Origin of the sequence: Ancylobacter amanitiformis (assembly GCF_030814815.1) — a bacterium.
Classification (GTDB): domain Bacteria; phylum Pseudomonadota; class Alphaproteobacteria; order Rhizobiales; family Xanthobacteraceae; genus Ancylobacter; species Ancylobacter amanitiformis.
This window is the reverse complement of sequence record NZ_JAUSVR010000007.1, coordinates 171,508-228,728: the sequence shown is the minus strand read 5'-3', so window position 1 is coordinate 228,728 and position 57,221 is coordinate 171,508. Positions and strand designations below refer to the sequence as shown.

General features: G+C 66.6%; 52 protein-coding genes (2 of these 52 only partly in view). 24 read left to right on the top strand and 28 right to left on the bottom strand.

What is annotated here, in order from left to right:
• The 15 genes from QOZ99_RS12955 to coxB all read right to left on the bottom strand — a co-directional run.
• Positions 1-25, bottom strand: the 5' portion of a protein-coding gene (locus tag QOZ99_RS12955; protein WP_306890394.1) for an ABC transporter permease. It extends 1,646 nt beyond the left edge of the window; 25 of the gene's 1,671 nt are visible here — the first part of the coding sequence; the start codon lies at positions 23-25; its stop codon lies beyond the left edge, outside the window.
• A gap of 219 nt (positions 26-244) precedes the next feature.
• Positions 245-1,270, bottom strand: coding sequence for a Fe(3+) ABC transporter substrate-binding protein (locus QOZ99_RS12950; protein ID WP_306890412.1), 1,026 nt, complete (start codon positions 1,268-1,270; stop codon positions 245-247).
• A 273-nt stretch (positions 1,271-1,543) separates the two neighbouring features.
• Positions 1,544-2,020, bottom strand: coding sequence for a bacterioferritin (gene bfr, locus QOZ99_RS12945; RefSeq protein WP_183187904.1), 477 nt, complete (start codon positions 2,018-2,020; stop codon positions 1,544-1,546).
• 150 nt (positions 2,021-2,170) lie between these two features.
• Entirely contained in the window at positions 2,171-2,464 is a 294-nt protein-coding gene (locus QOZ99_RS12940; RefSeq protein WP_306890392.1) for a (2Fe-2S)-binding protein, read from the bottom strand.
• A 166-nt stretch (positions 2,465-2,630) separates the two neighbouring features.
• The gene (locus QOZ99_RS12935; RefSeq protein WP_306890391.1) at positions 2,631-3,296 is read right to left on the bottom strand and encodes a GNAT family N-acetyltransferase; all 666 of its coding nucleotides are present in this window, start codon (positions 3,294-3,296) and stop codon (positions 2,631-2,633) included.
• A 77-nt stretch (positions 3,297-3,373) separates the two neighbouring features.
• On the bottom strand, positions 3,374-4,660 hold the full coding sequence (locus QOZ99_RS12930) for a M16 family metallopeptidase (RefSeq protein ID WP_306890390.1): 1,287 nt from the start codon (positions 4,658-4,660) through the stop codon (positions 3,374-3,376).
• A 13-nt stretch (positions 4,661-4,673) separates the two neighbouring features.
• A complete protein-coding gene (gene thrC, locus QOZ99_RS12925) occupies positions 4,674-6,083 on the bottom strand; it encodes a threonine synthase (protein ID WP_306890389.1) in 1,410 nt (469 codons plus the stop codon).
• 79 nt (positions 6,084-6,162) lie between these two features.
• On the bottom strand, positions 6,163-6,954 hold the full coding sequence (locus tag QOZ99_RS12920; RefSeq protein ID WP_306890388.1) for an SURF1 family protein: 792 nt from the start codon (positions 6,952-6,954) through the stop codon (positions 6,163-6,165).
• Positions 6,951-7,337, bottom strand: coding sequence for a DUF983 domain-containing protein (locus QOZ99_RS12915; protein WP_306890387.1), 387 nt, complete (start codon positions 7,335-7,337; stop codon positions 6,951-6,953). Before QOZ99_RS12915 ends, QOZ99_RS12920 begins: the two co-directional genes overlap by 4 nt.
• A gap of 151 nt (positions 7,338-7,488) precedes the next feature.
• Positions 7,489-8,337, bottom strand: a complete 849-nt coding sequence (locus QOZ99_RS12910; RefSeq protein ID WP_306890386.1) for a cytochrome c oxidase subunit 3 — start codon at positions 8,335-8,337, stop codon at positions 7,489-7,491.
• A gap of 109 nt (positions 8,338-8,446) precedes the next feature.
• On the bottom strand, positions 8,447-9,085 hold the full coding sequence (locus tag QOZ99_RS12905) for a cytochrome c oxidase assembly protein (protein WP_370876850.1): 639 nt from the start codon (positions 9,083-9,085) through the stop codon (positions 8,447-8,449).
• 13 nt (positions 9,086-9,098) lie between these two features.
• Positions 9,099-9,248, bottom strand: coding sequence for a cytochrome c oxidase system small membrane protein (locus QOZ99_RS22395; RefSeq protein ID WP_503128556.1), 150 nt, complete (start codon positions 9,246-9,248; stop codon positions 9,099-9,101).
• Between the two features lie 180 nt (positions 9,249-9,428).
• Positions 9,429-10,406, bottom strand: coding sequence for a heme o synthase (locus QOZ99_RS12895; RefSeq protein WP_306890385.1), 978 nt, complete (start codon positions 10,404-10,406; stop codon positions 9,429-9,431).
• 153 nt (positions 10,407-10,559) lie between these two features.
• The gene (gene ctaD / locus QOZ99_RS12890) at positions 10,560-12,152 is read right to left on the bottom strand and encodes a cytochrome c oxidase subunit I (RefSeq protein ID WP_306890384.1); all 1,593 of its coding nucleotides are present in this window, start codon (positions 12,150-12,152) and stop codon (positions 10,560-10,562) included.
• Between the two features lie 87 nt (positions 12,153-12,239).
• Complete coding sequence (gene coxB, locus QOZ99_RS12885) at positions 12,240-13,094, bottom strand: cytochrome c oxidase subunit II (RefSeq protein ID WP_306890408.1); 855 nt, start codon at positions 13,092-13,094, stop codon at positions 12,240-12,242.
• A gap of 429 nt (positions 13,095-13,523) precedes the next feature.
• Between coxB and QOZ99_RS12880 the strand changes: the two genes are divergently transcribed.
• On the top strand, positions 13,524-14,042 hold the full coding sequence (locus tag QOZ99_RS12880; protein WP_306890382.1) for an invasion associated locus B family protein: 519 nt from the start codon (positions 13,524-13,526) through the stop codon (positions 14,040-14,042).
• 10 nt (positions 14,043-14,052) lie between these two features.
• Complete coding sequence (locus QOZ99_RS12875; protein ID WP_306890381.1) at positions 14,053-14,697, top strand: HAD family hydrolase; 645 nt, start codon at positions 14,053-14,055, stop codon at positions 14,695-14,697.
• Positions 14,698-15,087: 390 nt separating this feature from the next.
• On the opposite strand, the gene QOZ99_RS12870 is transcribed toward QOZ99_RS12875, so the two are convergent.
• The 5 genes from QOZ99_RS12870 to QOZ99_RS12850 all read right to left on the bottom strand — a co-directional run bounded on the left by QOZ99_RS12870 (position 15,088) and on the right by QOZ99_RS12850 (position 18,425).
• Positions 15,088-15,264, bottom strand: a complete 177-nt coding sequence (locus QOZ99_RS12870) for a hypothetical protein (RefSeq protein WP_306890380.1) — start codon at positions 15,262-15,264, stop codon at positions 15,088-15,090.
• Between the two features lie 84 nt (positions 15,265-15,348).
• Positions 15,349-15,591 carry a BrnA antitoxin family protein gene (locus tag QOZ99_RS12865; RefSeq protein WP_306890407.1) on the bottom strand — a complete coding sequence of 81 codons (243 nt, stop codon included), beginning with the start codon at positions 15,589-15,591 and terminating at the stop codon, positions 15,349-15,351.
• Positions 15,592-15,735: 144 nt separating this feature from the next.
• Positions 15,736-17,394 (bottom strand): Na/Pi cotransporter family protein, encoded by a 1,659-nt coding sequence (locus QOZ99_RS12860; RefSeq protein ID WP_306890379.1) that lies wholly within the window; start codon positions 17,392-17,394, stop codon positions 15,736-15,738.
• A 90-nt stretch (positions 17,395-17,484) separates the two neighbouring features.
• Positions 17,485-18,090 (bottom strand): dimethylsulfonioproprionate lyase family protein, encoded by a 606-nt coding sequence (locus tag QOZ99_RS12855; protein WP_306890378.1) that lies wholly within the window; start codon positions 18,088-18,090, stop codon positions 17,485-17,487.
• A 41-nt stretch (positions 18,091-18,131) separates the two neighbouring features.
• Positions 18,132-18,425 (bottom strand): hypothetical protein, encoded by a 294-nt coding sequence (locus QOZ99_RS12850; protein ID WP_306890377.1) that lies wholly within the window; start codon positions 18,423-18,425, stop codon positions 18,132-18,134.
• Between the two features lie 201 nt (positions 18,426-18,626).
• Between QOZ99_RS12850 and mutM the strand changes: the two genes are divergently transcribed.
• From mutM to QOZ99_RS12790, 12 genes are all read left to right on the top strand, one after another.
• Complete coding sequence (gene mutM, locus QOZ99_RS12845; protein WP_306890376.1) at positions 18,627-19,538, top strand: bifunctional DNA-formamidopyrimidine glycosylase/DNA-(apurinic or apyrimidinic site) lyase; 912 nt, start codon at positions 18,627-18,629, stop codon at positions 19,536-19,538.
• A 15-nt stretch (positions 19,539-19,553) separates the two neighbouring features.
• Entirely contained in the window at positions 19,554-20,327 is a 774-nt protein-coding gene (locus QOZ99_RS12840; protein WP_306890375.1) for an enoyl-CoA hydratase, read from the top strand.
• Positions 20,328-20,505: 178 nt separating this feature from the next.
• Positions 20,506-20,772 carry a 30S ribosomal protein S20 gene (gene rpsT / locus QOZ99_RS12835; RefSeq protein ID WP_183187884.1) on the top strand — a complete coding sequence of 89 codons (267 nt, stop codon included), beginning with the start codon at positions 20,506-20,508 and terminating at the stop codon, positions 20,770-20,772.
• Positions 20,773-22,029: 1,257 nt separating this feature from the next.
• Positions 22,030-23,457 (top strand): chromosomal replication initiator protein DnaA, encoded by a 1,428-nt coding sequence (gene dnaA / locus QOZ99_RS12830; RefSeq protein WP_370876849.1) that lies wholly within the window; start codon positions 22,030-22,032, stop codon positions 23,455-23,457.
• Between the two features lie 366 nt (positions 23,458-23,823).
• On the top strand, positions 23,824-24,939 hold the full coding sequence (gene dnaN / locus QOZ99_RS12825; RefSeq protein ID WP_306890373.1) for a DNA polymerase III subunit beta: 1,116 nt from the start codon (positions 23,824-23,826) through the stop codon (positions 24,937-24,939).
• Positions 24,936-26,132, top strand: a complete 1,197-nt coding sequence (gene recF, locus QOZ99_RS12820) for a DNA replication/repair protein RecF (RefSeq protein WP_306890372.1) — start codon at positions 24,936-24,938, stop codon at positions 26,130-26,132. The genes dnaN and recF overlap by 4 nt, the downstream gene beginning before the upstream one ends.
• A 2-nt stretch (positions 26,133-26,134) precedes the next feature.
• Positions 26,135-26,539 carry a VOC family protein gene (locus QOZ99_RS12815; protein ID WP_306890371.1) on the top strand — a complete coding sequence of 135 codons (405 nt, stop codon included), beginning with the start codon at positions 26,135-26,137 and terminating at the stop codon, positions 26,537-26,539.
• A gap of 61 nt (positions 26,540-26,600) precedes the next feature.
• A complete protein-coding gene (locus QOZ99_RS12810) occupies positions 26,601-27,215 on the top strand; it encodes a LysE family translocator (RefSeq protein WP_306890370.1) in 615 nt (204 codons plus the stop codon).
• A 58-nt stretch (positions 27,216-27,273) separates the two neighbouring features.
• The gene (gene gyrB / locus QOZ99_RS12805; protein ID WP_306890369.1) at positions 27,274-29,712 is read left to right on the top strand and encodes a DNA topoisomerase (ATP-hydrolyzing) subunit B; all 2,439 of its coding nucleotides are present in this window, start codon (positions 27,274-27,276) and stop codon (positions 29,710-29,712) included.
• Positions 29,713-29,821: 109 nt separating this feature from the next.
• A complete protein-coding gene (locus QOZ99_RS12800; RefSeq protein ID WP_306890368.1) occupies positions 29,822-30,211 on the top strand; it encodes a DUF6152 family protein in 390 nt (129 codons plus the stop codon).
• Positions 30,212-30,220: 9 nt separating this feature from the next.
• A complete protein-coding gene (locus tag QOZ99_RS12795) occupies positions 30,221-30,703 on the top strand; it encodes a DUF6644 family protein (protein WP_306890367.1) in 483 nt (160 codons plus the stop codon).
• A 94-nt stretch (positions 30,704-30,797) separates the two neighbouring features.
• Complete coding sequence (locus tag QOZ99_RS12790) at positions 30,798-32,492, top strand: thiamine pyrophosphate-binding protein (protein ID WP_306890365.1); 1,695 nt, start codon at positions 30,798-30,800, stop codon at positions 32,490-32,492.
• Positions 32,493-32,827: 335 nt separating this feature from the next.
• On the opposite strand, the gene QOZ99_RS12785 is transcribed toward QOZ99_RS12790, so the two are convergent.
• From QOZ99_RS12785 to QOZ99_RS12775, 3 genes are all read right to left on the bottom strand, one after another.
• Positions 32,828-33,370 (bottom strand): hypothetical protein, encoded by a 543-nt coding sequence (locus QOZ99_RS12785; RefSeq protein ID WP_306890364.1) that lies wholly within the window; start codon positions 33,368-33,370, stop codon positions 32,828-32,830.
• 130 nt (positions 33,371-33,500) lie between these two features.
• Positions 33,501-35,159: a lysine--tRNA ligase gene (locus tag QOZ99_RS12780; protein ID WP_306890363.1), complete on the bottom strand. Its 1,659-nt coding sequence runs from the start codon at positions 35,157-35,159 to the stop codon at positions 33,501-33,503.
• Positions 35,160-35,248: 89 nt separating this feature from the next.
• Positions 35,249-36,085 carry a transporter substrate-binding domain-containing protein gene (locus QOZ99_RS12775; protein WP_370876848.1) on the bottom strand — a complete coding sequence of 279 codons (837 nt, stop codon included), beginning with the start codon at positions 36,083-36,085 and terminating at the stop codon, positions 35,249-35,251.
• 221 nt (positions 36,086-36,306) lie between these two features.
• Here QOZ99_RS12775 and QOZ99_RS12770 point away from each other — a divergent pair, with 221 nt between their 5' ends.
• The 8 genes from QOZ99_RS12770 to QOZ99_RS12735 all read left to right on the top strand — a co-directional run bounded on the left by QOZ99_RS12770 (position 36,307) and on the right by QOZ99_RS12735 (position 49,820).
• Entirely contained in the window at positions 36,307-37,761 is a 1,455-nt protein-coding gene (locus QOZ99_RS12770) for a glycosyltransferase (protein WP_306890361.1), read from the top strand.
• A 366-nt stretch (positions 37,762-38,127) separates the two neighbouring features.
• Positions 38,128-38,331 (top strand): hypothetical protein, encoded by a 204-nt coding sequence (locus tag QOZ99_RS12765; protein WP_306890360.1) that lies wholly within the window; start codon positions 38,128-38,130, stop codon positions 38,329-38,331.
• A gap of 682 nt (positions 38,332-39,013) precedes the next feature.
• Positions 39,014-41,521, top strand: a complete 2,508-nt coding sequence (locus QOZ99_RS12760; RefSeq protein WP_306890359.1) for a lysozyme family protein — start codon at positions 39,014-39,016, stop codon at positions 41,519-41,521.
• A 14-nt stretch (positions 41,522-41,535) separates the two neighbouring features.
• The gene (locus QOZ99_RS12755; protein ID WP_306890358.1) at positions 41,536-45,324 is read left to right on the top strand and encodes a hypothetical protein; all 3,789 of its coding nucleotides are present in this window, start codon (positions 41,536-41,538) and stop codon (positions 45,322-45,324) included.
• Between the two features lie 445 nt (positions 45,325-45,769).
• Entirely contained in the window at positions 45,770-46,204 is a 435-nt protein-coding gene (locus QOZ99_RS12750; protein WP_306890357.1) for a hypothetical protein, read from the top strand.
• Entirely contained in the window at positions 46,201-47,508 is a 1,308-nt protein-coding gene (locus QOZ99_RS12745) for a hypothetical protein (RefSeq protein WP_306890356.1), read from the top strand. Before QOZ99_RS12750 ends, QOZ99_RS12745 begins: the two co-directional genes overlap by 4 nt.
• A 36-nt stretch (positions 47,509-47,544) precedes the next feature.
• The gene (locus tag QOZ99_RS12740) at positions 47,545-48,177 is read left to right on the top strand and encodes an HNH endonuclease signature motif containing protein (protein ID WP_306890355.1); all 633 of its coding nucleotides are present in this window, start codon (positions 47,545-47,547) and stop codon (positions 48,175-48,177) included.
• A gap of 1,025 nt (positions 48,178-49,202) precedes the next feature.
• Positions 49,203-49,820 (top strand): recombinase family protein, encoded by a 618-nt coding sequence (locus QOZ99_RS12735; RefSeq protein ID WP_306890353.1) that lies wholly within the window; start codon positions 49,203-49,205, stop codon positions 49,818-49,820.
• Positions 49,821-50,358: 538 nt separating this feature from the next.
• Here QOZ99_RS12735 and QOZ99_RS12730 read toward each other — a convergent pair.
• Positions 50,359-52,095 (bottom strand): site-specific integrase, encoded by a 1,737-nt coding sequence (locus QOZ99_RS12730; RefSeq protein WP_306890352.1) that lies wholly within the window; start codon positions 52,093-52,095, stop codon positions 50,359-50,361.
• 121 nt (positions 52,096-52,216) lie between these two features.
• Here QOZ99_RS12730 and QOZ99_RS12725 point away from each other — a divergent pair, with 121 nt between their 5' ends.
• Complete coding sequence (locus tag QOZ99_RS12725) at positions 52,217-52,717, top strand: glycosyltransferase (RefSeq protein ID WP_306890351.1); 501 nt, start codon at positions 52,217-52,219, stop codon at positions 52,715-52,717.
• On the opposite strand, the gene QOZ99_RS12720 is transcribed toward QOZ99_RS12725, so the two are convergent.
• Positions 52,668-53,258 (bottom strand): SCO family protein, encoded by a 591-nt coding sequence (locus QOZ99_RS12720; protein WP_370876845.1) that lies wholly within the window; start codon positions 53,256-53,258, stop codon positions 52,668-52,670. The genes QOZ99_RS12725 and QOZ99_RS12720 overlap by 50 nt on opposite strands.
• A 39-nt stretch (positions 53,259-53,297) precedes the next feature.
• Positions 53,298-53,453, bottom strand: a complete 156-nt coding sequence (locus QOZ99_RS12715; protein WP_306890350.1) for a hypothetical protein — start codon at positions 53,451-53,453, stop codon at positions 53,298-53,300.
• A gap of 301 nt (positions 53,454-53,754) precedes the next feature.
• Here QOZ99_RS12715 and QOZ99_RS12710 point away from each other — a divergent pair, with 301 nt between their 5' ends.
• Positions 53,755-55,914: a putative bifunctional diguanylate cyclase/phosphodiesterase gene (locus QOZ99_RS12710; RefSeq protein ID WP_306890349.1), complete on the top strand. Its 2,160-nt coding sequence runs from the start codon at positions 53,755-53,757 to the stop codon at positions 55,912-55,914.
• Here QOZ99_RS12710 and QOZ99_RS12705 read toward each other — a convergent pair.
• Positions 55,908-56,843: a 2-hydroxyacid dehydrogenase gene (locus tag QOZ99_RS12705; protein WP_306890348.1), complete on the bottom strand. Its 936-nt coding sequence runs from the start codon at positions 56,841-56,843 to the stop codon at positions 55,908-55,910. The two genes, QOZ99_RS12710 and QOZ99_RS12705, sit on opposite strands and share 7 nt — an antisense overlap.
• A gap of 111 nt (positions 56,844-56,954) precedes the next feature.
• Positions 56,955-57,221, bottom strand: partial view of a LysR family transcriptional regulator gene (locus QOZ99_RS12700; RefSeq protein ID WP_306890347.1) — the 3' portion only. The gene runs 678 nt beyond the window's last position; only the last 267 of its 945 coding nucleotides appear in the window; its start codon lies off the right edge, out of view; it ends in the stop codon at positions 56,955-56,957.

The window sequence follows — 57,221 nt, the reverse complement described above, 5'->3', positions numbered from 1 at the left end:
TGGCCGTGGTTGTGGCCGTGCTCATGGTCGTGAAGCGCTCCGTTCGGCGCGAGGCCCGGCCTTCAACGCAAAACTCCCCCGAACGGCGGAAAGCCGCGCGGAGGAGCGCCCTGGAGCGTTTTTCGCGAGAGGTGATCGACGTTCGCGATGAGAAACGCTCCGGCTTGTTGAAACGAGAGCCCTTTCTGGTCGATCCGGTGAGTTCACCTGTTCGGAAAGGGCTTTCGCCGGGCAGGCGGGTGCATCAATCGTCGAAACCGACCTTGTCGACAAGGTTCGTCGCCGCCTTGCGGGCCTTGGCGATCGCCAGCAGGTCGATATTGTCGACCTTGAGCGGGCCGAAGGCGGCGATGATCGGGTCGGCCGGCACGCCGGGAACCACGGGATACTCGAAATTCGCCTTGGCGTAGAGTTCCTGCGCGTCATGCGAGACGAGGAATTCCAGCAGCTTCACGGCGTTGCCCTTGTTCGGCGAGGACTTCGCCACCGCAGCGCCGGAGATGTTCACACTGGTGCCGCCATTCTGGAAGGTCGGCAGGATGACGTTGATCGCCGCGCCCCACTTCTCCTGATCGGGGCCACCCTTGCCGGAGCGCATCAGGCCCACATAATAGGAGTTGGCGAGGCCGATATCGCAAAGCTCGCCGAGGATGTCGCGCGCCACTTCGCGGTCGCCGCCGGTGGCCTTGCGGGCGAGGTTGGCCTTCACGCCCTCAAGCCACTTCTGCGTGGCCTCTTCGCCGTGATGGACGATATAGGCGGCGATCAGCGCCGTATTGTAGGGGTGCTTGCCGGAGCGGATGCAGACTTCGCCCTTCCACTTGGGATCGGCAAAGTTCTCATAGGTGATGGCGTCGAGCTTGACGCGGTCCTTCGCGACATAGGCGACGCGCGCGCGCATCGAGAGCGAGAACCAGTTGCCGTCCGCGCCGCGCAGATTGGCGGGAATGGCCTTCTCCAGCACCTCGGACTTGACCGGCTGGGTCACGCCCTGGTCGACCAGATCGATGAGGTTGCCGATGTCGACGGTCATCAGCACGTCGGCGGGCGAGGCCGCGCCTTCCGCCTTCACGCGCTCGGCGAGGCCGTCCTTGACGAAGACGCTGTTGACCTTGATGCCGGTCTTCTCGGCGAAGGCGTCGAAGAGCGGCTTGGCGAGGGCAATCTCGCGCGTCGTGTAGACATTCACGACCTCTTCCGCCCGGGCCGCCAGCGGAGCGGCGACAACACTCGCCGCCAGAAGGCCGCCCAGAGCGGCGCGGCGCGACATCGAAACCCAGTGAACCACCGTCATGTCTTTTCCTCCCGTCAGGGAAGAAACGGTAGGCCCGCGCTTCCCATGCGATATCTGCGTGCCATCGCGGGTAACGTAGGGTCAGCCGGGGGTCAATGAAAAGAACTGTTATCTCAATACGTTAGAATTACTCAAATTCTGAATCGATCTAAACTGGACCCGTCATCGACCGGGCGCACCGGCACCGACGCATGAAAAAGGGCCGGTCCACGGACCGGCCCCTGTCGTTTATCTCGGCGACGCGCAGGCTCAGTCGAGATCGCCGATATGATGCTGGGCGTAGAGCTGCAGGCCGAGCTTGTCGATCAGATCGAGCTGGGTCTCGAGGAAGTCGATATGACCTTCCTCATCGGCCATCAACGCCTTGAACAGGTCGCGGCTGGGATAGTCCTGCACGCTCTCGCAATAGGTCGCGGCTTCCTGGTAAAGCGCGCGCGCCCCGACCTCGGCGGCGAGGTCGCATTCGATCACTTCCTTCACGTCCTGCCCGATTCGCAGCGGCTCGAGCACCTGCAGGTTCGGGAAGCCGTCGAGGAAGAGGATGCGGTCGATGAAACGGTCGGCGTGGTGCATCTCCTCGATGGATTCCGCGCGCCACTTCGCCGCCAGCTTCTTGTAGCCCCAGTTGTCCAGCATGCGGAAATGCAGCCAGTACTGGTTGATGGCGGTCAGTTCGGAACGAACGCCGCGGTTCAGATACTCGATGACCTTGGGATCACCCTTCATGGACGCATTCTCTCCGGACTTCGACAAATTCGACGACGCTCGATATTTTTAGAACAATTCCAATCAACACTCAAGGGCCTCCCGAGCCGCCATCCCGTTGAATGGCAGTCGGGCGGTTCGCCGCGAGGCACCGCGCTCACTCCGGAGTGCTCACTCCGCCGCGACGGGGAAGCTCTCGGTGTGCGTGTGATTGTGAGGGTGATTGTGCCGCTGGGAATGACCCTCGACCAGCGCATGGGCCGGGCATTCGCGCGCGCAGCCGCCGCAATTGGCGGCATTCACATCGTCGATCAGCTTACGGATGGTCCGCGCACAGCGGCCGCACTGGGCGCTGCAGCCGAGGCAGCGATAGACCTGCCCCGCCGTACGGGCAGGCGACTCCGCATCCGTCAGCGCGTCGCGAATCTGGCGGTCTGACAGCACATTGCAGGAACAGACGATCATGGCGACGCAGAACCGAAGTGACCAGCTACTTAGAATTATTCTAAATAACGCCTTTCACTTCGATTTTTCGCGCCAATTCACGCTGGCGTCAATCGGGAAAAACAAGCAGCGGTAATTCATGCGCGAAATCGCAGTCACAACGCCGCTATCTTTTAGTCGTTCCAGATTAGAGCTTGTCGCTCATCTCATCTGCACTTTGGAACGCCACCAAACTGAGAGGCTCATCGGCCATAGCCTCTCCTACCCGCGCGATCGGGTCGCCGGACAGCCGGGCGAACAGAAGGTGGTCCTGCCACAGGCCGTTAATGCATAGATATTCGCGCGCATAGCCCTCCCGGCGGAAGCCGGCGCTCATCAGCAGGCGGCGGGAAGGGATGTTGCCGGGCAGGCAGGCGGCCTCGATGCGACGCAGGCCCAGCGTCGTGTGGGCGAAAGGCAGCAGCGCGCGCACCGCCGCGCCCATGTGACCCTTGCCGGCATGGGGCGCGCCCATCCAGTAGCCGAGGCTGGCGGTCTGGGTGACGCCGCGCCGGACATTGGACAGCGTCAGCCCGCCGAGAAGGGCATGGTCGTCGCGGCGAAAGACCAGGAAGGGATAGGCGGCATCCTCGCGCACGTCGCGGATGTAGCGCCGTATGCGACGGCGGAAGGAGCCGCGCGAGAGGTCGTAATTCGGCCAGAGCGGCTCCCACGGCGTCAGGAAGGCGCGGCTCTGCTCACGCAGGGAGGACCAGGCGGCGAAGTCCGACATGTTCGGCATGCGCAGCACGACCGTCTCACCCTCGATGAGCGCCGGCGGCTCGGGCCAGGAAACCGTGCGAAACAGCGACATCGAGCGAGGCCGTGGAAGATGGGCCGTGAAGGGCATGCCCGGAATGATGGCCGGCCAGTACCGGCCATTCAAGAGAGTTAGGCGGCTTTCAGCCGTTCCGCAATGCGCGCCGCCGAGGCCAGCGGCTTGCCCGGCCCCAGCGCGGTGAACGTGGGCCGACCACGGGCCATCATGGCCCGCCCCGCGGCCCGCGCGCGCTCCAGCGTCACCGCCTCGACCTTGGCGACGATTTCCTCGAGCGGGATCGGCCGGCCGAAGGCCAGCATCTGCCGGGCCAGCTGGTCCGCCCGCGCGCCCGAGCTTTCCAGCGCGGCGAGCAGGCCGACCTTGGCCTGCGCCTTGGAACGGGCGAGTTCGGCCTCGGTCAGTCCCTCGACGGTAGCCTCGACCTGATCGATCACCACGTCGACGAGTTCGCCGACATCCCCGCCATCGGTACCGGCATAGATGCCGAACAGGCCGGTATCGGCATAGCCCCAGTGGAAGGAATACACGGCGTAGCAGAGCCCCCGCGCCTCCCGCACTTCCTGGAACAGGCGCGAGGACATGCCTCCGCCCAGGATGTTGGTGAAGACCTGCAGCGCATGGATCTCCGGGTCGCGGTAGGAGAGGCCTTCGAGGCCGATGAGCAGATGCGCCTGTTCGAGCTCGCGCCCGCCGCCGATCTCCACCCCGCCCTGATAGTGACCCGTTACCGGCACCGGCTTGTCCTCGGCCGTAAAGCCGCCCAGGCGCTTATGCGCCTCCGCGACCACGGCATCGTGGTCCACCGCGCCGGCGGCGGAAAGGATGAGCTTGGGCGCCCGGTAAGTGCGCGCGAGATAGGTCCGCAGCCGGCCCGCATCGAAGGAACGCACCGTCTCGGGCGTGCCGAGAATGGAGCGACCGATCGGCTGGCCGGGAAAGGCCCGCTCCTGGAACAGGTCGAATACCAGGTCATCCGGCGTGTCGAGCGCGGCGCCGATCTCCTGCACGATCACATTGTGCTCGCGCTCCAGTTCCTCGGGATCGAAGGCCGGTTCGGTGAGGATGTCGGACAGCACGTCGAGCGCCAGCGGCATGTCCTCGCCCAGCACGCGGGCATTGTAGCTCGTGTGCTCGACGCTGGTCGCCGCGTTGATGTCGCCGCCGACCGCCTCGATCTCCTCGGCGATGGCACGGGCGCTGCGCCGGCGCGTGCCCTTGAACGCCATGTGCTCCAGAAGGTGCGAAATGCCGTGCTCGTCGCCCTCCTCGTCGCGTGCGCCCACCCCGGCCCAGATGCCGAGCGAGGCGGTGGCGAGATGGGGCATCGCGTCGGTGATGACGGTGACGCCATTGTCGAGCGTGGTGATGCGGGCCGTTCCGACCTGTTCCGTGCTCATGCCTGTTCCATGCTCATGCCACCGGCTCCGCCGCGCGGGCGTGACGGGCGATATAGGCCTCGATCGCCGCGATGTCGTTGGGAAGGGTCGGCGTGCGTTCCGGCCGCTCCAGAAGGTCCGCCAGATGGGGCGGCAGCGCCGGACGCTCGCCACAGGCGCGCTCCACCGCATCCGGGAACTTCGCGGGATGGGCGGTGCCGAGCACCACCTGCGGCACATGGCGATCCTGCGCCAGGCGCTCGGCCACCGAGACCGCCACCGCCGTGTGCGGGTCAAGAAGGTATCCGGTCTCCCGGCGCACGCGGGCGATGGTATCGGCCGTTTGCGTCTCGTCGGTGCGGCCGGCGTCGAAATCGGCGCGGATCGCCTCCAGCGCGCTGTTCGGCGGGGAGAAGGCGCCGGACTGGTGGAGCGCCGCCATCAGGCCGCGCAGCGCGCCGGCGTCCCGCTCCAGCGCCTCGAACAGCAGGCGCTCGAAATTGGACGAGACCTGAATGTCCATCGAGGGCGAGGAGGACGGCACCACGCCCGTCGTCTCGTAGCGGCCGGTACCGAGCGTGCGGACCAGGATGTCGTTGACATTGGTCGCGATGGTGAGCCGCGAGATCGGCAGGCCCATGCGCTTGGCGACATAGCCGGCCAGCACGTCGCCGAAATTGCCGGTCGGCACCACGAAGGAGACCGGGCGGTGCGGCGCGCCCAGCGCCGTGCCGGCGACGAAATAATACACCACCTGGGCGACGATGCGCGCCCAGTTGATCGAGTTGACACCGGCAAGGTGCAGCCGGTCACGGAAGGCGAGGTTGTTGAACATCGCCTTCACATGCGCCTGGCAATCGTCGAACGTGCCCTCGATGGCGATGGCGTGGACATTGGCGTCCGGCACCGTGGTCATCTGCCGGCGCTGCACCTCGGACACCCGGCCCGCGGGATAGAGGATGAACACATCCGTACGGGCGCGGCCGCGAAACGCCTCGATGGCGGCACTGCCGGTGTCCCCGGAGGTGGCGCCGACAATCGTGGCTCGCGCGTCACGCTGGGTCAGCACATGGTCCATCATGCGCCCGAGCAACTGCATCGCCACGTCCTTGAAGGCGAGCGTCGGGCCGTGGAACAGTTCCAGCACGAAGCGGTTGGGGGCGATCTGCACCAGCGGCGTGGTCGCCGGATGGCGGAAGCTCGCATAGGCCTCCTCCAGCATCGGCGTCAGCACATCCGGCGTGAAGGCCGAATCGACGAAGGGCGCGATCACCTTCCCCGCCACCTCGGCATAGGGGCGGCCGGCGAGGCGCGCGACCTCCTGCGGCGTCAGCGAGGGGAACACATCCGGCACATAGAGGCCGCCGTCGCGGGCGAGGCCGGCGAGCAGGGCATCGGAGAAGGCGAGTACCGGCGCCTCGCCGCGGGTCGAGATATAGCGCACGCGCGCCTCCGCTCACTCATTCGGCGGCAAACTAGTGGGGCCGCCGATCATAGGCAAGCAACAGCTTGCGCGACGCCCCTCAACGCGCGCGCAGCCGTTGCCAGGCATAGGCGGCGAACATCGCCAGCAGCGTGGCGGCGAGCGCGTACCAGGTCAGCGCATATTCAAGGTGCCGGTTGGCAAAGCTGACGCGTGTCAGGCCGCCGACCGGCAGTCCGCCGGGATTGGGCGCGCCATCCGCGTCGATGAGGAAGGGCGCGGTGCGCAGAAGCCCCTTGGCGCTGGCAATGACCAGCGGATCACGCACGAACCAACGGTCCTTGGCCGGATCGTTATCCGGCCGGAACAAGCCGGATTCCTCCGGCAGGCGCAGCAGGCCCGTCACCGTGACGGGGCCGTTCACCTGCCCTTCCGGCCGGCTGGCGGGAAGCTGGCGGTCCAGCGGCACGAAGCCGCGATTGACCAGAATGGTCGAGCCGTCGAGCATCACCAGCGGCGTCACCACCCAGTAGCCGGGACCGCCGGTGCCGTCGGGCGCGGTGTCGATCAGCGCATAGACCTGCACTTCCAGATCATGGCGGAAGCGCCCTTGAGCGGTGACATGGCGATATTCGTCATCGCCAAAATTCACCTGCGGCCAGGCCGGCTCCTCGGGGGCGGGCTGGGCCGGCTCGTGGATGCGCGCGGCGACCTTGGCGACCAGATCCTCTTTCCAGCCCAGCCGCTCCAGCTGCCATGTGCCGAGCGCCACCAGCAGGGCGAACAGCACGAGGACGCACGCCCCCGCCGGCAGCAGCTTGAGCAGAGGGGATTTGCGCGGCCGGCCGGGGGCTTGCGTCGCCGGGGTGCGCGAGGAATGCCCGGGGGTCACATGCCACCCTTGTCGAGACGGCCCGACTCGGCCTTCCTCGCATATTGCAGGGCGATCATCGTCGCCTTGAGCGGCCGCAGCAGGCCCAGCGTCGCCAGCAGCACGAGCGGCGTCCACAGCACGGCATGCACCCAGAAGGGCGGCATCCAGGTGATTTCCACCCACAGGGCGAGGCCGACGACCAGGCTGCCGGCGAGCAGGATGATGAACACCACCGGGCCATCGCCCGAATCATCGAAGCTGTAATCCAGCCCGCAGGCCTCGCAGCGCGGCGCGACGGTGAGGAAGCCGGAGAACAGCTTGCCCCGCCCGCAGCGCGGGCACCGGCAGGTGAGGCCGGCCTGATAGGGCGAGACGCCGGTGTGGAAGGGTTCGAGATCCATGAGCGGCTTCTACTACCGTTGCGCGGCGCGCACTATCCCCGGGAGTACCGAGGCCCCGGGCCGGGGGCGCCCGGCGCGGCCAGCGAAAAGGCACGGCCAACGAAAAAGGGGCGGCCGACCCGCCGCCCCACGTTCCGCCTGTCCGTGACCGTCAGTGTGGCGCGCCGGCGCTTCCCCACACATAGATGAAGGTGAAGAGGAACAGCCACACGACATCGACGAAGTGCCAGTACCACGCTGCCGCCTCGAAGCCGAAATGATGGGTCGGCGTGAAGTGCCCGGCATAGAGACGGCCCAGGCAGACGGCGAGAAAGATGGTGCCGACGATGACGTGGAAGCCGTGGAAGCCGGTCGCCATGAAGAAGGTGGCGCCATAGATGTTGCCGGAGAAGGCGAATTCGGCGTGGCTGTACTCGAAGCCCTGCAGCAGCGAGAACACGAAGCCGAGCCCGACGGTGAGCCACAGGCCCCATTTGGCCGCCTGCCGGTCGCCATGCACCAGCGCGTGGTGCGCCCAGGTGAGCGTGGTGCCCGAGGTCAGCAGAATCAGCGTGTTGAGCAGCGGCAGGTGCCAGGGATTGAAGGTCTCGATCCCGGTCGGCGGCCAGTGCCCGCCGGTGAATTCGGCGCGGGTGAAGTTGATCGGCTCGCCCACGAACAGCGCCGCATCGAAGAACGCCCAGAACCACGCGACGAAGAACATCACCTCCGAGGCGATGAACAGGATCATGCCGTAGCGCAGATGCAGCTGCACAACCTTGGTGTGGGCGTGCTGGTGCTCCGCCTCGCGGATGATGTCCCGCCACCACACGGCCATGGTGTAGATCACGCCGAGGAAGCCGACGATCATCACCAGCGAGGTGAGCTGCCCGTGCATCCAGAAGACCGCGCCGACGGCCAGCACGAAGGCGAAGGCGGAGATGACGGCCGGCCACGGGCTGGGGTCGACCAGGTGATAGTCGTGCTGCTTGGCGTGGGCGTCAGCGTGGGCCTGGGCCATGGGTCGCGCTCTCCGTTCCGTCACGTTTTTCTAGCGTGCCAACGATGTGGCCGCAATGTGGCGTTCTGCCGTTCACAGGGGGCCCGCCAAAGCGCTGGCCTTGCTAAAACTAAAGCGGTGTCCTGCCCGCCTCCGCTCCGCCCGCCGGCTTGCCGGCCGCCACCGGGGTCGCCTTGGGGAAGAAGGTATAGGACAGGGTGATGGTCTTGAGGTGCGCCATCTCCGGATCCTCCGCCAGGGCGGGATCGACGAAGAAGACCACCGGCATATCCAGCGTCTCGCCCGGCTGCAGCGTCTGGTCGGTGAAACAGAAGCACTGCATTTTCGCGAAATAATAGCCCGACTGCGCCGGCGTCACATTATAGGTCGCCGCCGCGGTGGCCGGTTCGGCGCCGCGATTGCGGACCCGGTAATAGGCGATCTTGGTCTCGCCGATGCGCAGCTGCATGGAGCGCACTTCCGGCTCGAAGCTCCAGTTGAGGCCGGGCGCCACATTGGCGTCGAAACGGACCTCGATCACGCGCTCGAGCGCCCTTTCGGGGGCAGCCGTCGCCACCTTGGTGGCGCCGCCGAAGCCGGTGATCTGGCAGAACATCTGGTAGAGCGGCACCGCGGCGTAGGACGCGCCGGCCATCGCCGCCACGAAGACGACGCAGGCGATGAACACCGCATTTTGCCGCCAGCGCGGCACCGGCCGCATCGTGCGCCCGCCCGGGGCGGAGGCGGGAGAATTGGGGGGCGATTCCATCGTCATGGGCGCCTCACAACGGCCGGACCAGCACGGCGGGGCCGAGCTTCACGACGGTCACGACATAGAACAGAACACATAGCGCGGCGAGTACCAGCGCGATGGCGATGGAGCGCTGACGCTGGCGCCGCTGCTGTTCGCGCGTCAGCACCACCCCGTCGATCGCGCTACCCGAAACCTCGCGGCCAGTCGCCGAGCGGCCAGCAATCGTGCGGCCCGCCATCTTGCGACCCGCACCACCGGCCGCCGCGGCGCCCGCCGGGGTCGCTCCGCGCTCCGCCGGCCGGGTCTTGCTGCGGGGGCCATAGCCCTTGCTCTTACGCGCCATCACGATCACCGCTGCTCAAAGCCCGGACCCGAACGGCACCACCGCCTCGACGAGGAGGACGGCGAAGAGCAGGAACAGGTAGATAATGGAAAAGCCGAACAACTGCCGGGCAGCCTTCTCGGCGGGCGAACCCTCGCGCCGGCGATAGACCCGCGCCGCCAGCAGCAGCATGCCCGCGCCGGCGATGCCGGAGACGATGCCATAGCCGAGCCCCGCCATGCCGAGGAAGAAGGGCGACATGGCCAGCGGCACGAGAACCAGCGTGTACAGCAGGATCTGCCGCCGCGTCTCGGAAGGACCGGCGACCACGGGGAGCATGGGCACGCCCGCGCGCTCGTAGTCGCCCGACTTGTAAAGCGCCAGCGCCCAGAAATGCGGCGGGGTCCAGAAGAAGATGATGAGGAAGAGCAGCACGCTCTCCAGCCCGATGCCGCCGGACGCCGCGGCCCAGCCGACCATGGGCGGGAAGGCGCCGGCCGCACCGCCGATGACGATGTTCTGCGGCGTCCAGCGCTTCAGCCACATCGTATAGATGACGACGTAGAAGAAGATGGTGAAAGCCAGCAGCGCCGCCGACAATTCGTTGACCAGCAGGCCAAGCACCAGAACCGCGCCGATCGACAGCGTCATGCCGAAGGCCAGCGCCTCGCCCGGCGCGATGCGGCCCGCGGGGACCGGCCGGCGCCGCGTGCGGCTCATCACCGCGTCGATATCGGCATCCCACCACATGTTGAGCGCGCCGGAGGCGCCGGCGCCGATGGCGATGCACAGCAGGGCCGTGAAGGCGATGACCGGATGCACCGCGCCCGGCGCCCGCACGATGCCGACCAGCGCCGTGAAGATGACGAGCGACATTACCCGCGGCTTCAGCAGCGCGAGGTAGTCGGCCACCGAGCCGTGATGCAGCCCATCGACCGCCCGCGCCCCGTGGAGCGCCGCGTTGAGCGCTTCCTGGCGGGGCATGTCGTAATCGCGCGAGGCTAGGTCGGTCATTCACTCACTCCGGCGCCGTCCGGGGCGACGCTCCTGTTCGGCGGTCCGCCGGAAACATCGACGGAACCGTGCGGGGGCGGACGATCGCCCCGCAGCTTCAGGCACGCCCGGCGCGGCAGGAGCCGCGTCGGGAATTTCAGGCCAGGCGCCCGATCACTTGATCTTCGGCAGCACATCGAAATGGTGGAAGGGCGGCGGCGAAGACAGGGTCCATTCCAGCGTGGTCGCGCCCTCGCCCCAGGGATTGGCACCGGCCGGCACCTTGGCGGCGAACATGCGCCATATGCCGAACAGGAACACCAGCACGGCGAAGCCGGAAATGTAGGAGCCGATCGAGGAGATCAGGTTCCAGCCGGCGAACGCGTCGGGATAGTCCGCATAGCGGCGCGGCATGCCGGCGAGGCCGAGGAAGTGCTGCGGGAAGAACACCAGGTTCACGCCGACGAAGGTCAGCCAGAAGTGAATCTTGCCGATGGTCTCGGAGTACATGTAGCCGAACATTTTCGGCGCCCAGTAGTACCAGCCGGCGAAGATGGCGAACACGGCGCCGAGCGACAGCACGTAGTGGAAATGCGCCACCACGTAATAGGTATCGTGCAGCGAGCGGTCGACGCCGGCATTGGACAGCACCACGCCGGTGACACCGCCGACCGTGAACAGGAAGATGAAGCCGATCGACCACAGCATCGGCGTCCTGAACGAGATCGAGCCACCCCACATGGTCGCGATCCAGGAGAAGATCTTGATGCCCGTGGGAATGGCGATGATCATGGTCGCGGCGACGAAATAGGCCTGCGTCGAGGACGAGAGGCCGACCGTGTACATGTGGTGCGCCCACACCACGAAGCCGACCACGCCGATCGCCACCATCGCGTAGGCCATGCCGAGATAGCCGAAGATCGGCTTCTTCGAGAAGGTCGAGACGATGTGCGAGATGATGCCGAAGCCGGGCAGGATGAGGATGTACACTTCGGGATGACCGAAGAACCAGAACAGGTGCTGGAACAGGATCGGATCACCGCCGCCGGCCGGATCGAAGAAGGTGGTGCCGAAATTGCGGTCCGTCAGCAGCATGGTGATGGCGCCCGCCAGAACGGGGAGCGACAGCAGCAGCAGGAAGGCGGTGACCAGCTGGGACCAGGCGAAGAGCGGCATCTTGTGCAGCGTCATGCCCGGGGCACGCATGTTCAGGATCGTGGTGATCAGGTTGATCGCGCCCAGGATCGAGGAGGCGCCCGACAGGTGCAGCGCGAGGATCAGCAGGTCCATTGCCGGGCCGGGATGGCCGAGCTTGGAGGAGAGCGGGGGATAGATCGTCCAGCCGCCGCCAAAGCCGGTGGAGCCCGCGGCGCCCTCGACGAAAAGCGAGAGGATGGCGAGCGCGAAGGACGGCGGCAGCAGCCAGAAGGCGACATTGTTGATGCGCGGGAAGGCGGTGTCCGGCGCGCCGATCATCAGCGGCACGAAATAGTTGCCGTAGCCGCCGATCATCGCCGGCATGACCATGAAGAAGATCATGATCAGGCCGTGGCCGGTGGTGAAGACGTTGAAGGTCTGCGGATCCGAGAAGATCTGCATCCCCGGCTGCTGCAGCTCCATGCGGATGCCGATGGAGAGGATGCCGCCCACGATCCCCGCCACGATGGCGAAGATCAGGTACATCACGCCGATGTCCTTGTTGTTGGTCGAATAGACCCAGCGCTTCCAACCCGTCGGATCGCCCGTGTGCCCGGCTGCATATGCCATTGAACCGTCCCTCATTCACGCGCTGGCGTGTTTCGTCTCGTACGCGCTTGGTCTTGTATTTCTAAACCCGGGTATTGGCGGACGCGCTCAGGGCGCGGCCGCGATCACCTCGGCCGTCGGCTCGCCCTGGGCGACCCGCGTCGGCAGGTCGGCCGCGGCGAATTTCTGCTTGGCTTCCGAGACCCATGCGGCGAATTCGCTCTCGCTCACCACGCGGATGGAGATCGGCATGAAGGCATGGTCCTTGCCGCACAGTTCCGAGCACTGACCATAATATACGCCCTCCTTCGTCGCCTGGAACCAGCTCTCGTTGAGCCGGCCCGGCAGGGCGTCGATCTTCACGCCGAAGGACGGCAGGGCGAAGGAATGGATCACGTCGGCTGCCGTCACCTGGATGCGGACGATCTTGTTGACGGGGACCACCACCTCGTTGTCGACCGCGAGCAGGCGCGGCTGACCGGGCTTCAGATCCTCGGTCGCCACCATCAGGCTGTCGAAGCTGAACGGGCCATTGTCGGGATATTCGTAGGACCAGTACCACTGGTGCCCCGTGACCTTCACGGTGAGGTCGGCCTTGGGCAGGTCGAGTTCGAGGAACAGCAGCCGGAAGGAGGGAATGGCGATCGCCACGAGGATGAGCACCGGGACCACGGTCCAGGCCACCTCGATCAACGTGTTGTGGGTGGTGCGGGAAGGTACCGGATTGGCCTTCTCGTTGAACTTCAACGCCACGACGATCAGCAGAGCCAGCACCAGCAGCACCACGCCGATGATGATGACCAAGAGGAAATCATGGAACGAATGAATGCTCTCCATGACCGGCGAGGCCGCTCCCTGGAGATTGATCTGCCACGGCGACGGCTGGCCCGTCCCGGCCGCGGCGACACCGGCGCCCGCCATGGCCAATGCCAGGACACCGACGGCCCCGCCGACAATCCCCATGAAGAAGCCGGCGGCGTTACGCGCAGCGCTGCGGATCCACGACGTCATCGCGATCTTCACTCCCATCAACTCCCCAGACCTCCGGTTTCCGCGCCGCCAGGTGGCCCGGCCCAGCCGGGTCGCCCGACGCTGACTGGGCGCAGGGCCCCGCCCAGACGCCCGGCAGACCGGAAGCATTTGATCTTCATCAAACACAAAAAGGACACCTGAGCAACGCACCGAGGGGGTCCGGGTCCTGCGACATGACGTCGGGTGCCTGGAACCGTTCTACTTGCTCGGGAGCCCCCGCCCCATTCTTGACATCGGCCTCGGGCGTTGTACGCGGGACACCCTTTGTCCGCACACGAGCGCAGTGACGGCATGATTCGCCTTGTCCCGCAGCGGCGTTTCTTTAGAAGACTCCTCGTGCACATTATCTGGAGACAGCCCATGCGCGGCTTCGCGGCCCTCCGTTCGGCTTTTTTGGCAGCTTTCGCGGTTCTCGCGTTCACCGCGGCATCCGCGAACGGGGCGCAGGCCCAGGGCGTGGTCCGTTCGGTCCATGGCGAGTGGCAGGTCCGCTGTGACACGCCACCGGGCGCGCAATCCGAGCAGTGCGTTCTGCTGCAAAGCGTGCAGGCCGAGGACCGGCCCAATGTGGGGCTCACCGTCATCGTGCTGAAGACGGCCGACCAGCAGAGCCGCCTGCTGCGCGTGCTCGCCCCGCTCGGCGTGCTGCTGCCCTCGGGCCTCGGCCTGAAGATCGACAATGCCGATGTCGGCCGCGCCGGCTTCGTGCGCTGCGTGCCCAATGGCTGCGTCGCCGAGGTGGTGATGGACGACAAGCTGGTCAGCCAGCTGCGCAGCGGCCAGAGCGCCACCTTCATCGTGTTCCAGACACCCGAGGAAGGCATCGGCATTCCGCTCAGCCTCAAGGGATTCGGCGAAGGGTTCGACGCGCTGCCGTGAGGAGGTGCGCATGACCACACCGGACGAAGCCTCGCCCTCCCCCGGCCCGGACGTGCGTCTCGTCGTGTTCGACATGGACGACGTGCTGCTGCGCTATGATGTCGAGGCCCGCCGCGCGGCCATCGGCCGGCTCGCCGGGCTGCCGCATGACGAGATCGAGCGGCGCATCTGGACCAGCGGCATCGAGGATGCCTCCGATGCCGGGCGGCTTTCCGCCGATGGCTATCTCGACGCCGTCGCCGCCGCCCTCGGCGCGCCGTTCGGCCGCCGCGAATGGCATGACACCCGCCGGCTCGCCATGACGCTGGATCCGGCCGTGGTCGCCCTCGCCGCCCGGGTGGGCGCACGCGTGCCGATCGCGCTCCTGACCAATAACGGCTTCATCATGAAGGAGCACTTCGACGCGCTGGTGCCGGAGTTGCGCGCGCTGTTCGGCCCCTCCATGCATGTCGCCGCCGAATTCGACACCAAGAAGCCGGACCCGGCGATCTACCGGCGCCTCGCCGCCCTGCACGGCGTCGACCCGGCCGCGGCGGTGATGATCGACGACAAGGCGACAAACGTGGACGGCGCCCGCGCCGCCGGCCTGCGCGCCCACCACTTCACCCATGCCTCTCGGCTGGAAACCTTCCTCGGCGGGCTCGGTCTGCTCTAGGAAGCCGGCGCCCTGGGGCCGAGGGACAGGCCTGCCCGGCCGTCAGTCGCTCGGCCGGCTCGGCGGGGCGTCCATCCCCGGCCGGCCGCGCAGCCGCATGCGGATCGCCGCGCGCCGAAGCGAGAGGCGCCGCCCGGCAGCACGTGGATCATGTGCCCAGCCGCGACGGATCGCCGGCAGAAGCCCGGGGGCGCGGATCGGCGATGGCACGATGACAGGCGTCTTCCGCCCCCCGACGCCCGCTCGGCGGCAGGAGACTCGACGCCTCCGGAGCGGGATCCAGTCGCGCGATCACGCTGGACAAGGCTGCGCATCGGACGAGGCGGATGGGGGGGGCCCGCGGCGCGGGGGTGCCGGCCGCAGGAACGCAATGCCCGGCTCCCGCCGGCCTCAGTTCGCCTTCTCGTCCTCGATCATCGCCTCAAGGGCGCCGATCGTGACTTCCATGTCGGCGATCTTGCGCATCATGTTGTCCGAGGGAATCGTTCCGGCCTCGGCCGCGGCCTTGATGAGTTCGCGCTGCGCCGACAGCAGGCGGACGCGAAGGGACTGAAGCTTTTCATGCATGTTTCTGGAAACCGTGCTGCCTAGCGGAATACAAGGACCAACCGAGGGGGAACGACGTCCGGGCGGCGGGCAACGCGTCCGCCCTCACAACCCGGCAGCCTTGCGCAGTGCCGTGTTGATGCGCTCCTGCCAGCCGGCGCCATCCTGCTGGAAATGCTCCAGCACCTCGCGATCGAGGCGGATGGAGACGATTTCCTTCGCGCTCGGCAGCACGGGGGCCCTGACGACAGGGGCTTCCGCTGCCGGCTTCGTCGTGGCGCTCTTGAATGCGGCCTCGGCATTTTCGCGGGCTGAGCCGCCGAAGCGGCGGGTGGGCGGGGGGCTCATCATGCGGTCCCGAGGGTGAATGGATCGCGATCCTATACCGCGATTCTCCTGAAAGTGGCGAATCGACGCGACATGGCGCGATATTTCTCGCGGAAAGCCCTCGCCCCTGCCGTTTTGCAGTCTCCCTGCCGCGCGCCGCTCCACTCAGTCGCCCCGGGCGACGCGGCTGGCCAGCAATTCGCCGCTCCGCTGCAGAACGGGATAGGCGGCGGCGGAGACGAGATGGCTGTTGATCAGCTTCATGTCCCTGAGCAGATCGAGATAGAGGGCGCTGGCCTGCGCGGCGGCGAGCTGGCTGCCGCGCAGGCGCTCGAAATGCTGCAGCGTCGCGCGGGTCTCGGCCTCGCGGAAGGCCACCTTCTCGTCGGCCAGCAGCCGCGCCGCGCGCGGGTCCTCGGTCATGAAGAGAGACGCCGCCGTGCGCAGATTGCCGATCAGGCGATCCATCAGCGCCAGCAATTCCTGCCGCCGCTCATGGGGAAAGGCCAGGCCGCGCTTGAGGCCCTTGGAGGCGTGCGGCAGCAGATGACGGTCGACCACATCGCCCGCCTGTTCCAGATTCATGGTGAAGGTCAGCACCTGCTGCAGGCGCAGGTGATCGTGCGGGCCGAGTTCGTCGGGGTCGATCGAGGTGAGATAGGACTTGATGGCGATGTTCAGCCGGTCGATCACGTCGTCGCGGCGCCTTGTCTCCGCGATCAGCCGGCGGTCGCCGTTTCTGAGCGCTTCGCGCGCATCGCTCAGCACCGTCTCCAGCACATCGGCAATGCGCAGCGCCTCGCGCGCCGCCCCGCCCAGCGCGACGATCGGCATCTCCTTCGCCGCGGAATCGAGATAGAGCGGGCTGCCCGGGTCGGCGGCGGCGGCGCGGGCGGGCAGAAGGAAGGCCAGGAGCCGCCCCAGCGGGCCCAGCACCGGCAGGAAGGCAAGCGCCACGGCGAGGTTGAAGAAGGTGTGGAAGTCGGCGACCGCCCGTGCATTGTCGGGCTGGAACGTCACCATCAGCTGGCCGATGGGCTGCAGCGCGGCAAGCGCCACGGCAATGCCCGCCAGCCGCATCATGAGGTTGCCCAGCGGCACGCGCCTGGCCACCGGGTCGTCGCCGGCCGCCCCTTCGAGCAGCGGATTGATCGCAGTGCCCAGATTGGCACCAAGCACCAGCGCGAAGGCCGCATTGGGCGGCACGACGCCATTGGCCGCCAGCGACATGACCAGCAGCACCACCGCGACGCTGGAATGCGCCGCCCAGGTGATGCCGGCGGCCAGCAGCACGTCGAGCAGCGGCGCGGTCGAAATGGCCCCGAGCAGCAGCCGCAGGCTCGGGGCATCCTCATAGTCGCGCATGAGGTCGAGCAGATGGCCGAGCGCGAGCAGCATCAGCCCCAGGCCGATCAGCACACGGCCGAGATCATGGGTCTGCGAGGAGGAATCCCGGCGGAACATCAGCACCCCGACCAGGATGGCGAGGGGCGCGGCCATGGCGACGTCGAAGGACAGGACCTGCACGATCAGTGTCGTGCCGACATTGGCGCCCAGCATCACCGCCAGCGCGGGAACCAGCTCCACCAGCCCGCCGGCCGCGAAGCCCGTCACCATCAGGCCGGTGGCGGTGCTGCTCTGGAGCAGCGTGGTCACGCCCAGCCCCGCGGCAAAGGCCCGCAGCCGGCCATTCAGGGCGTGCCCCAGAATGGCCTTCAGGCGGGGGCCGAAGGCGCGCTGCACGCCGGTCTGCACCATATGGGTGCCCCACAGCAGCAACGCGATGAATCCCGCGAGGTCGATCAGTGTGGCCGGAAAGGACATGTCGTCACGCGAAGCCCGAGGTGGAGAATCGGACAAGCAATTATCGGTGCAGTTGGCGACGCCGCGCCGCCGCCCACCCGATTCCCCTCCTCAGGCCGCCGGCCGCTCCACCTTCAGCGCCCACAGGGCGAAGAGCGGAGCGTCGCCCGAGCGCATGGCATGGCGAATCGCCGGGACATTGTAGAAGGAGCCGCCGATGCCCGGTGCGAACCAGTCGCTCTCGCCGTGGCGGAACTCGCCCCCCGAGAGCACGAGATAGGTCTCTTCCGGCGCATGGTCGTGGTCGGGATAGCGCACATGGGGCGCGAGCAGCGAGACGCCGAGCCAGACATCCTCCCGCTCCTCCACGCCGCCGGGGCCGACAATCATCGCATTGGCATGGCCATCCGCGAAATTGGCGCTGGCCGTGCCGTCATGGGTGGGGCGCCGGCGCCAGGCCAGCATCGGCTCCAGCGCCCGGAAGGCGGCGATGAGCCCGGCGACGGACGGCGCCGCCTCCGCCGTGGCGAGCGCGGCGTCGAGGTGGTCGCAGGCCGGCAGGCGGCTGCCGGGCGTGCCGCGGGGGGCGGCCGGCGCCTTCAGCCGTGCCTTGATCGCGGCGAGCGAGCTTTTGGCCTCGGACGCCTGCACCGAGCGCTCATAGGCTGAAAACGAGGCGTCGAGAAAGATCTGGAGGGCCTCGGGCCGAACGGTCATGCATCGCTCTCCTGCGGCCGCATCGGCGTGCGCGACACGGCTCATCGACGGCCGGCCGAGCGGCGCGGCCGGCATATGCGCTCCATCGAACCATGTGCGGTGGAAGCCGCCAAGACCGGAGTGGCAGCTTCCCGGATTCCGGCCAGCCGAACCCTCAACGGGGCGATCGCGCCGGTATCGGTAAACACGTCGCGGGCGAGATAGCCGGCGGGCGCGCCGAACAGGTCGGCCCGCACATCGACGGTCGGCCGGAGGTCCCGGCCCTCCAGCAGCGCGGCCTCCGAGAGCCGGGCCCTGATCTCGACGCGTTCACGGTCTCCGTGGCACGCCGGCACGCGGCGCGAGGTCGCGACGTTGAGTGCCCCCTTTGGTCAGGCCGCGGAGGTTCTGCGGCCATTTGGCGACCATCGGGGCTCAAAGGGCCCCTGTGCCCTGACGGGCCGGTCCTTGCCCGGCAGCCTCGCGGCGGCGGGCGCTCTTCCTATATAGAGAAGCGGCGGCAAACCCCTCCGCGTCTCACCATCAGGACCCACCGCATGCCCGAACTTCCCGAGGTGGAGACCGTCCGGCGCGGCCTCGCGCCGGTCCTGGAAGGACGGCGCATCGCCTCGGCGCTCGCGCGCCGGCCGGATCTGCGCTGGCCGCTCCCCGAGCGCTTCGCCGAGCGCCTGGCCGGGCGCCGCATTGCCGGGCTTGGCCGGCGTGCCAAATATCTGCTGATCGATCTCGATGGTGAGGCCCCCGGGCCAGCGTCGGCGCCCGATGAGGTGCTGGTCGTGCATCTCGGCATGTCCGGTTCCTTCCGCATCGAGGCGGGACAGGGGCCGGCCGAGGCGCCGGGCGCCTTCCACATCCCCCGCTCGCGGGCGGCGGCGCATGACCATGTGGTGCTGCGGCTCGAGCACGGGGTGGACATCGTCTATAACGACCCCCGCCGCTTCGGCGCCATGCTGCTGGTGCCCCGCTCCGGGCTGGAGGCCCATCCGCTGTTCCGCGACATCGGCCCCGAGCCGCTCGGCAATGCCTTCGACGCGGCCGGCCTTGCCCACGCGCTGAAGGGGCGCCGCACGCCGATCAAGGCCGCGCTGCTCGACCAGAAGATCGTCGCCGGGCTCGGCAACATCTATGTGTGCGAGGCACTGCATCGGGCAGGCATCGCGCCCGAGCGGCTCGCCCTCACGCTGGCGAGCCCGACCGGCCGGGCGACGCGCGAGACGCGGCTTCTGGTCGAGACGATCCGCACCGTGCTGGAAGAGGCGATCGCCGCCGGCGGGTCCACCCTGCGTGACCATGCGCAGGTGGATGGCACGCTCGGCTATTTCCAGCATACTTTCCGCGCCTATGACCGCGAGGGCCAGCCCTGCCTCGCGCCGGGCTGCCACGGCAGCATCGCCCGGCTTGTGCAGGCCGGGCGCTCCACCTTTTATTGTGCATCCTGCCAGAGATAGGGAGGCGCCCGCAGCATGGCGTATGACAACATCCTCGTGGAAACCAACGGGCACGTGGGCGTGATCACGCTCCACCGGCCGAAGGCGCTCAACGCGCTGAACGGCGCGCTCATCGCCGAACTCGGTACGGCGCTGGACCGTTTCGAGGCCGATCCCCACATCGGCTGCCTCGTGCTGACCGGCTCGGAGCGGGCCTTCGCCGCCGGCGCCGACATAAGGGAGATGCAGCCGCTCACCTTCCCCGCCACCTATGCCGACGACTTCCTGTCGAGCTGGGACCGGCTCGCGCGCTGCCGCAAGCCGGTGGTGGCGGCGGTGGCGGGCTATGCGCTGGGCGGCGGCTGCGAACTGGCCATGATGTGCGACATCATCCTCGCCGCCGACAATGCCCGCTTCGGCCAGCCCGAGATCCAGCTCGGCATCCTGCCGGGCGCCGGCGGCTCGCAGCGCCTCACCCGCGCCATCGGCAAGGCCAAGGCGATGGAGATGTGCCTGACCGGGCGTACCCTCACCGCCGAGGAGGCGGACCGCTACGGCCTCGTCTCGCGCGTCGTGCCGCTCGGCGAACTTCGGGCCGAGGCGATGAAGGTCGCCGACACCATCGCCAACCTGTCCCTCCCCTCGGTGGTCATGACCAAGGAGAGCGTCAACCGGGCCTTCGAGACCACGCTGGCGGAGGGCATCCGATTCGAGCGGCGGCTGTTCCAGGCCCTGTTCGCCACTGCCGACCAGAAGGAAGGCATGGCCGCCTTCGTCGAAAAGCGCAGTGCTTCCTTTAACAATACGTAAACGCCGTCCGGGTGCCGTCGTCGTCGCATGGCTTGCATATTGACGCGGCAGCGCTCCGAGACTATAAGCCCGCCACTCGCGCGGGGTCCCGTTGGGTCGCCCTGCCTCATCATTTGCAACCGATATTTCGGGCAAGAAGCGGCCGGCGCCGCGCTTGCAGAGACGAAGAGGACGGCCGATGGCCAATACGCCCTCCGCCAAGAAGGCGGCTCGCAAGATCGAGCGCCGGACTGCGGTCAACAAGAATCGCCGCTCGCGTCTGCGCACCTTCGTGCGCAAGGTCGAGGACGCGCTCGCTTCCGGCGACGCTACAGCCGCTTCCGTCGCCTTCAAGGCGGCCGAGCCGGAGATCCAGCGCGCCGCCCAGAAGGGCGTGCTGCACAAGAACACCGCCTCCCGCAAGGTTTCGCGCCTGGCGCAGCGCGTCGCCAAACTGAGCGCCTGACGCCGGCCCGAGGCGACCAACCTGAAGTTGTGGCAAAGCCCGGCATCGCGCCGGGCTTTTTGTTTGTGCACGTTCCCTCCGAAGCCCCTCCGGAGCCCCCTGCCCTGCCCGCCGCGCTGCCGTGGCGTACGCATATTTACCGCGTTGCAAAACTGTCACGCCCGCGCGGGCGCGGCTCCCATGCCACCCCCCGCCACCACCGGCCGGCTTGACATGCCCAACCCCGCGGAGCAGGCGATCGCCCGGCCCGAACGGGGTGTTTCCGACCTCCGACCGCGCAGACTTTTCTCTTTATTCTCATAAAGTTACGCCTCATGCGCCGGCACCTCGACAGAATCACCGGGAAGGCACCCCTCCCACCCGTCCCGAGCGTAAAAATAGGCGAGGAAAGACCCGTCATGGAGCGACAGGGATTCTTGCAAAGGACTCAGAGATTTGCCGACTCATGGTTCTTTTTTGAGCGGCTGATTCGTCCATTTCGCAGGCGCCCCCATCGCCCACCGCATGGCGATGGCGTTGCGCCTGAGCCCCCCCCTGTGTATGTTGTGTTCATCCGGTTCCGCCGGACCATCTCAGCGAAAAGTTGAGTTCACGTACTGCTCATTCTGACATGAGGAGGAGGTAGTCATGCGTTGTTTCTGCTACCCATCCTCTCCGCCAGAGCGTCCCTTCAGGGAATTACACGGCAACGCGATCCAATAGGATGCGATTGTCGGAGTGAGCAGCGAACGCGTTCATTTGTATTCGTTTTAGAACAATCAAACCTGTTACAGGACGGCAAGGTTCTTGCCGCGAAGGGGTACCTATGACGACGCGCATGGACAGAAGAAGGGTGGCCTGTCAGGGGTCTGACCGTGCCGAGGCCGAGGCCGGCTCCTTCTTCGCGGTTGACGATCGAGTTCTCGCGATCGAGTCCTGCGCCTGTCCCGTGGCGGCCGGCAGTTCCCCGCCCCGCTGAGACGATACCGCCGACAATCCAAGAGTACCGCCAAGAGTACCGGAGTTTCGGAACGGACCCGCAAGGGCCGCCGACGACGTTTCATCGACATCGACATGCGTGTCCGCTCGCCCATACCGCCCTTCCCGGCGGTGCTTCGGGTGAGGCGGGTGGCCGTCCTTGTCTTCCAACAACCGCAAAAAACCAGCGGAGCTACCATGTTCAAAGCCAGCAGCATCGAGTCTTCAGACGGTGTGGCGTATCCCGGCCGCGTATCCGGTGCCGGTTCACGAGTCGGTTTGGACAGTACCCCGCGTGAGTTGGACGAGGCCCCGCATCAGGCGTGGGATCGTGTGCGCCGCCGCCTGCGGGCGGAGATCGGCGAGGAAGTCTATTCGAGCTGGTTTCCCCGTCTGGAACTCGACGGCCTCGCGCGCGGCACCGTGCGGCTGTCCGTTCCGACGCGGTTTCTCAAGACCTGGATCCAGCAGCATTATGTCGAGCGCCTCACCGCGCTGTGGCAGGAAGAGGGTGGCGCCGAGCGTGTCGAACTGATCGTGCGCACCGCGGTGATGCGCGGCACGGGCACCGGCACGACCTCGACCGTCCGCCCGATCGTCGCGCCGGGCACCGTCCTGCGCACCGCCATCGAGGCGCGTCCGCTGGCCGCCGTCGCGTCGGCCGTCACCACGCCCGAAGTGGGCAATGGCTCGCCGCTCGACCACCGCCTGACCTTTGCCAGCTATCGGCTGGGCGATTCCAACCGCCTCGCCCATGCGGCCGCCCTCAAGGTGGCGGCGGCGCCCACCGGTGCCGGTCCGGTGTTCAACCCGCTTTATCTCCATGCCGCGGTCGGCCTCGGCAAGACCCATCTCCTGCAGGCCATCGCCGCCGCCGGCCCGGAGCATGGCCGGCGCGTCGTGTATCTCACCGCCGAGCGCTTCATGTACGGCTTCGTCGCCGCGCTGAAGAGCCAGTCGGCCATTGCCTTCAAGGAGCAGCTGCGCGGCATCGACACGCTGGTGATCGATGACCTGCAATTCCTCCAGGGCAAGAGCGTGCAGCAGGAATTCTGCCACACCCTCAATGCGCTGATGGATTCCGGGCGCCAGGTGGTGATCGCCGCCGATCGTCCGCCGGCCGAGCTTGACGCGCTGGAAGAGCGCGTGCGCTCCCGCCTTGCCGGCGGGCTGGTGGTGGAGATCGCCCCGCTCGACGAGGAATTGCGGCTGGAAATCCTCTCCGCCCGCATCCATGCGCTCGCCAGCCAGCACCCCGGCTTCCACGTGCCGCCGGACGTGCTCGCCTTCATCGCCCGCCATTGCGGGCAGAACGGGCGCGACCTCGATGGCGCACTCAACCGGCTGCTGGCCCATAACCAGCTGACCGCCCGCGCCATCACGCTGGAAATGGCCGAGACCGCCGTGCGCGACCTCGTCCGCTCCACCGAGCCCAAGCGCGTGCGGGTGGACGACATCCTGCGCATCGTCGCCAAGCACTACAACGTGACGCGCGCCGACATCCTCTCGCAGCGCCGCACCGCCAATGTGGTGAAGCCGCGCCAGATCGCGATGTATCTGGCGAAAACGCTGACCCTGCGCTCGCTGCCGGAGATCGGCCGCCGCTTCGGCGGACGCGACCACACCACCGTGCTGCACGCGGTGCGCAAGATCGAAGGCCTCATCGGCAGCGATCGCGCCATGGCCGATGAAGTCGAGGCGCTCAAGCGGCTCATCAACGACGAGTGACACGCGCGCCGGGCAAAGGCCCGGCGCGATGACATCCGGCGGCCCCTGCCTCAGGGACCGCCGCGACCCCTGCCATTTGCAGGTGCCTGTCGGGAGCCAGGGTGCGGCAGGTGAAGGAGACAGCGTGTGACACGCCGCGCTCCACAGGCCTCGATGCCTCCGGCACCGCGCCAGCTTCGACACTTTCCCCATTATTTCGCCGCGCTGCAGCGCACCGCGCTTGCTATCACGCGGTGCTGACGGCAATGTCGGCGCCCCCGGCGGCGCGCCCGCGCCGCCCGCCCGGGGCGCGGCATGGAGCGTGGCTTCGCGTCATGCGCGCTTCGTGCGCCTTCCGTTTCTCGTATAGCCACGGGTGTCGCGGCCATGAAGGTCACTGTCGAGCGGGCCGAGTTGCTCAAGTCACTCGCCCACGTTCATCGTGTCGTCGAACGGCGCAACACCATCCCGATCCTCGCCAACGTGCTGCTGCGCACCGATTCGCGCGGGCTGGCGCTGCGTGCCACCGACCTCGACATCGAGATCGTGGAGACGATTGCCGCCGAAGTCGGCCAGGAAGGCGCCACCACGGTTCCCGCGCACACGCTCTACGACATCGTGCGCAAGCTGCCCGAGGGCGCGCAGGTGCAGCTGGAGACTTCGGGCGACCGCGGCACGCTCACCGTGCGCGCCGGCCGTTCGCGCTTCGCGCTGCAGACATTGCCCGAGAACGAATTCCCCGACCTCGCCGCCGGCGAGATGACGCATACATTCACGATGCCGGCGGGCGAATTGAAGCGGCTGGTCGACAAGACCCAGTTCGCCATTTCGACCGAAGAAACCCGCTATTACCTGAACGGCATCTACCTGCATGTGGCGGATGCCGGCGGCCCCGTGCTGCGCGCCGTGGCAACCGACGGCCACCGCCTCGCCCAGGCCCAGACCGCCGCCCCCGCCGGCGCGGCCGGCATGCCCGGGGTGATCGTGCCGCGCAAGGCCGTCGCCGAGATCCAGCGGCTGGCCGACAATGCCGAGGCGGAAGTGACCGTGGAACTCTCCACCTCCAAGATCCGCGTCTCCCTCGATCGCGTGGTGCTGACCTCCAAGCTGATCGACGGCACCTTCCCCGATTACGGCCGCGTCATCCCCACCGGCAACGACAAGACGCTGATCGTCGACAAGGCCGACTTCGCCTCGGCGGTCGATCGCGTGTCCACGGTGGCGAGCGAGCGCGGGCGCGCGGTCAAGCTCTCCATCGCCGACGGCAAGCTGGTGCTCTCCGTCACCAACCCGGATTCGGGCAGCGCGACCGAGGAGATCGAGGTGGAATATGCCGCCGAGCCGATCGATATCGGGTTCAACAGCCGCTATCTCCTCGACATCACCTCGCAGATCGAAGGCGGCACCGCCGAGCTCAAGCTCGCCGATCCCGGCTCCCCGACCCTGGTGCAGGATCCGGACAAGCGCGGCGCGCTCTATGTGCTGATGCCGATGCGCGTGTGAGCCCGTCGCCGACATCTTCTCTCGCGGCATCCCGGGCCCGCGTCATCCGCCTGCGGCTGACGGATTTCCGCAGCTATCACGGGGCGGAGGTTCGCGCGGGGGATGGGCCGATCGTGCTGGTCGGACCGAACGGAGCGGGCAAGACCAATCTCCTGGAAGCCATTTCGCTGCTGGCGCCGGGGCGCGGCCTGCGCCGGGCCGGACTGGACCAGTTCGCCGCGCGGCTCCCTGACGGCACGCAGGCGCGCGGCTGGGCGGTCGCCGCCACGGTCGAGGGCGCCTATGGCGAGGTGGCGCTCGGCACCGGCATCGAGGCCGATGGCACCGAGGCGCGCACACGCCGCTGCCGTGTGGATGGCGAGCCGGTCGGTTCCGCCGCCGCCTTCGCCGACCATGTCCGCGTGGTGTGGCTGACCCCCGAAATGGATGGGCTGTTCACCGGCCCGCCCTCCGACCGTCGCCGCTTCCTCGACCGGCTGGTGCTGGCGGTGGATGCCGAGCACGGCGCGCGGGTGAATGCGCTGGAGCGCGCGCTACGCTCGCGCAACCGGCTGCTGGAAGAGATGTCGACCGACCCGCGCTATCTCGACGCCGTGGAGCAGGAACTCGCCGCCCTCGCGGTGGCGGTCGCCGCGGCGCGGCTGGAGACGGTGCGCCGGCTGGCCGCCGGCATCGCGCAGGGCCGCGAACGGGCGCGCGATGACGTCTCGCCCTTCCCCTTCGCCACGGTGGCGCTGGAGGGTGAGGTGGAGCGCGCGCTGGCCCGCGAGCCCGCCACCATCGTCGAGGACCAGTATCGCGACAGCCTGCGCGCCGGCCGCCCGCGCGACCGCGCCGCGGGGCGCACGCTGACCGGGCCGCACCTCACCGATTTTCTGGTCGGCCACGGCCCGAAGGCCATCCCCGCCGCGCAGGGCTCCACCGGCGAGCAGAAGGCGCTCCTGATCGGCCTCGCCCTCGCCCATGCCCGGCTGGTGGGCGAGATGGCCGGCATGGCGCCGGTCATGCTGCTGGACGATGTGGTGGCCTATCTCGATCCCGTGCGCCGCGCGGCGCTGTTCGCCGCGCTCGATGCGCTCGGCAGCCAGGTGTGGATGACCGGCGCCGACCCCTCCGCCTTCGCCGCGCTCGGCGGGCGGGCGGAGCGTTTCAACGTCACGCCGGGGCGGATCGTGCCGGCGGAGGGAGAGTGAGCATGCTCGACCACGTCTCGATCACCGTAGCGGACCTCTCCCGCGCCCTGCCCTTCTATGACGCCGTGATGGGCGCGCTGGGCGTGCCCTGCGTGCGGCGAGGGGCCAGCAGCGTCGGCTACGGCCAGCGCAACGGGCCGGATGATGACGGGCGCACCTATATCAGCGTGGTCGCCACGCGCGGTGCTGTTCTGGCCGACAACCGGCACTGGTACTTTCGCGCCGCCAGCCGCGCGGCGGTGGATGCCTTCCACGCCGCCGCTCTTGCCCATGGCGGGCACGATGACGGTGCGCCCGGGTTGCGGCCGGACTACCACTCCTCCTATTACGCCGCCTTCGTCACGGACCCGGACGGCAACCGGATCGAGGCGGTGTGCCATCGGCGCGAGAACGCCACCCTCGCTTGAACTTTCCGGCCCGGAACTCTATGAAGGCGGCTCGCGCGCGCGTCGCGCGCCTGTGAGCGTGATGCACCTCTTCGATCTCATCGTCTTTGCGGCCGCGCTGGCGCTGGCCGCGGCCTCGCCCGGCCCCAGCGTGATCGCCATTATCGCCCGCACGCTGGTGCGCGGCCGCGAGGGCTCCGCGCCGCTCGTGGCCGGCATCGTGCTGGGCGACATGGTGTGGTTGACGGGGGCCGCGCTGGGTCTGGCCGCGCTCGCCGTGGCGCTCGGCTCGCTGTTCGTGCTGGTGCGCCTTGCCGCCGCGGCCTATCTCGCCTATCTCGCGTGGAAGATGTGGACCGCGCCCGCGCACGCGATCAAGGCGGCCGAAATCCGCGAAGCCGATTCCTCGCTGGGCCTGTTCTTCACCGGCCTCGGCATGACTCTCGGCAATCCCAAGGCGATGGCGTTCTACCTCGCGTTGCTGCCGAGCCTTGTTGACCTGAACCACATCAGCGCGCTCGGCTTTGCCGAGCTCTACGCGGTCATCGCCGTCGTGCTGACACTGGTTTTCGCCAGCTATGTCGCGCTGGCGCACAAGGCGCGGCACCTCGCCGGCAGCACGCGCAGCATTCGCCTGATCAACCGCGCCTGCGGAACAGCCATGGCGGGCGCCGCGGTGCTGGTGGCGACGAAATAAACACGCATTTGCGGTACAAAAGACCCATCAATTCAAACGATTCGCAGAGCTGGACCCCATGGCCGAACCCGACAACGCCCCGACCCCTGTCTCCAACGGGGATGATTACGGCGCGCAGTCGATCCAGGTGCTGCGCGGACTCGATGCCGTGCGCAAGCGGCCGGGCATGTATATCGGCGATACCGATGACGGCTCGGGCCTGCACCACATGGTCTACGAGGTGGTGGACAATGCCATCGACGAGGCGCTGGCCGGCTATGCCGACGAGGTCACCGTCACGCTCAATGCCGAGGGCTCGGTCACGGTGACCGACAATGGCCGCGGCATTCCCACCGACATCCATTCCGAGGAAGGCGTGTCGGCAGCCGAGGTCATCATGACCCAGCTGCATGCCGGCGGCAAATTCAACCAGAATTCCTACAAGGTCTCCGGCGGACTGCACGGCGTCGGCGTCTCGGTGGTGAACGCGCTCTCGACCACGCTCGACCTGACCATCTGGCGCAACGGGCTGGAGCACCATATGCGCTTCCGCGACGGCAATGCCGAGGGGGCGCTGGCCGTGAAGGGCCCGGCGCCGGCGGGCCGGCGCGGCACCATGGTCACGTTCGTGCCGAGCCCGAACACGTTCACCCATATCGCCTTCGACTACGCGACGCTGGAACACCGGCTGCGCGAGCTCGCCTTCCTCAATTCCGGCGTGCGCATCGTGCTCACCGACGCCCGCAGTGCCGAGGTGAAGCGCGAGGAGATGATGTATGAGGGCGGCGTCGAAGCCTTCGTGCAGTATCTCGACCGCTCCAAGCAGGCCTTGCTGCCCAAGCCCATCGTCATTCGCGCCGAACGCGACGGCATCCTGGTGGAATGCGCTCTCTCGTGGAACGACAGCTACCACGAGAACGTGCTGTGCTTCACCAACAACATCCCGCAGCGCGACCGCGGCACCCATTTCACGGGCTTTGCCGCCGCGCTGACGCGCCAGATGATCGGCTATTCCGAGCGCACCGGCATCGCCAAGAAGGAAAAGGTGGAGCCCACCGGCGAGGATTGCCGCGAGGGCCTCACCGCCGTGCTCTCGGTGAAGGTGCCGGACCCGAAATTCTCCTCGCAGACCAAGGACAAGCTGGTCTCCTCCGAGGTGCGCCCGGTCGTCGAGGCGCTGGTGAACGAGGCGCTCGGCTCCTGGCTGGAGGAGCACCCGACCGAGGGCAAGGCGCTCATCACCAAGGTGGTGGAAGCCGCCGCGGCGCGTGAGGCGGCCCGCAAGGCGCGCGAACTCACCCGCCGCAAGAACCCGCTCGACGTCGCCTCGCTGCCCGGCAAGCTCGCCGACTGCCAGGAGCGCGACCCCGCCAAGTCCGAACTGTTCATCGTCGAGGGCGACTCGGCCGGCGGCTCCGCCAAGATGGGGCGCAACCGCGCCTTCCAGGCGATCCTGCCGCTGCGCGGCAAGATCCTCAACGTGGAGCGCGCGCGCTTCGACAAGATGCTGTCTTCCGAGATGATCGGCACGCTGATCACCGCGCTCGGCACCGGCATCGGCCGCGACGACTTCAACGTCGCCAAGCTGCGCTACCACAAGATCATCATCATGACCGACGCGGATGTCGACGGCTCGCATATCCGCACCCTGCTCCTGACCTTCTTCTTCCGCCAGATGCCGGAACTGCTGGATCGCGGCCACATCTACATCGCCCAGCCCCCGCTCTATAAGGTCTCGCGCGGCAAGTCCGAGCAATACCTCAAGGATGAGCGCTCGCTGGAGGACTACCTCATCAACCAGGGGCTGGAAGAGGCCTCGCTGATCCTGGCCTCGGGCGAGGTGCGCGCGGGCGCCGACCTGCACCACGTGCTGGAGAACACCCGCACCTTCCGCCATGTGATGAACGGACTGCACCCGCGCTACAACCGCGCGGTGGTAGAACAGGCCGCGATCGCCGGCGCCCTCTCGCCGGGCCTTCTGGTGGACGAGGAGCGCGCCGCCGCCATCGCGGCCGTGGTGGCCTCGCGCCTCGACCTCATCGCCGAGGAGACCGAGCGCGGCTGGCTCGGCGAGGCGGACGGGGCCGGCTTCAAGTTCACGCGCACCGTGCGCGGCGTGAAGGAAGTGGCCGTGCTGGACGCCACCTTCGTCGGCTCGGCCGAGGCGCGCCGGCTCGACAGCCTCGCCGCTGAGCTGCAGGAAGTGCATGCCGAGCCTGCCACGCTGCGCCGCAAGGGCGCGGAAACGGTGGTCTTCGGCCCGATGGACCTGTTCGACGTCGTCACCGATGCCGGGCGCAAGGGCATTTCGCTGCAGCGCTACAAAGGCCTGGGCGAGATGAACGCCGAGCAGCTGTGGGAGACCACGCTCGATGTCAATGCGCGCTCGCTGCTGCAGGTGAGCGTGAAGGAGCAGCTCGACGCCGACGACCTGTTCAGCCGCCTGATGGGCGACGTGGTGGAGCCGCGCCGCGTCTTCATCCAGGACAACGCCCTGCGCGCCAGCGTCGACGTGTAACCGCTGTCATATCTCCGGCCCCGCTGCCGAAGATGTGACGCGGGGACGGCTCGCCCTGTCGCCTGCGGGCGCCATAGTGTGGGAACTTCCCTGACGACAGGAGGCTCCCATGTGCTTCGCCATTCGACCCTTCATCGGCACGATCGGCCTCGCCGCCCTGCTCGCTGCTAACGCGCCCGCCCTTGCCCATCACGGCTGGTCCTGGGCGAACAGCGAGAAGATGACGCTGCAGGGCACGATCAAGACCATCTCCATGGCGCCGCCGCACCCGACGCTGCATGTCACCGCGGCGGACGGCACGCTGTGGCAGGTCGATCTCGGCAATCCGCGGCAGACCGCCGATTCCGGCTTCACCGGCAACACCGCCAAGCCGGGCGACGCCATCACCGTGCTCGGCAACCGCAACCTCGATTCCGCCAAGGCGCATATGAAGGCGGTGCGCATCACCATCGCCGGCAAGAATTACGACATGTATCCGGAGCGGATCGGCACCAACTGACCCGCGCCCGTGGAGACGCTGACGGAACTGGCAACCGCGCTCGGCGTCTGGCCCGGCGCGCAGTGGCTGCGCGCCTCGTGGGTCGCCTATCTCGTGGTGAATGCCGTGCATATCATCGGCATCGCGCTGCTGGTCGGCCCGATCGTCATCCTCGATCTGCGCCTCATGGGCGCGTGGCGCCATCTGCCGCTCAGCGCCCTCGCGCCGCTGCTCTCGCATGTCGCGGCCTTTGGGCTTGGCCTTGCCGTGCTGGCGGGCGCGTGGCTGTTCACCGTGCGCCCGGCGGAATATCTCGCCAACCCGGCTTTCGGCTGGAAGCTGGCGCTCATCGCGCTGGCGCTGGCCAATATCGCCGTCCAGCACGCCAATCCGGCCTATCGCCGGGCGCTGGCGACCGACCTCGCTTCCGCCGGCGTGAAGCTCTCGGCCGCCGCCTCGGCGCTGCTGTGGGTCGGCGTCGTCATCGCCGGGCGCTGGATCGGCTTTGCCTGAGGGCGGCACGAAATCCGTCAAAGGCCCCCTCGCCTTGGCTGCTGCCGGGAACTAGACTGCCGGCCTCTCCCCGTGTTCCTGCCGCGTGACGCTCATGATCCAACCCCTTTCCCCCTCCCCCCGCACCGGCGCCCGCATCCTGGTGGACGCTCTTCTCGCCAACGGCGTCACCCGGGCCTTCGGCGTGCCGGGCGAGAGCTATCTCGACGTGCTCGACGCCTTGGTCGACACCAAGGTCGATTTCGTCGTCTGCCGACAGGAGAGCGGCGCGGCGATGATGGCGGAGGCGGCGGGCAAGCTCACCGGCAAACCTGGCATCTGCTTTGTCACGCGCGGGCCGGGCGTGACCAATGCGAGCGCGGGCGTGCATGTCGCGCAGCAGGATTCCACGCCGATGATCCTGTTCGTCGGCCAGATCTCGCGCTCCATGCGCGGGCGCGAGGCGTTTCAGGAGGTGGATTACCGCGCCGTGTTCGGCACGCTGGCGAAATGGGCGGTGGAGATCGACGAGGCCGCGCGCATCCCCGAGATCATCGCCCGCGCCTTCCGTGTCGCCACGCAGGGCCGGCCCGGCCCCGTGGTGATCGCGCTGCCCGAGGACACGCTGAGCGAGATGGCCAGCGTGGCCGATGCTCCCGCCGTCGAGCCCGCCGAGACCTGGCCGGGCCAAACCGACATGATGCGGCTGCAGAAGCTGCTCTGGGCGGCCGCCAAGCCGATCCTGATCCTTGGCGGCGCGCGCTGGAACCCGAAGGCGGTGGCGAGCGTGGTGCGCTTCGCCGAGCGGTTCGACCTGCCGGTGGCCGCTTCGTTCCGCCGGCAGATGCTGTTTCCCGCCGATCACCCGAGCTATGCCGGCGATGTCGGGCTGGGCATCAACCCCAAGCTGGTGGCCCGGCTGAAGGGGGCGGACCTCGTCATCGTCGCCGGCGGGCGGCTGGGCGAGGTGCCCTCGCAGGGCTACAGCCTGTTCGGCATACCCGATCCCGGCGTGAAGCTGGTGCATGTGCATGCCGACCCGGACGAACTCGGCCGCGTCTACCAGCCCCTGCTCGCCATCAACGCCTCGTCCGCCGCCTTCGCCGCGGCGCTGGAAGGCGTGCAGCCACCGACCGCGATTGCGTGGAGCGGCTGGCGGGAGGAGGCGCGGGCCGATTATCTCGCCTGGACCGAGGAGCCCCCGGCCAATCCCGGCGCGGTGCAGATGGCCACATTGGTGCGCTATCTGCGCGCCCTGCCGGCGGATTCCATCATCTGCAACGGGGCGGGCAATTTCGCCACCTGGGTGCACCGCTTCCACCGCTTCCGCAGCTTCGGCAGCCAGCTCGCCCCGACCTCCGGCTCGATGGGCTATGGCGTGCCCGCGGCCATCGCCGCCAAGCGCGCCAACCCGAAGCGGACCGTGGTCGCGGTGGCGGGCGACGGCGATTTCCTGATGACGGGGCAGGAATTCGCCACCGCCGTGCAATACGACATCCCGATCGTGGTGGTGCTGATCGACAATGGCATGTACGGCACCATCCGCATGCATCAGGAGCGCGAATTCCCCGCGCGCGTCTATGCCACCACGCTGAAGAACCCCGATTTCGCCGCCTATGCCCGCGCCTTTGGCGGCTTCGGCATCACGGTGGAGACGGATGCGGAATTCGCCCCGGCGATCGATGCCGCCTTCGCCTCGGGAAAGCCTTCGATCGTGCATGTGAAGCTCGACCCGGAGGCGATCACGCCGGTCGCGAGCCTCTCAACGATCCGGGAAAAGGCGCTGGCCGCCAAGGCAGCCGGCCAGTGACGACCTGACATGCCGTTCTTGATTTGTTCGAGAAACTGCATATCTTCGATTTCAAACGATGGAGTCGAAGATATGAAGTGTGAACACTATTTGATTGAGCAAGCGAAGCTGCATGCCGCTACTCGCGGGGAACTCGCCATCCTGCGTGCAAATTCGTATAAGCCTCTATCGAATAATAGCGTTCTTCCGAAATGCTATGCTTGCTATATTGACAAAGAAATTGACGTCGAACTGATAGGATCTCTAGCAGGAGATACATCAAAGTACGACATTTTTAGATGCCCCTCTTGCAGGGGGCTCTTCGAGACGCCTGTCTGACGAATTCTGAAACTTAACTATTCCTGCGCCACCACACGGACCGGGGCATGGGCGAGGCGGCGGTAGAGCCGGCGCTCCTGCACCAGCGGCCACCATTCGAACAGGAAGATCTCCATCGGCCGCCAGTTGGCGACCCAGCCGAGGATGATGAGACCCTCCATCACCACTTCGGCAAGGCGCGAATTGGGGAACAGGCCGACCAGCGATTGGCCCACCACCAGGCACAGGCCGAGCACGATCAGGCCGATGACCAGCATCTTGCGACCGAGCGTGAACAGCTTGGTCAACTCGGACGAACGCCGCTCGGACTGCCGCTCGAAATGACGATGGGCGATGTCCGGCAGGCTCTGCGCCAGCGCGCCCGCCGCCTGCGCTTGCGGCAGGTGGATGGCAATGGCCAGATGCGTCTCGGGCGGCAGATCGCCGGCGTGATCGCAGATATACTCGTCGACATCGCCGTCCAGCCCGCGCTCGCGGAACGGGAACGGATCGAGCATGTCGAGCAGTTGCTGCGGATCGTCCACCCTCAGGTCGATCCGCCCCTTTTCCCGTTTGGGCATGTGCCGCTCCCTCCGAGAGCCGTCCGGCGAACGCGCGTTTCACCGCGCGCGTCCCGGCCGGCCCTGTCCGCCTATCGCGCCTCGGCAGACCGGGAACCCTGCCCGAGGGTTCCCGGCCGCCGTTCGAAGCTCAGGCGGCGCCCTGTGCCAGTTCGCCGGCCAGCGCGCGGGCGATGAGCGCGCGCGTCTCCGGGATGCCATAGGCCGCGACGAAGGAGCCGAAGCGCGGCCCCTCCTTCTCGCCCAGCAGCAATTCGTAGAGCGCGCTGAACCAGGCGAATGTCACGCCGGGGCCGCCGCTGGGGCTCTTGCGCTTGTGGTCCTGGTAGCGCGGCTCGGCGCGGCCGACATCCAGCACCGCGTTCTGGATCGCGTCGCGATCGGAGCCGTCCAGCCCCGCCAGCGCGGCATCGAGCGCCGCGAGCGCCTGGGCCTCCACCGCGTCCGGCAGGCGATAGACGCGGCGCGGCTTCACCCGGTCGACGAAGTAGCGGACGGCATAGCCCGCCAGCTGGTCGAGCGTGGGGTGCGTCTCCGGCGACGTGCCGGGCGCGTAGCGCTCGATGAAGCGCCACAGCACGGCCTTGTCCTCGGCATTGGAGGCGGAGGCGAGCTTGAGCATGAGGCCGAAGGTCAGCGGCAGTTCCTCGACCGGGGGATTTCCGGCGTGGATGTGCCAGACCGGGTTGCCCAGGCGGTTCTTCAGATCCTGCGAGGGGTAGCGGGCGAGGAAGTTGAAATACTCGTCCACCGCCTTCGGGATCACGTCGAAATGCAGCTTCTTGGCCGAGCGCGGCGACTGGAACATGTACAGCGCCAGGCTCTCCGGGCTGGCATAGGTCAGCCAGTCGTCAATAGTGATGCCATTGCCCTTGGACTTCGAAATCTTCTGGCCGTTCTCGTCGAGGAACAGCTCATAGACGAAGTGCTCGGGCGCCACGCCGCCGAGAATGTCGCAGATCGCGTCATAGATCGGCGCGTTGGTCTGGTGGTCCTTGCCGAACATCTCGAAATCGACGTCGAGCGCCGCCCAGCGGGCGCCGAAATCCGGCTTCCACTGCAGCTTCACCTTGCCGCCGGTGACGGGCACGGTCTTGTCCTCCCCGTCCTCGTCGGTGAAGGTGACGGTGCCGGCCTTGGCGTCCACCGCCTTCAGCGGCACGTAGAGCACGCGGCCCGAGACCGGCGAGATCGGCAGGAAGGGCGAATAGGTCGCCTGCCGCTCCTCGCCGAGCGTCGGCAGCATCACGTCCATGATGGCGTCATACGTCTCGGCTGCCTTGAGCAGCACCGCGTCGAGCTTGCCGGAGGCGTAGTACTCGGTCGCGCTGGCGAACTCGTAATCGAAGCCGAACGTGTCGAGGAAGCGCCGCAGCATCGCGTTGTTATGATCGCCGAAGCTCGCATAGCCGCCGCCGAACGGGTTCGGCACCTTGGTCAGCGGCATCTGCAGGTACGGCTTCAGCGCGGCGGGATCCGGCACGTTTTCCGGGATCTTGCGCATGCCGTCCATGTCGTCGGAAAAGCACAGCAGGCGCGTCGGGATCTTGCCCTCGGTGAGCACATGGAAAGCGTGGCGCACCATGGTGGTGCGCGCCACTTCGCCGAACGTGCCGATATGGGGCAGGCCCGAGGGACCGTAGCCGGTCTCGAACAGCACCTCGTCCTTCGGTTTCCGCTTCAGGCGCTCGATGATCTTGCGGGCTTCCTCGAACGGCCAGGCGCCGGCATTCTCGGCCAGCGTGCGCAGTTCGGCTGCAAAATCCTCGACCGGAGCGGTCGCCGTCATGGTCTGCCCTCCTGGGCTCAGCGATACAAACGCGACAAGGCGCCCTCAAGGCGCACCGCCGCATGCTCTAGGTAGTGCGGGAGCCCGCGTCAATAAACGCTGATGGGAAACCAGCGCAGATACAGGTCGGTATAGACGCCTTCCTCCCAGATCTGGGCGAGCGCGTAATTCAGCGACTGGCGCAGCGCGTCATTGCCCTGCTTGACGGCGATGCCCATGCCCTCGCCGAAGAACAGGCTCTCGGTGAAGGGCCCGCCGACAAAGGCGCAGCAGCCGGCAGAGGCGGTGCCGTTGAGCCAGAGCGCCAGTTGCACCCCGTCGCCGAACACGAGGTCCACCTCGCCCTTCTGCAGGGCCTCGCGGGCGGCCTCGGGGCTGGGGAAGGAGCGGATGTCGGCCTCGGCGAAGAAGCTGCGCAGATAGGCCTCATGCGCCGTGCCTCCGACCACGCCGACCTTGCGGGAGGCGATGGCATCGGGCGTGACCGCCGCGACCGTGCCGCCACGGCGGGTGACGAAGCGCGCCGGCGAGCGGAAATAGCGATCGGTGAACTCCACCGCCTGCCGGCTCAAGGGGGTGATGGCGATGCCGGCAATGGCGGCATCGGCCTTGCCCTCATCAAGCGCGGCGACCAGCGCGTCGAACGGCATGATCTCCAGCGTGCAGGTGATGGCCAGCTCGGTGCAGATGGCGCGGGCGATGTCCACATTGAAGCCGGCCGGCCTGCCGCCCTCGTCACGGAAGCTGAAGGGGGGGTAGTCATCGGTGGTGACGAAGCGGATCTGCATCGGCAGCCGGGTGACGTCCGGCCGCTCGGGCCGGCGCTTCGGGTCCCAGAAGCCGGGCACGGCAACGCTGGAGGCGGGGCCGGCGGGGCCGGCCGTCTGCGCCTGCGGCACGCCGCCGGGAGCAAACGAGGCGAGCATCGTGGCGAGCAGGCACGCCACGAGTGTCTGGCGAGCGATTCCCGCCGCATGAACGGCCCGCGCCGCCGAAACGATGCGCGCCTTTCGAAGGACTCGACGAAGATAAGCGGAATATCTCAAACTGGCCTCGAACCTGCCACCGCCGGACGGCGCGCGCCCTCTTCTAGCGCGGCGCCGCCGGCGAGGCGAGGGTTCGCTGATGGCTTTGGACGGGGGCGGCAATGAGACGACAGCTGCCCGCCGCGGCCAGCGAGCCTGCGGCCCCGCCGATCGAAATCATCGGCATGGTCGCCCGGCTCGACGCCGGCGACATCGCTTTCGCCACCGAGCGTGCCCTCCTCACCGGCGTGGGAGCCGACGAGGTTCTGCTGGCCGCCGGCGCCGCGGAGGCGGATGCGCTCGGCGAGGCAAGCGCGCGCGTGCTCGGCCTCGACTTTGCCCCGCTCGCAGGCGAGGAGCCGGCGCGCAGCACCTCTCGCCCCGCCTATGCCGATCTCGTCGCGCTGCTGCATTCAGGCCTGATGCGCCTGCCCGATGGCCGGCTGGTGGTGGCCGCGCGCGGCACGCGGCTGCGCGAACTGGCGGCCCGGCTGGCGAGCCGGCCGGAGCTGCGCTCGGCGCTGCTGCTGTCCACGCCCGAGCGGCTGGCCGCCCTGGTGCGCCGGCGCTTCGCCGCCACGCTCGCCGAGCAGGCGGCATTCGGGCTCAAGCGCGACCAGCCCCGCCTGAGTGCGGGCACGCTCGGGGCGACGCGCGGGCTTTTCCTGGTTCTGGCCGGCCTGCTGGCTCTCGCCCCGCTGCTGCTTCGCCTTCTCCCCGGCCCGCTGGCGCTGGCGCTGACCAGCGTCACCGCGCTCATGCTGCTGGGCTGGAGCACACTGCGCCTCGCCGCCTGCGCCGGGAGCGCGATGCAGACCGGCCCGCCACCGATGCGCGACGACCGGCGGCTGCCGGTTTATTCCCTGATCGTGCCGCTGTACCGCGAGGCCCGCATCGTGCCCCAGCTCGTCGCGGCGCTTCGGGCGATCGACTATCCCCCCGAGAAACTCCAGATTCTCCTCGTCATCGAAGCCGACGACCCACAGACCGCAGCCGCCCTTGCGGACCATGCGAACCGGCCCGGCTTCGAGGTGCTGATCGCGCCCGGCGCGGGACCACGCACCAAGCCAAAGGCGCTCAACGCCGCCCTGCCCTTCGCCCGCGGCAGCATCGTGGGCATTTTTGACGCCGAGGACATTCCCGATCCCGACCAGCTGCGCCGGGTCTGCGCGCTGTTCGCCAGCCGGGGCGGGGCGAAGATCGGCTGCGTTCAGGCGCGGATCGCCATCGACAATGTGGCCGACAGCTGGATCACCCGGCAGTTCGCCGCCGAATATGCCGGCCATTTCGACGTGCTGCTGCCGCTGCTTGGCGGCTGCCGCCTGCCCTTTCCGCTTGGGGGAACCTCAAACCATTTCCGCCGCGAGGTGCTGGAGGAGATTGGCGGCTGGGACCCCTACAACGTGACCGAGGATGCCGATCTCGGCGTCCGGCTGGTCCGGCACGGCTGGAAGGCGGCAGTGATCGATTCCACCACCGGCGAGGAGGCGCCGCGCCGCTTTCACGCGTGGCTGCGCCAGCGCACCCGCTGGTACAAGGGCTGGATGCAGACCATCCCTCGCGGCTCGCAGCATTGAAAACATTGAGCTTTTCGGCGCGGCACTTGAGCTAAACCGTACCGTAAAACCTGAGCACTCGTCAACGTCGCGGGAGACCCATGATTGAAACCCTTCACGAACGTCTCGGCCGCTGGCCTTATGCCCTTCTCGGTGTCGCCCTCGTTGTGTGGATGCTCCCCGCCCTCGCGCAGCTCCGGTTCAGCTACTACCCGAGCACCCGAAGCGGGCTCATCAAAGTCGACCGACTCACGGGCCGGATGCAGATGTGCAACGTCGTTGGACCTCCTCGCGCCGAATGGATCGAGTGTGCACCCGGCAAACCCTAGTGTTTCGCCCGCCGACATCATCACGGACTTCCCTACCCACCCACCGCAGGAACACGCCATGACTCTCAGTGCCTTCACGAACGTCTCGTCCCCCACCACCCTGCCCACCACCGACGCCCAAGCCATTGCCTTCGCGCTCGACCACTTGGAGCCCTACGAAGTGCCGGAGTTCTTGAAGGACTGGCGAGATGGAAAGAGCCTGAGGCCTTGGATGCCTGATGGTGTCTCACCGGAGGACGACAACATGGTGGGCGAGGATTGATGCAGAATTGGCCCTGAGTTCGCTGGGCTCACATTGCCACCTAGCGGCGAACTTGGGGGCGATCACATGGCGGATACGGCCCCGGACGGACTTAAGGTGTGGGGCCGATCCTGATGATGGTGAGCGGGGTCGACCACATGCTAGAGCAAGTGCTTGTTTCAGAATACTTTTTTGCCTGAATACTCCCATAATGTAATCAGTTATCCTCCCTCTTGATAAGACGTAGCGTCGCCGGTTAGGTCTCCTCCTGATAAAGGCATGGCGGAACAGCACCCCGCCAAGGCTCGCGCCACATGCTCTAAGTCCTTGATCTTTTGGTTCTTATTGGTGCCGCACACCAGTTAGGCGTCCTCTCGATAAGACGTAGCGTCGCTGGTTAGGTCTCCTCCTGATAAGACGTGCCCCTCGCCACGGCCCCGAGCCGCCAGCGTGAGGCCATGACCCGTAAGCGTTTCTTGCCGCTACCCGGCGGTTATCCTCCCTTCTGATAAGCTCATCGCCTGCCGGACCGGCCGGCCCTATCGGCCGCTTCGAGCCGATCCCGTCGCCGCTTCACCTCGCCCCCCTCATCCGTGACGCCCCGCCCCCGGTCCCTTCTTGGTGCCGGGCTCGATGCCGCGTGGGTCTGTGCTTCAAGCGGACGGCGGTGGGTGCCCTCCCTCCTCGACATAGGACAGACACAATGACCCGTCCTCAGGTCCCCGCCATCTCCTCCCCTGATCGTATCTCCGGCGTAGCTGCCCCGGTGAACACCTACGTCCGCCCGCCCGATCCTCCGCGCTCCTCCCTGCATGACCTAGCGGACGGCCTCGCGGCTTTCGACAGTGGCCTCACGGGCTTCATGGACAAGCGCAAGGCAGAGGACCGGGCGGCGCAGGAGGGGAAGGCCATCGCGGACTTCTACCGGAACAATCAGGCCGGATATGCAGAGGCCACCCGCCAAGGTCTCATCCCCGCGACCGCCAATCCGTTCTACGTCAAGGCGTACAAGGGGCAGCAGGGACAGATCGCCGGGCTCAAGCTGGCCGACCAGTATTCCATTGACTATCAGCAGTGGGAGGGGCGGAACGGCGGAGACCCCAACGCCTATGCCGCGTGGCACTCCAAGTGGATGGCGTCCAACGTCGGCAATGAGCAGGACCCGGATGTCCTCGCCGGCCTCGCCCCATCGCTGGAGCGCATCACCGTCAACGGGTACGACACCTTCAACAAGGAGCGTGATGCCCGCCTCAAGGCCGGCGCCACGTCCAACGTGGGGGCACTCGTCACGGATGCCGCTCGGAAGAACGTCGATGCCAACAATGCGTCCGGTGGCACGGACTACTCCTCCCTGTGGAACAACTATCTGCGTATCCGTGAGGACGGCATCAAGTCCGGCATGCTGGCCGAGAGTCTGGACACCGAGTTCGCCAGAGCCGCCATCGAGCAGGCCGAGCAGTCCAACGATGTGGATGTGCTCACGGTGCTCGACAGGACGCTCCCCGGCAAGGACAAGCCGATGTCCTATGATCCGGCCATAGCCGAGGCCCAGCGCCGCGCCAAGGAGAACATCCAGTCCCGCCTCGCCACAACCGCCACCAAGGAGGCCGTGCTACAGGAGCGCAAGGACAAGGAGGCCCACAACGTCCTCATGGGTCAGGCCGTGTCGGCGCTGGCATCGGGTCAGGATGTGCCAGAGTCCGCCATCAAGGAGCTGACCCGGCGCGACGGAGAGGCACGCTACAAGCTGGCCCAGATCAAGCAGACCTTCGAGAACAACAACGAGCAGGAAGACCAGTCGGCCCTCTTGCACGTCTACGCCTCAGTGGATGCTGGAGATACCGGGGTCATCCAGCGGGCACTTGATGCCGGTATCATCCGTAAGGCCAGCACCTACTCCACCCTCATGGATCGCTCCAAGTCCGTGCAAGACGCCTATGGTAATGGTGGCGTCTTCACCGGGGCCACCTTCAAGAACTATGAGAACATCATCAAGACCAGGACGGCGGAGTCTGACATCACCGACTATCTCGCCAAGGTGGGAACTGTCAGCCAGCAGGGTATCGAGGCCCTGTTCTCTTACCGATCCATGATGTTGGACTGGTCCGCCAAGAACCCCAAGGCGTCCATCATGGAGAAGGAGGAGGCCGCGAAGAAGGCCGGCGATATCATCATGTCCCGCATCGGGCCTGGGGATGCTGGAGCCGGCACCTATTATCCCAACGGTGTCCCCGCACAGCCAGACCCCATGCCGGAGGACCAGCCCGGCCCGGCCCCCCAGAAGCCGCAGCGGGAGCAGGGTGTGCTTCCGTGGCTCCGCAACTTCATCACCGGAGGCGGCAGCACGTCCGCCACCCCAAGCACCCCCGCAGCGCCACAGGGAGCCCCACAGGCGCCAGCCCCGGCCGCTCCCACACCAACACAGCCGCAGGCTAAGGCTCCCGGACTCGACTCCCTGAGCCCGGACCAGCGCCAGGCCGTGGAGACGCTGGCGAAGCGCAAGGGGTGGACCCCCGAGTACGCCCATCAGCTCATCTGGCAGCAGCAGCAGAAGGCCAACATCCCGGTGGAGAACACCACGCCGCCGGCCGGGCAGGGCACCGCAACGCCGCCACTGGAGAAGCGCAGCGATATCACACCCGAGGTCCGCACCAAGCTGGTCGGGCTGTTCAAGGACCAACCCAAGGCCACGCAGCTCGCCGCCTCAAACGTACCCGTGGCGCCACTGCTTAGCCTCATTGGCGGGGCGGAAGGCACCGACAAGGGGGCCGGATATAACGAGACCCTGAGCTATGGCGCCTTCACCGGGGGACCCGTCAACCTCACGGGGATGACCCTCGGGGAGATCGACCAGCTTCAAGGCAAGATGCTGGCGCATCCCGGCAACTCCATGAACAGCTCGGCAGTCGGTCGCTACCAGATCATCCGCACCACCTTGCGCAGTCTGAAGCAGCGGATGGGCCTGAGTGACGACACCAAGTTCACGCCAGAGCTTCAAGACCAGCTTGCCCTCCAGCTCCTGAAGGGCCGGGGTCTCGACCAGTGGCAGGCTGGCACGATGTCCGACGAGCAGTTCATGGCTGGACTGTCCGCCGAATGGGCCTCCCTGCCGCGTGCAGATGGCACCGCAACCTACAATCAGCGTCTCGGTGCAAAGACCAAGAAGGTCAAGGACGCCCTGAGCGCCACCAAGGTCGCCTCGTCCGACTAACCCAAGGATCACCGATGGAACAAGAAGACCCATTCTTCAAGGCCCTCGCAGAGGTCGACGCGGGGCACGCCGACATTCAGCAGCAGCAGGCCGAAGACCCCACCTCTCAGCCCGCCCCAGACTCGGCACAGGTAGCGCAGCCGGCATCAAGCCCCACCCCTGCGTCCGCCCCTGCGCAGCCCACGGAAGACCCGTCCCTTCTGGAACGCTCCCTGTCCGGCGCCGCTGACCTGTGGAAGTCCATAGGCGGCGGCGTCGCAAAGGCCGGCATCGAGACCAAGGACTTCCTCTTGGGCGAGCCGGCCCCGGAGGACAAGTCGGCCTTGCGTACCGGCATCGAGCAGCGCACCGCCGAACTGGGGGCCAAGAGCCCACTCAATGCCGTGGGCACCAGCGTCGCGCAGATCGTCACCGGGCTCATCGGCGCAGACAAGGTGCTTGGTCCCGTCAAGCTCCTCCAGAAGTCCAAGGCTGGCTTCGAGATGGCCAAGGGGGCGTTCGCCGGCTATGTCGCTCTCGATCCGCATGAGGCCCGGCTCTCCGATGCCTTGGAGCAGTTCCCGGCGCTGACCAACCCTGTGACACGCTTCCTTGCGTCGGACCCCGAGGACAGTGCCGCTCTGGGGCGCTTCAAGAACGCCTTGGAGAGCCTTGGGGTCGACCTCGCGTTCGTCGGCGCTGTGCAGGCCGTGAAGTTCCTTCGGACGGGGAAGACGGATGAGGCCGCCACCGTCATCGAGAAGCTGCGCGAGGAGCCATCCGTCCCCGTGCCGCCTCGCAGGTCCGGCCCTTGGGGACCTTATCCCGAGCCCGAGCCACTGGTTACCACCAAGATCAACGACCAGCCCACGGCCCCGAGCGTCAACGACAACACCCCGCTCATGGGCGTGAAGGAGCCGGCCAACGACACCATCGCGGGACCGAAGGGCTCTGTGCATCAGGCAGACCTCGGGGTTCGCACCGAGGATGAGCCGGGCGCACTCCCGCCCAAGGCCGACAATCAGAACGCCCAGATTGACGCCTCAAAGCTCCCCAGCAATGGGCCGGTGAATGACAACGTCAAGCCGGGCGCCAAGGCATCGGCCGAAGAAAGCGCCGCTATACCCCCCGAGCCCGCCCCCGATGCTGTCTACTCCAAGGCCGGGGAAGGCGGTGGGGCCGGGGCCAAGAGCCGTCCGTGGTCAGACATGCCCGATGACAAGCTCAAGGAGATCATGGCGAGGACGGAGGCGGACCAAGAGGCTGTCATCAAATACGGGTCTCGTGATGCTGCCGAGGATGCGGGCCACGAGTTCGACGCCAACCTGCACATTCCGTGGCAGCGCATATGGACGACGGACGACTCGCAGGCCCTCATGAACCGCACGGCGGAGGTCCTGAAGGAACAATACGATACGGCCAAGGGCGGGGCCGTCCTGACCGACGCCAAGGCCACCAAGTTGGGCGAGGAGTTCGCCCGAGCCTACAACATGGACCCGGACTTCGTACTGGGCTCCATCCGGGAGGCGGGCGCGGCAGCCGTGCAGTCCGTCCCGCACATGGAGGCGGCCATGCGCATCAGCTCCAAGATGTTCGCGGATGCTGACCACCTGTTCAAGCAAATCCAGCTCGGCAACCTTGATGAGTTCGGGGGTGATGCGAGTATGGCTATGGCGGAGATGACCCGTCGAGTAGCTGCGGCGGCAGACGTGGCGGCTCATGGCCTCTCCATCGCCAGCAACATGGGGCGGGGCTTGCGTCGGCTTCGGTCGGACTTCAAAGACAGCGCCGCCAACATCGCCGCACTCAAGGATTTCTCGCCGGAGTCACTAGCCGCTATTATGGCGAAGGCGGACGGCGACCCCTCCAAGCTGATAAAGCTGGCGAGCCCGACCTGGGGGAAACGGGTGCTGGCCGAGATGCAGTTCCACACGGTGAACGGCCTCCTGTGGCTGTGGCCCACCCACACCATCAACGCCACGTCCAATGCCCTGATGACCCTCGCACGGCCCACCGAGAAGCTGTTCGGGTCTGCCGCTCTGCGACTTGTCACCCGTGACCCCGGCAAGAGGGCGGAGCTTAGCGCCCTCGCCAAGCAGGCCAAGCGTGAGTACGCCTATACGGTGTCTTCGCTCTATGACGGCTTCTCGCATGCCGTGGAGGCGTTCCTTCGCGGCGACTCCATCCTGTCGCCTCACGGTATCGAGGCTATGACCTCTGAGTCTGCCGGTACCCGCATCCAGCCCATCGTCTGGAAGCCCACCACCAGCGTTTGGGGCGTGGTGCAGAACGCATGGCAGGCCGCAACCTACCGCAACCTCGTTGGTATGCCTACTCGGGCGACTGGAGCCACGGACGAACTGTTCCAGCAGCTCAGGTATCGATCCGTGGTGCAATCACGTGCGGCGGTGGAGGCGGGCGACGCGGGCCTCACAGGTCAAGCCTTCAAGGACTACGTGCAGGCGGCTCTCAACAAGGCTATCGATGCCGACACGGGTCAGGCCCTTGACTCCGCCGCGCTTCGAGAGTCGCGCATCACCACCTTCCAGCAGGACCTCGACCACCCCACGCTGTGGGACATGGGTAGCCTCGGAAAGGGTCTGTCGGACTACCGCGCGACCGTCAAGCCGCTGGGCATCCTCATGCCCTTCATCAAGACGCCCACCAATGCCCTGCGCTATGGCATCAAGCTGACCCCCGGCATCAACATGCTTCAGCACGAGTTCAAGCTGGACATCATGGGCGCCAACGGGGTGCAGGCCCAGGCACAGGCCATGGGGCAGATGGCCCTCGGCTCCCTGTTCGCTGGCGTGGCGGCGCATCTCGCCCTCTCGGGTCAGGTGACAGGAGGAGGCCCCTCCAACCCCGAGGCCAAGAAGGCGATGCTGGAGACCGGCTGGCGTCCCTACTCCATGCCCGTCACGGATGAGGACGGTAACACGGCCTATGTCCAGTATGGGCGCCTCGACCCCTATGGCACTGCAATTGGCCTTGTTGCCGACATCGTGGAACTGATGGTCGCCAACCCCGACAAGGACTATTCGCAGGCGGCTCAGGCTGTCGTGGTGTCCCTCGCCAAGAACCTCTGGGAGAAGTCCGCCCTCATCAACGCCAAGCGTGCCTTCGACGCGTTCTCAGACCCGGAGAACAAACTTCCCAACACAATGGGTCAGACGGCGGGCGCGATGTTGCCATTCTCGTCCCTCCTTCGTGGCGTCAACCCGGACCCCTACCTAAGGGAGGCTCGGGGCTTCGTCGATGGGATGATCAAGGGGGTGCCCGGCCTCTCCGATACCCTGCCCATGAAGCTGGACGTGTGGGGCGACCCCATGCTGGTGAACATCGGACTGTCCGGGCATCAGGACCACGATGTGGTTGACGCCGAGATGAACCGCATTGCCCTCCAGACAGGTCAGTCTCTCGGCAAGCCCGCGCCCAACTTCGAGGGTGTCGACCTGCGCGACATCACGCTCAAGGACGGGCGCAATGCCTACGAGAGGTTCCAGGAGCTGTCCGGGCATCTCCCCGGTCAGAAACCCCTCAAGCAGGTCGTGGCGAAGCTCATCAAGTCCACCGCCTTTCAGGACCTACCTGACGGTGATCCGGGAGTGAAGGGGACTCGGCTCAACGCCATCGCCCGCCTCGTCAGTGAATATCGCACGTCCGCCCGCAAAGTGCTCATCTCCAAGTACCGGGAAGACCTCGGGCCTCTCGTCATGGCACGACAGAGGGAGGCGGCTGGAGCCATCATCAAGAACCGCCGCGAGCGGAATAACGGGGAGCCGGGCGCGAGGACGCTGCTTCAAGCACTGACCCCGCGATAGTCGTTCGCCGGCTGAACCATTGGTCGACACATAGAGGGGTGGGGATGACCTGCCCCCCCTTCAATCCGGCATCATGAAAAGGATACGCCATGCTGACGAAGCCCAGCAGGACGACGACCCGTCCCTTCCTCAACTCGCCCACACCGGTCCCCGAGGAGGCATCCCCTTGACCTCCCGCAATGCGAGGCGGGCGGCGGCACAGGACGTGAAGCAGAGAGCCAGAGCCCCGCACCCCGATGGGCCTGAGGAGTGCATCGTGCCCGGCTGTGAGCGACTAACAGCGCGGTCTCAGAGCAAGGGGCTTTCAGCCGAGTATTGCCGCCCACACCTCAACCATCTCCGTAGGCACGGGAACACCACACGGCCTAGCTATCTGGCGAGCGAACTAGCGCCGTTCCGAAAAGCCGCCCGCCGGTGGATCGCACGACATCGGCAGGACCTCAGCGTGGTGATGGTCGTGGGGAGGTTGGTGGGTCTGATGTCGTCTCAGGGGCGGTCGCTCACTGCCGATTACCATGCAGCCGCGTCGCCTCAGGAGAAGGCCCGTTCGGTGCTCGCGAAACTCCATGAGGTCGGCACGCCACCGGAGACCATTATGGAAATCGTCCTCGCCGTCCGCTCCCTGCATCGCGAAGTGGGACCATATGGCTGGCCTAATTGGGTGCCGATGCAAGTCTCACGCGTCTTGAAGCGGCTTCACGGAGTCTCGGGCACCAACTGGCAAGTGCGAGGGATCGACCTCAAGACGCGCTACGTCAGATCGCAGGGCCGGGCCATGGTCATCCTTGGTGAGAAGGTGCTGGAGTGTGTCACCCACGCCATCGACCACACGGCAATAGAGGAGACACTGGCGGCAGTGCGCGCGGGTAGGGCGCCATGACCGCGCCTCACCACGAGCCCGGCCACACGTCCGACCCATGGCATGACCACAAGCCCACCATCACCAAGCCACCCGAGGCCGTCTTCCTCGACCCGTGGTTGACCTCAAGCGGCGACGCCCTCCGTGCCCTTGTGGATGGCATCACGTCTGACATCACGCCATCTCGCCGGGATGCTGCGGAGCGGAGGGAGCAGGTTGTCGGCAATGTGGTGGCAAATCTCGCCTTGCTAGCCCTGTCGCCCCATGCGGCGACTGATGGTCGACTTGCGGTTAGCACCGGCAAAACCAGGCCCACACGGTACGAGCGGCAAGACTACCCACAGCGGCACCTTGGAGCGATTGTGGAGGAACTGGCTGAACTTGGCCTCCTTGTCCGGCATCCGCATGTCTTCAAGAGGCTGGTGACGACGATTGAGCCATCGCCTGACTTCATCTCTCGACTGGCGGCACACGGGGTCAGGCTCCGTGACATCGGACGGGAAGACGGCGGGGAACGGCTTTGGTTGGTGGCTCGCACTGGCGAGAAGCCCTTCGGTAACGAGCCTCCGCCCAAGGTCCTCATCCACTATGACGACACCGAGGAGACCCGTCGTCTCAGGGGCGAGGTGGAGCGGATCAACGCCTTCCTCAGCGGGGTGAGGATGACCAAGGCCGGGGAACAGCAAGCTCCCCTCGCGCTCCACCGCCGGTTCCTGCTTCGCACACCACAGGCCCCCCACGTCTGGGAACTGAATGGCCGGCTTCAAGGCGCTTGGTGGATGAACACCCCGAGGGCTGAACGCCACCTCATCAAGATTGAAGGAGAGGATATAGCCGACCTCGACTTTCAGGCCATGTTCGCGACGCTCGCGTACCTTCGAGTGACCGGACGACTGCCTGATGGCGACCCATACGACATTTCGGGTCTTGAGCGTCACCGGGCGGGCGCAAAGCTGGCCATGTTGTCAATGCTCTCCAGATCCAGCCCGATGCAGAGGTTGTCGCCAGAACTGAGGGACGCACTACCTGAGGGATGGGATGCGAGGCGGCTTGTTGCTGCGATGGCCCACCGCCACCCCGCCATTGCGTCATGCTTTGGGTCCGACGTTGGCGTGGAACTGATGGCAGCTGAAAGCCGCATCCTCATATCCGCGCTTCTGGAGCTGGAACGGCAGGGTATCCCCGCTATGCCTCTCCATGACGGACTTCAGGTCCGCCAGTTCGACAAGTCCGTGGCCATGAGGGCGATGCAAGCAGTCTCGAAGCAGGTGCTCGGGACGGCCCTCCCTGTCGTCGAAAAGCCCATCGTCCGTCCCGCGACGTAGGGCCGACACCCCAAGTCAATCGAGAAGGAGAATGCAATGAGTGAGGCAACGCGCCTCGCCACCCCCGAGCTTACGGCCGACATCGCGCGGGAGCTTCTGGAATACGATCCCGACACGGGCGTACTGACGTGGCGATGGCGAGACCGAAAGTGGTTCAAGACGGATGGGGCTTGGGCTAGCAGAAACGCCTTGTGGGCAGGTAAGCCTGCCGGGAGCGACCACCCTGCCGGATACCGAAAGGTTAACATCGCCGGCAAATTCATCTGGGTGCACCGCCTCATCTGGCTGATGCAAACGGGTGCTTGGCCCGCTCACCACATCGACCATATAGACCACGATACCAGCAACAACCGCTGGGAGAATCTTCGAGAGGCGACGCCAGAGGAGAACGCACGGAACCAGCGGCGCAATGTCCGCAACAAGTCGGGCCGCACGGGCGTGCATCAGGACCGAAGCGGCAGGTGGTGGGCGCGTGTCCGCAGCATGGGTGAACGCTTGGAGCGTGGCCCCTTCAAGGAGTTCTGGCAGGCCGAACTGGTGCGAACAGGGATGCAGAGAGCAGCCGGGGACTATCACCCGAACCATGGAGTCGACCTAAAGGCGGGTGAAGTTCCCGAGCACCACGACATCATCACCATCGAAACGGACGTGCATCGGGGCGGGCGATAAGTCCGCCTCTCGGGGGAAGTGGCCACTATTGGTCTCCATGTGTCCCTCCCTGCCCTCTCAAGAAGGTGGCTCTAAGCCCGGCAATATGCCCCGAGACTTAGAGCGATTAGCCTCAGACCCATCATCCTCAGTGGCGCCTTGATGCCATACCTTCGGTAGACTGGAGGAGAGGCGGGGCGGGAGGAGGCATTAATGCTCAAGGTGACCATGAAGCCTTCACCGAACAGATGGGGCTCAAGGCAGGCCATCAAGCCATGGGTGATGAGGCGGAGCCTAACCCTCCCCAGACACTCCAAGCCCTCCCCTCCCAGTTACCTTGACGACAGACGCCCGCCTCGCGCCTCCTGCCCGCCCTCCTGTCATGCCTCGCGCCCCCTGTCCCACCCCAGATGCCTCGCCTCACGCAGCCCTGATGCCTCGCCTCCAAGCACGGCCTGATGCTCCTCCCAGATGTCCAAGGGGTCCATGCCATGAGGCCGCATGCCTTGAGTTTGGCACCACGTCCGGCCCCGCGCGGGGCTCCATGTCCGGCTTATCGTGGGGGACTTGAGGTCGCTGGGGATGAAGGCGTGGCCTCTCCCTCCGCCTCCCAGTCCGCTTGAAGCCCATCCTCCCGGATACCCTAGGGGTCGATCACGCGACACATCGAGAGAACGTGGCGACGCAGGGCTTCCCCCCCTCCACCCCCAGGGGCATCTGGCTCCGTCCTCGATCACAGTGCCCGGCCCCGCAGCAGACACCGGGGCACCCCTCCCGCGCGGTCATCTTCGGGGTCAGTGCCTCGGGGTCGGGCCTTGGGTCAGTGTCTCGGGGCTCTGGTCTGGGCATCAGGTCCATGGCGGGGAGGAGACGGTGCCTCCGCCTCACCAAGCTATGACCATTTGGGTATGCCCTTTACGAACTGGTCTGCGGACGGTTCGATAAATGCCCCTTGACAACCCATAGCGAACCGAATGATATCAGACCATGCAAAACGAACTGAGGGCCTGTGCCTGAGGCTCGATCAACCCAAGGTCTCTATCGCCATGTTCGTAAGAGCCTATCTTCGCGCCAGCACCCGAGAGCAAGACGCCAGCCGCGCCAAGGCAGACCTTGAAGCCTTCGCCAAGGAGCGGCGCTTGAAGATCGCCGCCACCTACGTGGAGAACGAGAGCGGTGCCAGCCTCGCCCGCCCCGAGCTGTTCCGCTTGCTGGGGGACTGCCAGCCGGGCGACATCCTCCTCATTGAGCAGGTGGACCGCTTGTCTCGGCTCAACGCCACCGACTGGGAGCGGCTCAAGGACGAAATCCGCCAGCGCCGCGTGAGGGTGGTAGCGCTGGACCTCCCCACGTCGCACATGATGATGACGAACCAAGGGGACGACTTCACGGCCCGCATGCTGGACGCACTCAACGGGATGATGCTGGATATGCTCGCGGCAATTGCGCGCAAGGACTATGAGGACCGGCGCAGGAGACAGGCGCAGGGCATCGTGAAGGCCAAGACCGAAGGCCGGTACAAGGGGCGCCCTGAGGATACGCAGCGCAATGCCGCCATCCAGAAGATGCTCAAGGCGGGTCAGAGCTGGTCCAGCATCATCGCCGCCACGGGAGCGTCCCGGAGCACCCTGTCGAGGTTGGCCAAGCGGGAGGGCGAGGCGTGAAACATAGGGACGCCAATCCGATCCGGGGCCAATGGATCGCATTGCCCCACCGCAAAACGCCGCAGCGCCACGAGAGATCGAGCGCCCGCCGCAGGGGGAGTTAGGGCATCCGACATAAGGTAGGACGCGCCCGACTATGATGTTAGCGAAAGCCCGCCAGGACACGCAGCTTAGCGATTGGCGCCCAACTTTATGACTTCCGCGTGATACTCTCTTAACCGGCTGTCCAATTCGATAATGTCATCAATAGTTGTATCTCGAAATTTTGGTGCGTATTCACCAGTCCGCAGTTTTCCACTAGCCAGAAGGCTTCGCTGAAATCGGATTTCAGACATAACACTCAGAAGATTGTTTATAGCCATTATTTTAAAGTTTGACATAAGAGTTACGTTCCCTATTGTTAAGAACTAAAAAATTCAATATAGACACAAGCTAAACAATACGAATATGCGCTATATAAAATTACTCGATGTTTCTATCATAGACCTTTCCTCGCCCACATTCAACCCTGCGCATGCCGGCGCGGACTCTATGCGGCTCAAGGCCGCCACCCCGTGTCCTTCACCGGAAAGCGGGGCAGCTTGTTAATCTCCTTCGCCAACCTCTCCGGTGGCCAATCGCCATAGCCTTCCCGCGCATCACCCGCCCCGCTGCCCATCATAAAATCCCTCGCCTCTTTGCTCATGTCGAACTGGCGGCTTCTGGTTGTGAACAGATGGCGCCACGCATGGTTAGGGCGACCTAGCGGCGCCACGATGCCGACCTCATCAGTGACCCAGTTGCCGACCCTCACGGCCGCGTCTTCAGCCCGGTGCCGTCCCTCCAGAGCCTTGAGGTTGGTCCCGCTAGGATAGGGCTCATAGAACGCTGGTCCGCCACGGAGCGACTTCAAGAACTCCAGCAAGCCCAGGTCGATAAGGTGCTGGTGAATTCCGACCATCCACGCCTTCCCGCTCTTTGTGCTGCCGTCCTCTGGCGTGATGAGGAGATAGGGGGTCCCGTTGTCTTCCTTGAGGTGCCTCGCCCGGAACTGCGTTACCTCGCGGACCCTGAGACCCGTATAGGCCATGATCCACGGAACCCAGAAGATGGCCCTGCGGTGCGGCGCCGAGATGTCCTTGGTGGAGCCTTGGAAGGTTGCCGTGAGTATCTCGGTGGCTTGCTCTGGTGAATATTCCCTCGCCCCCTTCGTGGCGACCTTGCGATTGTCCTTAATGCCTGTCGCCACGTTGGCAGGCAGGTCGAACTCCCTCACGCCATGCTCAAGCACCGAACTGAGCGAGGAGAGATATCTTTCGGAGATGGTGTGTGTCGCCAACTCGCCACCGCTAATGAGAGCATCACGCCACCGCCGGACATCATCCTTGGTGACTTTGCGGGCGTCGTCATGTCCGATGAACGCGGCGAACTTCCTGAGGTGAGACCGAGTGCGCCCCACCGTCTTGGCTTTGATGGTTCGAGTGGTGGCTTTGTGGTCTAGCAAGGCCTCCAACGTGAGGATGGGCGCCGGGCTTGGGGCTGGCACTGGCGGGCTGAAGGTGGGCGCCGCCCCGAGCCGCTCCACCGGCCGATAGTCGCCGTCACGCCTCGCCTCAAGGCCGCGCTGGACCTCTCCCATGAGGCTGGTCATCTCAAGGTTCATCAGCCGCCGCGTCTCCGCGTCGACATGGAGCCCTTGAGCCCCGAGGACTGTCGTGGTGTCCGCCCCGTGCATAGACTCCAGCGCCGACGCGAAGTCCGGCCCAAGGTTGGCGCGTAGGACGGGATAGGCGTCAACCAAGGCAACCGCCCGGTGCCCGCGCTCCGCCTCCTCTCTGGCCTCCCGATAGGCCTTCAGGTCCGCCAGAAACGTGCGTCGCTCATCGGCCGGCAACCGGGAGACGGCAGACGCCCGCCTGTCGCCATCGTGGGGCACGTGGGGGATGCGAGGCGAAGCTGGTGCGTCAAAGGGCTCGTCTTCGTGCCGGGCGAGGAATGCCCTCGCATAGTCCGCCGCAAGCGCCACCCGTTGCCTATGGGTGAGCTTCGTGGGGCCGTTGGCGAGGAGCGTTGTCCACGCGTCCATCTTCCGGTCCCAGGCATCAAGTGCCAGCCGGTAGCGCCGCGCCGCTTCTTCACGGTCACCGGACTCAAGGGACTTTCTGAACTCCTGACTTTTCCCGAGATCGGCCACGCCCAGGGCAACAAGGTCCCCTCGCCGCTTCCAAAGCGCCTCTGGGATGCGGAACCACCCCTGCCAGTTATCGGAGCCTTTGCGCTTGGATAGGCCCTTCATCAGCCACCGTCGACCAGCCATTCCCTGAGCACATTCCCATAGCAGTCGAGCTTGACGGAAGCCACGGGAAACGCTAGCGTTTTGATGCTGCTTGAGAATATTCCCTTGCTGCAAGAGGTGGATGCAGACCCTGCTGGTGCATGGGCGCCGCCCGTTCGCCCTGCTGCGCGAGGCGGGGCCCGGCGGCGGCGCGGCCTTCGTCTGCCTCATGGGCGGCGGGCTGGCGGCGGCGCTGGTGCACCCCTTCTTCCTCGCCGTGCTCATCGGCGACCTCGCCTTCGGCCGCCCGCATCCCGACGAGCTTTCGCGGGTCGCGGTCGAGGGGCTGGGCATCGGGGTGTTCGGAATCGGCTATTCGAGCGCCCTGCTCTGCACCGCCATCGGCATGCGGCGGCGGCGGCTGAGCGGCCTCTGGCGCGTGCTGCCGCTGGTGCCGGCCTATTGGCTGATGATGTCGCTGGCGGCCTGGCGCGCGGCGATCCAGCTCGTTACCGATCCGCAGCTCTGGGAGAAGACCGATCACGGGCTGGCGCGGCTGCCGCGCCGGCGCCTGCACCTCGCTCGAAAGCGCCCTAGAGATAGCGCCGCAGGTCGGCGGCCGCCTCCTCGGGGGGGCGCTTGAGGTTGAACGGCGCGATGAAGCTGCCGTCCTTGCCCATGAGATAGACGATGGCGGTGTGGTCCATCGTGTAGTCGCCGTCGCTGGTCGGCACTTTCTTGGCATAGACGCGGTAGGCGCGGATGATCGCCGCAACCTGCTCGGGCGATCCCGAAAGGCCGCGGATGCGGGCATCGAAGCTGCCGAGATAGGACTTCATCACGTCAGGCGTGTCGCGCTCGGGATCGACGGTCACAAACAGGCCGCGAACCTTGTCGGCATCCGGCCCCAACGCCTCGAACAACTGCGACAGGTCGTAGAGCGCCGTCGGGCACACATCGGGGCAATGGGTGAAGCCGAAGAACACGAGAAATGGCTCGCCCGCGAAATCGGCCTGCGTCACGGCGCGACCGTCCTGGTCGACCAGCTGGAACGGCCCGCCAACGCCACTGGCGCTCGCCACCGGCGCGGCACCGCGCGGCAGCAGAGCCAGAGCGCCCGCCACCATCGCCACGGCACCGATGACGAAGACAGCGAGAAGCACGAGAACACGGCGTTGCATCATGACGGGCGAGACCTCACGGGAGCGCGGGACGGCGGCACCTCAGAAGCAATAGGCGAAGCCGGCCGTCACCATGTCGAAGAAAACGGCGGCACCGTGACGCGCCCACAGGCCGATCGTCGCGGCGACCGCCACGGCGCCAGCGCCGATCATCGCCCAGCGCGCCCACCCGCGCCGAAGGCCGTCCTCCGCCCTCATCCGCACATCCTCCTGCCTGATACTTTGAAACTGGAAACGTTATTGACTTATTTTCAAATCATTTATGGTTGATGGCTTGCTCCTGCCGCAGAATAATACTGAAATGCACGGCCGCGTGAACGCTGGGTGCTTGTATCCCTGGGTGAACGGATAATGTCTCGCCATGTTGCTGAATACGACATGCGAGGTAGAGGGTGGGCGGACCAAGGCGGGTATAATGAATACTGGACATCCGAACCGGTCATATGCTGGATCGCCGCGTGCGGACGACACGGCGGACGGCCGCGAGCGGAGCCGGTGGATGGCGGCGATCGACGCCATGGCCGATGGCTTCGCACTGTTCGATGCCCAGGACCGGCTGGTTGCCCATAATCGCCGCTTTCTGGAACTGTTCCCTCTTCTTGAGCCGCTTGGCGACCTGCACGGCCTCAGCTTCTTCGCCCTCGCCTCGGTGCCGGACGGCGCCTCCCGTGAGCCGCGAGGCGATGACGCGATCGCCGAACGCATGCGCCACCATGCGGCGGCCGATGGCAAACCCTTCGACATTCCACTGCAGAACGGCGGCTGGGTGCAGGTGCGCGAAAGTCGCACCCCCGATGGCGGCACGATCTGCGTGTGGAGCGACATAACCCGGCTGAAGGCCGCCGAGGCCCAGCTGCTGGAGGCGATCGACGGTGTCGGCGAGGGCTTCGTGCTGCTCGATGCCGAGAACCGCATCCTGCTCGCCAATGACGGCATGCGCCGCCGCTTCGCCGAGGTGGGCGTCGACCTCGCGGTGGGCAGCGCACTTTCCGAACGCATCGTCGAGGCGCGCCGCCGGGGCATGTTCGCGGACGAGGTCGACGAGGCCATCGCCGACAACGTTCTCGTGCAATTGCTCGACGCCCGCGAACATCACGCGGAGGTGCCCCTGCGCGACGGGCGCTGGATGCTGGCCAGCCTGCGGCGGATGGGCACGGGCCGCGCGGTCGGCATCTGGGCCGACCTCACCGCGCAGAAGCGGCGCGAGAGCGAACTGATCACCATGCGCGAGCAGCTGCGCCAGCAGAGCGAGGCGCTGGCGGAATTCGCCCGCCTCGTCGCCATGCAGGCGCGCAGCGACCTGCTCACCGGTCTGCCCAACCGCTTCGCGCTGGAGGAGCGGCTCAACCAGTATCTGCGCGACGGCGAGCCGCGCAGTCTCTGGGTCGGCATGATCGACATCGATCACTTCAAGGGCGTCAACGATGCCGTGGGTCACGCGGCCGCCGACGAGGTGCTGCGCGAGCTCTCCCATGTCCTGCGCGCCCAGCTGCGCAGCGACGACATGCTGGCGCGGGTCGGCGGCGACGAGTTCGCCCTGGTGCTCAGCAATATCGAGGAGAGCGATGCGCTGCGCATTGCCCGCCGGCTCAACACGACCGTGCGCGAAAGTCCGTTCCACGTGAGCGGCCGGGCCTTCACGCTCGGGCTCAGCATCGGCCTTGTGCGGGGCAACGGCAATGCGAAGACCGTCTCCAGCCTGATCGCGGCCGCCGACACTGCCTGCTATGTCGCCAAGGAATCCGGCCGTGACCGCGTGCAGCTCTACGATCTCGGCGACCCCAAGGTGAGCAACACCCGCCAGCGGCTCAGCTGGGCGGAGCGAATCCGGCTCGGTTTCGAGCTGGGCCGCTTCCACCTGCATTTGCAGGCCATCGTCGATGCCGACCTCCGGCCGCTCGGCTATGAGGCGCTGATCCGGCTGGTGGACGAGAACGGCACCTATTGCCAGCCGGCGGAATTCCTGCCGGCAGCCCAGCGGCTCGGGCTGATGGGCCGGATCGATAGCTGGGTCTGCCGGCATGTGGTGGATCTGGCGATCCATCTCATCGAGCGCGGCGCCGGCCACTATGTCTCCGCCAATATCGGTGCCCGCTCGCTGACCGACCCGGCCTTCCAGCGCAGCCTGATGGACCTGCTGGACCTGCATCCGGGCGTGGAAAGCGCCTTCCGCATCGAGGTGACGGAAAGCGAGGGAATTGACGACATTGCCGAGATCGCGCGCTTTCTCACCGATCTGCGCGCGCGCGGGATCTATGTCTATCTCGACGATTTCGGCAATGGCTACAATTCGTTCGAGGCGCTGAAGCGCCTGCCGGTCGATGGCATCAAGATCGACTGGAGCGTGACCCGCGACCTGCTGAGCGACCCGATCGACAAGGCGCTCATGATGGCGGCCATCTCCATCGCCCGCACGCTCGGCCTCGAACTGGTCGCCGAAGGGGTGGAGGAGGAGATCCAGCTCACCAAGCTGCGCGAACTCGGCGCGATGATGTACCAGGGCTTCCTGTTCCACCGCCCGACCGATGCGCGAGACCTGCTGGCTACGGACCTGCTGGCGGTGGCCCCGCAAGTCGACGTCCCGCAAGTCGACGTCCCGAATGCCGACGCCCCGAATGCGGGCGACGCGGCCCCTTCGGGTCGGCCGGCGGATCAGTAGCCGCGGGCGGGATCGACCTGGTGCAGCGGCGCCAGCCCCTGCCGCATCCGGCGGATGCTCTGCGCCACGTCGCGCGCGGCCAGCTTCGGCACGGTGATACTGGCGAGATGCGGGGTGATCAGCACATTGTCGAGCGTCCAGAAGGGATGATCGGGCGGCAGCGGCTCGGTCTCGAACACATCCAGCGTCGCCTCGGCGACATGGCCCGTGCGCAGGGCGGCGATCAGCGCTGCCTCGTCGACCACCGCGCCGCGCGAGGCATTGATGAATTTCGCGCCCTTCGGCATCAGCGCGAATTCCCGCGCGCCCAGAATGCCGCGCAGATCCGGCGTCAGCGGCAGCAGGCTGACGATGATCTCGTTATCCGCGAGCACACGCTCCAGCCCCGCGCGGCCGGTCTCCGACGCCACGCCGGCAATTTCCTTGGGCGAGCGCGACCAGCCGGTGACGGTGTAGCCCATGCCGGCCAGCGCCCGCGCCGCCGGCGCGCCGAGTTCTCCCAGTCCCAGCACCGCGACCTTGATGTCGGCCAGCGGGCGCGGATGGACATATTCCCATTCCCCGCGCCGCTTGGCCCGCTCGAATACCGGGATATCGCGGGCGTAGCGGGTGACGGCGAAGACGACATAGCTCGTCATCATCGCGGTCATGCCGGGGTCGTTGAGGCGGGAAAACTTCACCGGCACCAGATCGTCCCGCCCGAGCAGCGCGTCGACGCCGGCGCCCAGATTGGTGACGAGCTGAAGATTGGGAAAGCGCGCGAAGAAGCCGCGCGGCGGCACCCAGACCAGGGCATAGCGGATATCGCTGGGGTCTCCCACCTCGGGGTCGACGCGGAAATCGAGATCGGGAAGCTCGGCGGTCAGCGCCTCGCGCCACGCCGTCGCATCATCGACCGGGCTGTAGAAAACCAGCGCCTCGCGGCTCATCGCGCGCCTCCCTCTCGCTCCCCACCGGGACCGGCCTGATAGCCTGAAAGGCCCGGTGTCGCCACCTTGTACCGGTGGCGGCTGTTTCCTGCCAGTAAAACGCCGGCCGATTCAGCGCACCGTGGTGCGCGGCGAGAGCGTGCCCGGCTCGAACAGCCCGCCCGGCGCGAAGGCTGCCGCGAGATGGCGGGCGAACACTTCCACCGCCGGGCGCGGCGCCTGCCGCCGCAGCTTGAGGCTGACAAGGCGCACCGGCTCCAGCCGGTCGGTCAGCGGCACGGCGGCAACGCGCCCGCCATCATGGGTGATCTGCGTGCGCGGCAGCACGTTCTGGATGGTGTAGCCCCGACCCTGGCCGACCAGCCCGCGCGTCAGCTC

Excerpts from the sequence above, each read along its gene's own strand:
- QOZ99_RS12950 (WP_306890412.1), bottom strand. The coding sequence starts at position 1,270 with ATGTCGCGCCGCGCCGCTCTGGGCGGCCTTCTGGCGGCGAGTGTTGTC.
- bfr (WP_183187904.1), bottom strand. The coding sequence starts at position 2,020 with ATGAAGGGTGATCCCAAGGTCATCGAGTATCTGAACCGCGGCGTTCGT.
- QOZ99_RS12940 (WP_306890392.1), bottom strand. The coding sequence starts at position 2,464 with ATGATCGTCTGTTCCTGCAATGTGCTGTCAGACCGCCAGATTCGCGAC.
- QOZ99_RS12935 (WP_306890391.1), bottom strand. The coding sequence starts at position 3,296 with ATGTCGCTGTTTCGCACGGTTTCCTGGCCCGAGCCGCCGGCGCTCATC.
- QOZ99_RS12930 (WP_306890390.1), bottom strand. The coding sequence starts at position 4,660 with ATGAGCACGGAACAGGTCGGAACGGCCCGCATCACCACGCTCGACAAT.
- QOZ99_RS12915 (WP_306890387.1), bottom strand. The coding sequence starts at position 7,337 with ATGGATCTCGAACCCTTCCACACCGGCGTCTCGCCCTATCAGGCCGGC.
- QOZ99_RS12910 (WP_306890386.1), bottom strand. The coding sequence starts at position 8,337 with ATGGCCCAGGCCCACGCTGACGCCCACGCCAAGCAGCACGACTATCAC.
- QOZ99_RS12905 (WP_370876850.1), bottom strand. The coding sequence starts at position 9,085 with ATGGAATCGCCCCCCAATTCTCCCGCCTCCGCCCCGGGCGGGCGCACG.
- QOZ99_RS12895 (WP_306890385.1), bottom strand. The coding sequence starts at position 10,406 with ATGACCGACCTAGCCTCGCGCGATTACGACATGCCCCGCCAGGAAGCG.
- ctaD (WP_306890384.1), bottom strand. The coding sequence starts at position 12,152 with ATGGCATATGCAGCCGGGCACACGGGCGATCCGACGGGTTGGAAGCGC.
- coxB (WP_306890408.1), bottom strand. The coding sequence starts at position 13,094 with ATGGGGATTGTCGGCGGGGCCGTCGGTGTCCTGGCATTGGCCATGGCG.
- QOZ99_RS12880 (WP_306890382.1), top strand. The coding sequence starts at position 13,524 with ATGCGCGGCTTCGCGGCCCTCCGTTCGGCTTTTTTGGCAGCTTTCGCG.
- QOZ99_RS12875 (WP_306890381.1), top strand. The coding sequence starts at position 14,053 with ATGACCACACCGGACGAAGCCTCGCCCTCCCCCGGCCCGGACGTGCGT.
- QOZ99_RS12870 (WP_306890380.1), bottom strand. The coding sequence starts at position 15,264 with ATGCATGAAAAGCTTCAGTCCCTTCGCGTCCGCCTGCTGTCGGCGCAG.
- QOZ99_RS12865 (WP_306890407.1), bottom strand. The coding sequence starts at position 15,591 with ATGAGCCCCCCGCCCACCCGCCGCTTCGGCGGCTCAGCCCGCGAAAAT.
- QOZ99_RS12860 (WP_306890379.1), bottom strand. The coding sequence starts at position 17,394 with ATGTCCTTTCCGGCCACACTGATCGACCTCGCGGGATTCATCGCGTTG.
- QOZ99_RS12855 (WP_306890378.1), bottom strand. The coding sequence starts at position 18,090 with ATGACCGTTCGGCCCGAGGCCCTCCAGATCTTTCTCGACGCCTCGTTT.
- mutM (WP_306890376.1), top strand. The coding sequence starts at position 18,627 with ATGCCCGAACTTCCCGAGGTGGAGACCGTCCGGCGCGGCCTCGCGCCG.
- QOZ99_RS12840 (WP_306890375.1), top strand. The coding sequence starts at position 19,554 with ATGGCGTATGACAACATCCTCGTGGAAACCAACGGGCACGTGGGCGTG.
- rpsT (WP_183187884.1), top strand. The coding sequence starts at position 20,506 with ATGGCCAATACGCCCTCCGCCAAGAAGGCGGCTCGCAAGATCGAGCGC.
- dnaN (WP_306890373.1), top strand. The coding sequence starts at position 23,824 with ATGAAGGTCACTGTCGAGCGGGCCGAGTTGCTCAAGTCACTCGCCCAC.
- QOZ99_RS12815 (WP_306890371.1), top strand. The coding sequence starts at position 26,135 with ATGCTCGACCACGTCTCGATCACCGTAGCGGACCTCTCCCGCGCCCTG.
- QOZ99_RS12810 (WP_306890370.1), top strand. The coding sequence starts at position 26,601 with ATGCACCTCTTCGATCTCATCGTCTTTGCGGCCGCGCTGGCGCTGGCC.
- gyrB (WP_306890369.1), top strand. The coding sequence starts at position 27,274 with ATGGCCGAACCCGACAACGCCCCGACCCCTGTCTCCAACGGGGATGAT.
- QOZ99_RS12800 (WP_306890368.1), top strand. The coding sequence starts at position 29,822 with ATGTGCTTCGCCATTCGACCCTTCATCGGCACGATCGGCCTCGCCGCC.
- QOZ99_RS12790 (WP_306890365.1), top strand. The coding sequence starts at position 30,798 with ATGATCCAACCCCTTTCCCCCTCCCCCCGCACCGGCGCCCGCATCCTG.
- QOZ99_RS12785 (WP_306890364.1), bottom strand. The coding sequence starts at position 33,370 with ATGCCCAAACGGGAAAAGGGGCGGATCGACCTGAGGGTGGACGATCCG.
- QOZ99_RS12780 (WP_306890363.1), bottom strand. The coding sequence starts at position 35,159 with ATGACGGCGACCGCTCCGGTCGAGGATTTTGCAGCCGAACTGCGCACG.
- QOZ99_RS12775 (WP_370876848.1), bottom strand. The coding sequence starts at position 36,085 with ATGCTCGCCTCGTTTGCTCCCGGCGGCGTGCCGCAGGCGCAGACGGCC.
- QOZ99_RS12770 (WP_306890361.1), top strand. The coding sequence starts at position 36,307 with ATGAGACGACAGCTGCCCGCCGCGGCCAGCGAGCCTGCGGCCCCGCCG.
- QOZ99_RS12765 (WP_306890360.1), top strand. The coding sequence starts at position 38,128 with ATGACTCTCAGTGCCTTCACGAACGTCTCGTCCCCCACCACCCTGCCC.
- QOZ99_RS12760 (WP_306890359.1), top strand. The coding sequence starts at position 39,014 with ATGACCCGTCCTCAGGTCCCCGCCATCTCCTCCCCTGATCGTATCTCC.
- QOZ99_RS12755 (WP_306890358.1), top strand. The coding sequence starts at position 41,536 with ATGGAACAAGAAGACCCATTCTTCAAGGCCCTCGCAGAGGTCGACGCG.
- QOZ99_RS12745 (WP_306890356.1), top strand. The coding sequence starts at position 46,201 with ATGACCGCGCCTCACCACGAGCCCGGCCACACGTCCGACCCATGGCAT.
- QOZ99_RS12740 (WP_306890355.1), top strand. The coding sequence starts at position 47,545 with ATGAGTGAGGCAACGCGCCTCGCCACCCCCGAGCTTACGGCCGACATC.
- QOZ99_RS12735 (WP_306890353.1), top strand. The coding sequence starts at position 49,203 with ATGTTCGTAAGAGCCTATCTTCGCGCCAGCACCCGAGAGCAAGACGCC.
- QOZ99_RS12730 (WP_306890352.1), bottom strand. The coding sequence starts at position 52,095 with ATGAAGGGCCTATCCAAGCGCAAAGGCTCCGATAACTGGCAGGGGTGG.
- QOZ99_RS12725 (WP_306890351.1), top strand. The coding sequence starts at position 52,217 with ATGCAGACCCTGCTGGTGCATGGGCGCCGCCCGTTCGCCCTGCTGCGC.
- QOZ99_RS12720 (WP_370876845.1), bottom strand. The coding sequence starts at position 53,258 with ATGATGCAACGCCGTGTTCTCGTGCTTCTCGCTGTCTTCGTCATCGGT.
- QOZ99_RS12715 (WP_306890350.1), bottom strand. The coding sequence starts at position 53,453 with ATGAGGGCGGAGGACGGCCTTCGGCGCGGGTGGGCGCGCTGGGCGATG.
- QOZ99_RS12710 (WP_306890349.1), top strand. The coding sequence starts at position 53,755 with ATGGCGGCGATCGACGCCATGGCCGATGGCTTCGCACTGTTCGATGCC.
- QOZ99_RS12705 (WP_306890348.1), bottom strand. The coding sequence starts at position 56,843 with ATGAGCCGCGAGGCGCTGGTTTTCTACAGCCCGGTCGATGATGCGACG.